Source organism: Qipengyuania sp. YIM B01966 (genome assembly GCF_016461955.1).
Classification (GTDB): domain Bacteria; phylum Pseudomonadota; class Alphaproteobacteria; order Sphingomonadales; family Sphingomonadaceae; genus QFOP01.
This window is the reverse complement of sequence record NZ_JADMNM010000003.1, coordinates 166,115-223,785: the sequence shown is the minus strand read 5'-3', so window position 1 is coordinate 223,785 and position 57,671 is coordinate 166,115. Positions and strand designations below refer to the sequence as shown.

Annotated in this window: 51 protein-coding genes and 1 tRNA gene (2 of these 52 running past the window's edge); 37 read left to right on the top strand and 15 right to left on the bottom strand. The window is 66.0% G+C overall.

All coding sequences use genetic code 11. The features are described from left to right. Positions 1 to 882 carry the 3' portion of a carboxynorspermidine decarboxylase gene (locus ILT46_RS06025; protein ID WP_199503732.1) on the top strand. It extends 291 nt beyond the left edge of the window, so only the last 882 of its 1,173 coding nucleotides appear in the window; its start codon lies off the left edge, out of view; its stop codon occupies positions 880 to 882. Between the two features lie 162 nt (positions 883 to 1,044). Beyond that, the gene (locus ILT46_RS06020; protein ID WP_199503731.1) at positions 1,045 to 2,253 is read left to right on the top strand and encodes a type III PLP-dependent enzyme; all 1,209 of its coding nucleotides are present in this window, start codon (positions 1,045 to 1,047) and stop codon (positions 2,251 to 2,253) included. A gap of 29 nt (positions 2,254 to 2,282) precedes the next feature. Here the strand turns inward: ILT46_RS06020 and ILT46_RS06015 are convergent, their stop codons facing one another. The 3 genes from ILT46_RS06015 to murI form a co-directional block, all read right to left on the bottom strand. After that, positions 2,283 to 4,496, bottom strand: coding sequence for a putative bifunctional diguanylate cyclase/phosphodiesterase (locus ILT46_RS06015; protein ID WP_199503730.1), 2,214 nt, complete (start codon positions 4,494 to 4,496; stop codon positions 2,283 to 2,285). A 91-nt stretch (positions 4,497 to 4,587) separates the two neighbouring features. Next, entirely contained in the window at positions 4,588 to 5,808 is a 1,221-nt protein-coding gene (gene hemA / locus ILT46_RS06010; protein WP_199503729.1) for a 5-aminolevulinate synthase, read from the bottom strand. Positions 5,809 to 5,905: 97 nt separating this feature from the next. After that, positions 5,906 to 6,700: a glutamate racemase gene (murI, locus tag ILT46_RS06005; protein WP_199503728.1), complete on the bottom strand. Its 795-nt coding sequence runs from the start codon at positions 6,698 to 6,700 to the stop codon at positions 5,906 to 5,908. Between the two features lie 99 nt (positions 6,701 to 6,799). On the opposite strand from murI, the gene plsY reads away from it, so the two are divergent. From plsY to topA, 3 genes are all read left to right on the top strand, one after another. Beyond that, positions 6,800 to 7,438, top strand: a complete 639-nt coding sequence (gene plsY / locus ILT46_RS06000; protein WP_370592354.1) for a glycerol-3-phosphate 1-O-acyltransferase PlsY — start codon at positions 6,800 to 6,802, stop codon at positions 7,436 to 7,438. Next, positions 7,435 to 8,544: a DNA-processing protein DprA gene (gene dprA, locus ILT46_RS05995; protein ID WP_199503727.1), complete on the top strand. Its 1,110-nt coding sequence runs from the start codon at positions 7,435 to 7,437 to the stop codon at positions 8,542 to 8,544. Before plsY ends, dprA begins: the two co-directional genes overlap by 4 nt. A 66-nt stretch (positions 8,545 to 8,610) precedes the next feature. After that, the gene (gene topA, locus ILT46_RS05990; protein WP_199503726.1) at positions 8,611 to 11,187 is read left to right on the top strand and encodes a type I DNA topoisomerase; all 2,577 of its coding nucleotides are present in this window, start codon (positions 8,611 to 8,613) and stop codon (positions 11,185 to 11,187) included. Between the two features lie 108 nt (positions 11,188 to 11,295). Here topA and era read toward each other — a convergent pair whose 3' ends face one another. Genes era through lepB form a run of 3 tightly spaced genes read right to left on the bottom strand, consistent with a single transcriptional unit; the run spans position 11,296 to position 13,735 of the window. Beyond that, positions 11,296 to 12,204 carry a GTPase Era gene (gene era, locus ILT46_RS05985; protein WP_199503764.1) on the bottom strand — a complete coding sequence of 303 codons (909 nt, stop codon included), beginning with the start codon at positions 12,202 to 12,204 and terminating at the stop codon, positions 11,296 to 11,298. A 5-nt stretch (positions 12,205 to 12,209) separates the two neighbouring features. Further along, the gene (gene rnc, locus ILT46_RS05980) at positions 12,210 to 12,836 is read right to left on the bottom strand and encodes a ribonuclease III (protein ID WP_233397056.1); all 627 of its coding nucleotides are present in this window, start codon (positions 12,834 to 12,836) and stop codon (positions 12,210 to 12,212) included. A gap of 44 nt (positions 12,837 to 12,880) precedes the next feature. Continuing rightward, entirely contained in the window at positions 12,881 to 13,735 is an 855-nt protein-coding gene (gene lepB, locus ILT46_RS05975; RefSeq protein ID WP_199503724.1) for a signal peptidase I, read from the bottom strand. Between the two features lie 47 nt (positions 13,736 to 13,782). Here lepB and pgi point away from each other — a divergent pair, with 47 nt between their 5' ends. The 12 genes from pgi to ILT46_RS05915 all read left to right on the top strand — a co-directional run bounded on the left by pgi (position 13,783) and on the right by ILT46_RS05915 (position 27,815). Continuing rightward, positions 13,783 to 15,297, top strand: a complete 1,515-nt coding sequence (gene pgi, locus ILT46_RS05970) for a glucose-6-phosphate isomerase (protein ID WP_199503723.1) — start codon at positions 13,783 to 13,785, stop codon at positions 15,295 to 15,297. A gap of 106 nt (positions 15,298 to 15,403) precedes the next feature. After that, on the top strand, positions 15,404 to 16,246 hold the full coding sequence (locus tag ILT46_RS05965; protein WP_199503722.1) for a hypothetical protein: 843 nt from the start codon (positions 15,404 to 15,406) through the stop codon (positions 16,244 to 16,246). Between the two features lie 136 nt (positions 16,247 to 16,382). Continuing rightward, the gene (gene gorA, locus ILT46_RS05960) at positions 16,383 to 17,741 is read left to right on the top strand and encodes a glutathione-disulfide reductase (protein ID WP_370592353.1); all 1,359 of its coding nucleotides are present in this window, start codon (positions 16,383 to 16,385) and stop codon (positions 17,739 to 17,741) included. 57 nt (positions 17,742 to 17,798) lie between these two features. Beyond that, a complete protein-coding gene (locus tag ILT46_RS05955) occupies positions 17,799 to 19,325 on the top strand; it encodes an acyl-CoA carboxylase subunit beta (protein WP_199503721.1) in 1,527 nt (508 codons plus the stop codon). 8 nt (positions 19,326 to 19,333) lie between these two features. Continuing rightward, positions 19,334 to 19,591 carry a hypothetical protein gene (locus ILT46_RS05950; protein WP_199503720.1) on the top strand — a complete coding sequence of 86 codons (258 nt, stop codon included), beginning with the start codon at positions 19,334 to 19,336 and terminating at the stop codon, positions 19,589 to 19,591. Then, a complete protein-coding gene (mce, locus tag ILT46_RS05945) occupies positions 19,588 to 20,037 on the top strand; it encodes a methylmalonyl-CoA epimerase (RefSeq protein WP_199503719.1) in 450 nt (149 codons plus the stop codon). The genes ILT46_RS05950 and mce overlap by 4 nt, the downstream gene beginning before the upstream one ends. Positions 20,038 to 20,253: 216 nt before the next feature. Continuing rightward, positions 20,254 to 21,036 carry an enoyl-CoA hydratase-related protein gene (locus ILT46_RS05940; protein ID WP_199503718.1) on the top strand — a complete coding sequence of 261 codons (783 nt, stop codon included), beginning with the start codon at positions 20,254 to 20,256 and terminating at the stop codon, positions 21,034 to 21,036. Positions 21,037 to 21,073: 37 nt separating this feature from the next. Further along, complete coding sequence (gene scpA / locus ILT46_RS05935) at positions 21,074 to 23,302, top strand: methylmalonyl-CoA mutase (protein ID WP_199503717.1); 2,229 nt, start codon at positions 21,074 to 21,076, stop codon at positions 23,300 to 23,302. 2 nt (positions 23,303 to 23,304) lie between these two features. Further along, positions 23,305 to 24,111 carry a heme-dependent oxidative N-demethylase family protein gene (locus ILT46_RS05930; RefSeq protein ID WP_199503716.1) on the top strand — a complete coding sequence of 269 codons (807 nt, stop codon included), beginning with the start codon at positions 23,305 to 23,307 and terminating at the stop codon, positions 24,109 to 24,111. Next, complete coding sequence (gene bioB, locus ILT46_RS05925) at positions 24,108 to 25,118, top strand: biotin synthase BioB (protein ID WP_199503715.1); 1,011 nt, start codon at positions 24,108 to 24,110, stop codon at positions 25,116 to 25,118. Before ILT46_RS05930 ends, bioB begins: the two co-directional genes overlap by 4 nt. A gap of 235 nt (positions 25,119 to 25,353) precedes the next feature. Continuing rightward, the gene (locus tag ILT46_RS05920; protein ID WP_199503714.1) at positions 25,354 to 27,378 is read left to right on the top strand and encodes an acetyl-CoA carboxylase biotin carboxylase subunit; all 2,025 of its coding nucleotides are present in this window, start codon (positions 25,354 to 25,356) and stop codon (positions 27,376 to 27,378) included. Beyond that, on the top strand, positions 27,375 to 27,815 hold the full coding sequence (locus ILT46_RS05915; protein WP_199503713.1) for a DUF488 domain-containing protein: 441 nt from the start codon (positions 27,375 to 27,377) through the stop codon (positions 27,813 to 27,815). Before ILT46_RS05920 ends, ILT46_RS05915 begins: the two co-directional genes overlap by 4 nt. Here ILT46_RS05915 and ILT46_RS05910 read toward each other — a convergent pair. Genes ILT46_RS05910 through ILT46_RS05900 form a run of 3 tightly spaced genes read right to left on the bottom strand, consistent with a single transcriptional unit; the run spans position 27,812 to position 30,245 of the window. Then, positions 27,812 to 28,582 carry a cyclase family protein gene (locus ILT46_RS05910; protein WP_199503712.1) on the bottom strand — a complete coding sequence of 257 codons (771 nt, stop codon included), beginning with the start codon at positions 28,580 to 28,582 and terminating at the stop codon, positions 27,812 to 27,814. The two genes, ILT46_RS05915 and ILT46_RS05910, sit on opposite strands and share 4 nt — an antisense overlap. Further along, positions 28,579 to 29,685 (bottom strand): 3-dehydroquinate synthase, encoded by a 1,107-nt coding sequence (gene aroB, locus ILT46_RS05905; protein WP_199503711.1) that lies wholly within the window; start codon positions 29,683 to 29,685, stop codon positions 28,579 to 28,581. Before aroB ends, ILT46_RS05910 begins: the two co-directional genes overlap by 4 nt. Next, positions 29,676 to 30,245 (bottom strand): shikimate kinase, encoded by a 570-nt coding sequence (locus ILT46_RS05900; RefSeq protein ID WP_199503710.1) that lies wholly within the window; start codon positions 30,243 to 30,245, stop codon positions 29,676 to 29,678. The genes aroB and ILT46_RS05900 overlap by 10 nt, the downstream gene beginning before the upstream one ends. 75 nt (positions 30,246 to 30,320) lie before the next feature. Between ILT46_RS05900 and ILT46_RS12280 the strand changes: the two genes are divergently transcribed. The 5 genes from ILT46_RS12280 to ILT46_RS05880 all read left to right on the top strand — a co-directional run bounded on the left by ILT46_RS12280 (position 30,321) and on the right by ILT46_RS05880 (position 35,804). Then, positions 30,321 to 30,455: a hypothetical protein gene (locus ILT46_RS12280; protein ID WP_255528357.1), complete on the top strand. Its 135-nt coding sequence runs from the start codon at positions 30,321 to 30,323 to the stop codon at positions 30,453 to 30,455. Beyond that, a complete protein-coding gene (locus tag ILT46_RS05895) occupies positions 30,452 to 32,338 on the top strand; it encodes a hypothetical protein (protein WP_199503709.1) in 1,887 nt (628 codons plus the stop codon). The genes ILT46_RS12280 and ILT46_RS05895 overlap by 4 nt, the downstream gene beginning before the upstream one ends. Continuing rightward, entirely contained in the window at positions 32,338 to 33,243 is a 906-nt protein-coding gene (locus ILT46_RS05890) for a tyrosine recombinase (RefSeq protein WP_199503708.1), read from the top strand. The genes ILT46_RS05895 and ILT46_RS05890 overlap by 1 nt, the downstream gene beginning before the upstream one ends. A 10-nt stretch (positions 33,244 to 33,253) precedes the next feature. Continuing rightward, a complete protein-coding gene (locus tag ILT46_RS05885; protein WP_199503707.1) occupies positions 33,254 to 34,204 on the top strand; it encodes an acetyl-CoA carboxylase carboxyltransferase subunit alpha in 951 nt (316 codons plus the stop codon). A gap of 115 nt (positions 34,205 to 34,319) precedes the next feature. Then, on the top strand, positions 34,320 to 35,804 hold the full coding sequence (locus ILT46_RS05880; RefSeq protein ID WP_199503706.1) for a M48 family metalloprotease: 1,485 nt from the start codon (positions 34,320 to 34,322) through the stop codon (positions 35,802 to 35,804). Between the two features lie 70 nt (positions 35,805 to 35,874). On the opposite strand, the gene ILT46_RS05875 is transcribed toward ILT46_RS05880, so the two are convergent. Continuing rightward, positions 35,875 to 36,069 (bottom strand): Flp family type IVb pilin, encoded by a 195-nt coding sequence (locus ILT46_RS05875; RefSeq protein ID WP_199503705.1) that lies wholly within the window; start codon positions 36,067 to 36,069, stop codon positions 35,875 to 35,877. Positions 36,070 to 36,168: 99 nt separating this feature from the next. Further along, complete coding sequence (locus ILT46_RS05870; protein ID WP_199503704.1) at positions 36,169 to 36,366, bottom strand: Flp family type IVb pilin; 198 nt, start codon at positions 36,364 to 36,366, stop codon at positions 36,169 to 36,171. 80 nt (positions 36,367 to 36,446) lie between these two features. Here ILT46_RS05870 and ILT46_RS05865 point away from each other — a divergent pair, with 80 nt between their 5' ends. Both ILT46_RS05865 and ILT46_RS05860 read left to right on the top strand, forming a co-directional pair. Continuing rightward, positions 36,447 to 36,875 (top strand): NUDIX domain-containing protein, encoded by a 429-nt coding sequence (locus tag ILT46_RS05865; protein ID WP_199503703.1) that lies wholly within the window; start codon positions 36,447 to 36,449, stop codon positions 36,873 to 36,875. A gap of 46 nt (positions 36,876 to 36,921) precedes the next feature. Beyond that, positions 36,922 to 36,998, top strand: a tRNA-Arg gene (locus ILT46_RS05860). Between the two features lie 35 nt (positions 36,999 to 37,033). Here ILT46_RS05860 and ILT46_RS05855 read toward each other — a convergent pair. After that, positions 37,034 to 37,429, bottom strand: coding sequence for a metallopeptidase family protein (locus ILT46_RS05855; protein ID WP_370592352.1), 396 nt, complete (start codon positions 37,427 to 37,429; stop codon positions 37,034 to 37,036). Positions 37,430 to 37,537: 108 nt separating this feature from the next. On the opposite strand from ILT46_RS05855, the gene ILT46_RS05850 reads away from it, so the two are divergent. Together ILT46_RS05850 and folE are read left to right on the top strand one after the other, a co-directional pair. Next, positions 37,538 to 39,115 carry a phospholipase D-like domain-containing protein gene (locus ILT46_RS05850; RefSeq protein WP_199503702.1) on the top strand — a complete coding sequence of 526 codons (1,578 nt, stop codon included), beginning with the start codon at positions 37,538 to 37,540 and terminating at the stop codon, positions 39,113 to 39,115. Beyond that, positions 39,112 to 39,732, top strand: coding sequence for a GTP cyclohydrolase I FolE (folE, locus tag ILT46_RS05845; RefSeq protein WP_199503701.1), 621 nt, complete (start codon positions 39,112 to 39,114; stop codon positions 39,730 to 39,732). Before ILT46_RS05850 ends, folE begins: the two co-directional genes overlap by 4 nt. A gap of 38 nt (positions 39,733 to 39,770) precedes the next feature. On the opposite strand, the gene ILT46_RS05840 is transcribed toward folE, so the two are convergent. Further along, a complete protein-coding gene (locus ILT46_RS05840) occupies positions 39,771 to 40,250 on the bottom strand; it encodes a peroxiredoxin (protein WP_199503700.1) in 480 nt (159 codons plus the stop codon). A gap of 156 nt (positions 40,251 to 40,406) precedes the next feature. Between ILT46_RS05840 and ahcY the strand changes: the two genes are divergently transcribed. The 8 genes from ahcY to trxA all read left to right on the top strand — a co-directional run bounded on the left by ahcY (position 40,407) and on the right by trxA (position 53,233). Then, positions 40,407 to 41,816 carry an adenosylhomocysteinase gene (gene ahcY / locus ILT46_RS05835; protein WP_199503699.1) on the top strand — a complete coding sequence of 470 codons (1,410 nt, stop codon included), beginning with the start codon at positions 40,407 to 40,409 and terminating at the stop codon, positions 41,814 to 41,816. A gap of 111 nt (positions 41,817 to 41,927) precedes the next feature. Next, complete coding sequence (locus tag ILT46_RS05830) at positions 41,928 to 44,276, top strand: sensor histidine kinase (RefSeq protein ID WP_199503698.1); 2,349 nt, start codon at positions 41,928 to 41,930, stop codon at positions 44,274 to 44,276. Beyond that, positions 44,273 to 44,719, top strand: coding sequence for a tRNA (adenosine(37)-N6)-threonylcarbamoyltransferase complex ATPase subunit type 1 TsaE (gene tsaE, locus ILT46_RS05825; protein ID WP_199503697.1), 447 nt, complete (start codon positions 44,273 to 44,275; stop codon positions 44,717 to 44,719). Before ILT46_RS05830 ends, tsaE begins: the two co-directional genes overlap by 4 nt. Beyond that, positions 44,716 to 45,702, top strand: a complete 987-nt coding sequence (locus ILT46_RS05820) for an aminoglycoside phosphotransferase family protein (protein WP_199503696.1) — start codon at positions 44,716 to 44,718, stop codon at positions 45,700 to 45,702. The genes tsaE and ILT46_RS05820 overlap by 4 nt, the downstream gene beginning before the upstream one ends. Beyond that, the gene (locus ILT46_RS05815; protein ID WP_370592351.1) at positions 45,699 to 46,418 is read left to right on the top strand and encodes a nucleotidyltransferase family protein; all 720 of its coding nucleotides are present in this window, start codon (positions 45,699 to 45,701) and stop codon (positions 46,416 to 46,418) included. Before ILT46_RS05820 ends, ILT46_RS05815 begins: the two co-directional genes overlap by 4 nt. Beyond that, the gene (addB, locus tag ILT46_RS05810) at positions 46,411 to 49,386 is read left to right on the top strand and encodes a double-strand break repair protein AddB (protein WP_199503695.1); all 2,976 of its coding nucleotides are present in this window, start codon (positions 46,411 to 46,413) and stop codon (positions 49,384 to 49,386) included. Before ILT46_RS05815 ends, addB begins: the two co-directional genes overlap by 8 nt. Then, a complete protein-coding gene (gene addA, locus ILT46_RS05805; RefSeq protein WP_199503694.1) occupies positions 49,383 to 52,862 on the top strand; it encodes a double-strand break repair helicase AddA in 3,480 nt (1,159 codons plus the stop codon). Before addB ends, addA begins: the two co-directional genes overlap by 4 nt. A 50-nt stretch (positions 52,863 to 52,912) precedes the next feature. After that, entirely contained in the window at positions 52,913 to 53,233 is a 321-nt protein-coding gene (gene trxA / locus ILT46_RS05800) for a thioredoxin (protein WP_199503693.1), read from the top strand. Here trxA and ILT46_RS05795 read toward each other — a convergent pair. Further along, positions 53,230 to 54,030: an inositol monophosphatase family protein gene (locus tag ILT46_RS05795; protein WP_199503692.1), complete on the bottom strand. Its 801-nt coding sequence runs from the start codon at positions 54,028 to 54,030 to the stop codon at positions 53,230 to 53,232. The genes trxA and ILT46_RS05795 overlap by 4 nt on opposite strands. Next, a complete protein-coding gene (argJ, locus tag ILT46_RS05790) occupies positions 54,027 to 55,253 on the bottom strand; it encodes a bifunctional glutamate N-acetyltransferase/amino-acid acetyltransferase ArgJ (protein WP_199503691.1) in 1,227 nt (408 codons plus the stop codon). The genes ILT46_RS05795 and argJ overlap by 4 nt, the downstream gene beginning before the upstream one ends. Before the next feature lie 110 nt (positions 55,254 to 55,363). Here argJ and ILT46_RS12380 point away from each other — a divergent pair, with 110 nt between their 5' ends. The 3 genes from ILT46_RS12380 to secA all read left to right on the top strand — a co-directional run. Continuing rightward, the gene (locus ILT46_RS12380; RefSeq protein WP_370592350.1) at positions 55,364 to 55,816 is read left to right on the top strand and encodes an energy transducer TonB; all 453 of its coding nucleotides are present in this window, start codon (positions 55,364 to 55,366) and stop codon (positions 55,814 to 55,816) included. Between the two features lie 66 nt (positions 55,817 to 55,882). Further along, complete coding sequence (locus ILT46_RS05780; protein ID WP_199503689.1) at positions 55,883 to 56,155, top strand: hypothetical protein; 273 nt, start codon at positions 55,883 to 55,885, stop codon at positions 56,153 to 56,155. A gap of 102 nt (positions 56,156 to 56,257) precedes the next feature. After that, on the top strand, positions 56,258 to 57,671 hold the 5' portion of the coding sequence (secA, locus tag ILT46_RS05775) for a preprotein translocase subunit SecA (RefSeq protein ID WP_199503688.1). It continues 1,340 nt past the right edge of the window; only the first 1,414 of its 2,754 coding nucleotides appear in the window; it begins with the start codon at positions 56,258 to 56,260; the stop codon falls past the right edge of the window.

Sequence of the window (57,671 nt, the reverse complement as noted above, 5' to 3'; positions counted from 1 at the left end):
TACAAGCCGGACGAACTGGCCGAGGTCTGCCGCCTGTCGGACCACGTGATCTTTAATTCGCCCGGCCAGCTCGAACGTTATCAACCGATCCTCGATGCCGCCCGCGCGGCGGGGCAGACTTTTGACGTTGGGCTCCGGGTCAATCCGCTGTGTCCCTGCGGCGAGGTGCCGCGTTATGACCCGTCGAGCCCGGGCAGCCGCCTTGGCTTCCCGATCGACCAGCTCACCCCTGAGATCATGGCGCAGGTCAACGGCATCCACTTCCACAATCTGTGTGAACAGGATTTCGAGCCGCTGCGCCGCACGTGGGACACGGTGTTCGACGTGATCGAGCCGTATTTCGACGGTCTGACCTGGATCAACATGGGCGGTGGCCACCATATCACCCGCGCCGATTACCAGCGCGAGGAGCTGATCGAATTCCTCCGCGACGCAAAGGAGGATACCGGCGCCGAGATCTACCTCGAGCCGGGCGAAGCCGTGGCGCTCGATGCTGGCATCCTGGTCGGGACCATCCTCGATTCGCACTGGAACGGGCTGCCGGTGGCGATCACCGATATTTCCGCCACCTGCCATATGCCCGACGTGATCGAGGCACCCTATCGCCCTGCCATGCTGGGCGAGGTGGAAGAGGGGGAGGCAATCCGTCTGGGCGGGCCATCCTGCCTCGCCGGCGATGTCCTTGGCGATTACCGCCTGCCGGTGCCGGCCGAGCCGGGCGAGCGGTTCGCGTTCCTCGACCAGGCACATTATTCGATGGTCAAGACCAACACTTTCAACGGTGTGCCGCTGCCGTCTATCTGGCTGTGGGACAGCGATACTGACCAGCTCGAGCAGGTCCGCGCGTTCGGCTATGAGGATTTCCGTGGCCGGCTAAGCTGACCGGCACCCTGCAGAAAGTGGCAAACGCCCGTCCGCTTTTCACTTGCGATTCATCTGACCCGCCCTATATCCGCCCTCCGCAGCCAAGCTCCCCTGCAAAGGGGGGGACTTCCCAAACCGCAAGGCTGCTTTGTCTGACGAACCGTTTGGGGGTCCCTTGAGTTGCACATCTATCCTGACGCACGGTCTGTAGTTCGCGCCCTCGCGCCTGACGAACCCGTATTGCTCAATCGCCCGCACGCCGCCGCGCGCGCCGCCCGCTTCTTTGTCGAGAAGTTTCCGGGCAAGTCGCTCTATGCGGTGAAGGCCAACCCGTCGCCCGACCTGCTGCGCGTGCTCTGGGATGCCGGGATCACCCATTACGACGTCGCGTCCATCACTGAAGTGCGGATGGCGCGTGCGACGCTGTCTGAGGCGGTGCTGTGCTTCATGCACCCTGTTAAGACATCGGCGGCGATCCGCGAAGCCTATCACCAGCACGGCGTGCGCACCTTCAGCCTCGATACCGAGGAAGAGCTGATCAAGATCGTCGATGCCTGCCGCGCCTTGGACGGCACCCCTGCGGCCGACCTCAAGCTGCTGGTTCGACTGCGCGTGTCGAGTGAATATTCGGAACTGTCGCTGGCGTCGAAGTTCGGGGCCGATCTCGTCGATGCGCCCGCTCTGCTTCAGGAAACCCGCCAGCATTGCGACTGGCTGGGCGTCTGCTTCCATGTCGGCAGCCAGGCGATGACGCCGTTCGCCTATGTCCAGGCGCTCGAGCGCGTGCGCGCGGCGATCGTCGAAGCCTCGGTGCTGGTCGATATCATCGATGTCGGCGGCGGGTTCCCCAGCGTCTATCCGGGGATGGAGCCGCCGCCGCTGGAAGATTATTTCGCGGTCATCTTCCGCGCCAGCGAATCGCTGCCGATTTCCTATTCGAGCGAGCTGTGGTGCGAACCGGGCCGGGCGCTCAGCGCGGAATATTCCTCGCTGATCGTCAAGGTCGAGAAGCGCCGGGGCGACGAGTTGTACATCAATGACGGGGCCTATGGCGCGCTCTACGATGCCGCCCACGTCGAGTGGCGGTTCCCGGTGCGCGCGCTGGAGGACGATCTGATCGAGGGCGAGCAGGACTTCGCGTTCTATGGCCCGACCTGCGACGATGCCGATTACATGAAGGGCCCGTTCGCCCTGCCGGCGGACATTCAGGCGGGCGACTATATCGAGATCGGGATGCTCGGCGCCTATGGCGCGGCGATGAAGACCACCTTCAACGGGTTTGGCGCGGCCGAGCAGATCGTGGTCGAGGACGAGCCGATGGCCAGCCTGTATCGCGGCGACCGGGCCGATCCCCGCGGCGTCGCCGATAACGTCGTCAGTCTGCGCTGAACCCCCGTTGGGCGGGCTGGCCGTCTGTGTCAGTCCGCCTGCGCACTGCCGGCTTGCGCGCTTGCACCCACCGCAACTTCCATGAATCGCGGTTTCGATTCGTTGCGCTTGCCTTCGGTCGGGCCGGCGGTGCCGGGACGCGCGGGGAGGCCGGCGGCAGCGATCGTATAGGGCGACACGCGGTGGCGGGTGCACAGCCCGCCCGCTCCGTCATTGACCAGCGAGCTTTCGAACTCGACCCCGAAGGCTGCGCCATTGACGCGCTTCACGGTACAGACGATCAACTGCCCTTCGCCCAGATCAAGCACCAGCGGTGTGCCCGGTTCGAGTCCCACGATCCCCTCGACCCCCGCGCCGATCCGCGAAATGTCGCGCATCACTGCGTTGTAATAGTAATCCTCGTGAATCACGCCGATGCGGCGGAAGACCGAGCGGCGGTCTGGTCGATAGGTTTCCGGGCCATCGGGCTTGATAAGGAATTTGCCCGAGGCGATCCGCGCATTGACTTCCGCTTCGGGCAGGGGACGCGAATAGATGAAGCCCTGGATCAGTTTGGCCCCGCGTTCGCAGACCACTTCGAGCTGGTCGAATGCCTCGACCCCCTCGACCGTCGTTTCCATGTTGAGCGCGTTCGACAGGCCGATGATCGCGGCGATGATCTTGGCGCTGTTGCGATCGGACTGGGTACACGAATCGACGAAGCTCTTGTCGACCTTGATCTTGTCGAAGGGCGCGGCGCGCAGATAGCTGAGCGAGGAGAATCCCGTCCCGAAATCGTCTAGCGCCAGCCGCACGCCGAGGCCCTTGAGCGCGGCGAACGTGCGCTCAGCGGCCTCGCTGTCTCCCATGAAGACGCTCTCGACGAGTTCGAGTTCGAGCCGCTCCGGCGGCAGGCCGCTATGTGCCAGCGCATTGGCGACCACTGTAACGAAGCCCGGATTGGCGAACTGGACAGGCGACACATTGACCGCGACACGCACGCTTCTGGGCCAGGCCAGCGCTGCACCGCAGGCCCGGCGCAGCGCCCATTCGCCGAGCAGATTGATAAGGTCGCTCTCTTCCGCCACCGGAATAAATACGCCTGGGCTGACAAAGCCGCGCTCGGGATGCTCCCAGCGCATCAGCGCTTCGAGGCAGACCACGCGGCTGGTATCGACACAGACGACCGGTTGGTAATGCAGGTCAAGCGTGTCGTCCTGCAGCGCATCGCGCAGGTCATCGAGTAGTTCCTGGCGTTCTTCCTCCTCGTTCTTGAGGTCGGCAGAGTAGAAGCGGAACTGGCCACGACCGCCGTGCTTGGCGGCATAGAGGGCAAGGTCCGCGCTGCGCACCAGATCTTCCCGCTCCGCCCCATCGAACGGCGCCACCGCGATCCCGACCGAGGTGCCGATCACCGCGCGCTTATCCTCGATCGGGAACGGTTGTGACAGCAGGTTGATGATCTTTTCGGCCAGCTCCCCCAGCGTGCCGCGGTCATCCTCGTCGGGCACGACGATCTGGAATTCGTCGCCGCCCAGCCGGCCCACCGTGCCGCGCTCGCCGACCACGGCCAGCAGACGATCCGCCACTTGTTGCAGCAGATTGTCGCCCGCCTGGTGGCCCAGCGTGTCGTTGACATGCTTGAACTTGTCGAGATCGAGCATCAGCAGCGCGCATGAGCGGCCGGCGCTGCGATAGGCCGCCAATGTGCGGTCGAGCAACCGGTCGAGATTGTGGCGATTGGCGAGGCCGGTCAGCGAATCGAAATCCGCCATCCGCGAATCCGCGATCTGCCGTTCGTAATCGACCGTGATGTCGGACGCATTGCCGCGGAAACCCTGGAATTCGCCCGCCTCGTCAAATTGCGGCAGCCCATTAATGCTCCACCATGTCTGGCACGACGCGTTGGCCGGCACGCCGTGGGCGAAGCGCACGGTCTGGTCGTGGATGCGGGTGCGCCCCTTGAGCTGGAAGCTGAGCGAGCGCGACGTATAATCGGCGTTTTCATCCACCTGGAACAGGCGATCGAACGGTTGATCGACCAGATCAGCGATATCTTTCCCGAGCGCGGCGAGGGCGCGGTCGGACAGATAGATCAGCTTGCCGGCAGCATCTGTCGCCCACAACCAGGCGATGCCGGCACGTTCCGCTTCGTCCAGGATGCGCAGGCGGTCGGCTACCCTTTCAATCCCTGAGGCTGGCTCAGCGGTTCGCGGCGCGGCAGCGGCACGTCCGGCAAACCTGTTGAGGAACCCTGAAGCCATCGAAACGCACGCTTTCCCAACCCTCAGCGACCGGGAAAAAGCGCTAAACCGTGATGGTTAATAAGCCGATAAAATGACGGCCTCTGCCCGGTCAGGCGGCGCGGCGCAGTTCGAGGTCCAGCCGCTGCCAGATTTCGACCAGCGCGGTGGTTACTTCGGCCATCATCGCGTCGGTATGCGCGGGGCCGGGCGTGAACCGCAGCCGTTCGGTCCCACGCGGCACGGTGGGGAAATTGATCGGCTGCACATAGATGCCGTATTCCGCCAGCAGAATGTCGCTGATCCGCTTGGCGCGCACCGGGTCGCCGACCATCAGCGGCACGATATGCGTGGCGGTGTCCATCACCGGCAGCCCGGCATTGCGGAAATGCTGCTTGAGCGCGGCGGCGGTGGCCTGCTGGGCGTCACGCTCCTCGCTCGACTCTTTGAGATGGCGCACGGCCGCGAGCACGCCGGCGACCAGCACCGGGCTGAGCGAGGTGGTGAAAATGAACCCCGGCGCATAGGAGCGGATGACGTCGATCACCCGTTTGTCAGCGGCGATGTAGCCGCCCATTACGCCAAACGCCTTGCCCAGCGTCCCTTCGATGATGTCGATCCGGTGGGCGGCCTCGTCGCGTTCCGAAATGCCGCCGCCATGCGCGCCGTACATGCCAACCGCATGGACCTCGTCGATATAGGTCAGCGCGTTGTATTTGTCGGCAAGATCACAGATCGCGTGGATCGGGGCAACGTCGCCGTCCATCGAATAGACGCTTTCGAACGCGATCAGCTTGGGCGTTTCGGGCGCTTCTGCGGCCAGCAATTCTTCCAGATGCGCGACATCGTTGTGGCGGAACACGCGCTTCTCGCAGCCCGAATTGCGGATGCCGGCAATCATGCTGGCGTGGTTCAATTCGTCGGAAAAGATCACACAGCCAGGCAGCACGCGGGCGAGGGTGGAGAGCGTGGCGTCGTTGGAGACATAGCCGCTGGTGAACAGCAGCGCACCTTCCTTGCCGTGCAGGCTGGCGAGTTCGTTCTCAAGCTCGACATGGAGATGGGTGTTGCCGCCGATATTGCGCGTGCCGCCACTGCCCGCACCGACATCGTGCAGCGCAGCTTCCATCGCGGCGATGACATTGGGGTGCTGGCCCATGGCAAGATAGTCGTTCGAACACCACACGGTGATCGGCTTGGGCCCGTTATGCCCGTGGAAGCACCGCGCATTGGGATAGGCACCCTTGTTACGCATGATGTCGATGAACACGCGGTAGCGGCCTTCTTCGTGAAGCCGGTCGATCGCCTGGTCGAAGATCTGGTCGTAGTTCAAGGGCTGGCCCGTCCGCTGCGCCCTGTGGGCGTGTTTGCCCGCCGGATACGCCCCTCTGGCGGCTTTTGCCACCGCGATCTTTGCAAACGATTCGCAGCTAGAAGCGTTCGATTTGGGTGAGACCGTAGGCTGCGAGCATTTCGGCGCGCATCGGGTTCGCAGCGGGGTCGGCAGTGAACACTGCGCGGTCGGGCATGGTGCGGGCAAAAGTCTGGCCGTCGGTCAAATGGGCGATCCGGCGGGCGATGCCTTCCGCTCCGTCGACAAGCCGGACATCAGGCCCGAGCGCGCGCTGAAGTTCCTCGCTGAGCAAGGGGAAATGCGTGCAGGCCAGCACGACCGCGTCGATCTGCCCTCCTTGCGCCTGCACGCGGAGGCCGGCGACCGCCTCGTCGATCAGGGCCTGTTCGACCAACTCGTCGCGCAGCTTCGCTTCGGCAGCGGCGACCAAGCCGGGGGCGGGGTGGCGGATCAACCGCTTGCCGGCAGCAAATTCGGCCTCAAGCCGGTCGACATAGCCCTGGCGGATGGTGGCCGCCGTGCCGAGCAGGCCGATCACGCCGCTGCGGGTCAGCGCGGCCGCCGGTTTGATCGCCGGGACGGTGCCCACCACCGGCACCTCCAGGACCTCGCGGACTATGCCGAGCGCGATCGTGCTGGCGGTATTGCAGGCGATGCAGACAAGGCGCGGGTGCCAGCGTTCGGTCATCCGGCCGAGCAGGCCCGCCACCCGCGCGGCAATCTCCGCCTCGCTCTTGCTGCCATAGGGCAGGCCGGCGGTGTCGGCCGCATAGATTACCGGCGCTTCGGGCAGCACGCGTCGCAACGCGGCCAGCACCGTAAGGCCGCCGACACCGGAATCGAACAGCAGGATGGGGGCAGCCGGGTCCACGAAAAACGCTCCGTTGCGGATGCGGCGGTGCTTGTGCCGACCCGTGCTTGTCGGGTAGCGCCCTTGCGGCAAAGCGGCGCTGACGGCAAGCGCCCGCAAATGGGAGCGAGGTCGGACCCGATGGAATGGCTGCTGGCGTTTCTGCTTGGATACGGGCTGGGGTCGATCCCCTTCGGCCTCGTCCTGACGCGGCTGGCGGGGTTGGGCGATGTGCGCGCCATCGGCAGCGGCAATATCGGCGCGACCAATGTGCTGCGTACCGGGAATAAGGGGCTGGCCGCGGCCACGCTGCTGCTCGATGCGGGTAAGGGGTTTCTCGCCGTGTGGCTCGCCTGGCGGTTATGGGCGTCGGCCGAAGGGATGGTGGAATTCTGGTCCGATCCATGGCTGGTCGGGACGGCGGCGTTGGGCGCGATCATCGGCCATTGCTTCCCCGTCTGGCTGAGGTTCAAGGGCGGCAAGGGCGTAGCGACGCTTGCCGGCGTGTGCTTCGGCCTCGCCTGGCAGATCGGCGTGGTCTATGCACTCGCCTGGCTGGGGATGCTGGCGATCTGGCGCTATTCCTCCCTCGCCGGGATCACTGCCGCGATCGCCGCCCCGGTGGCCGCATGGCTGACGGGCTGGGGCGTATTCACCCCGTTCCTGGCCGCAGCGGCGGCCATCGTCGTGCTCCTCCACCGGGCCAATATTGCCCGGCTGCGGGCGGGGACGGAACCCAAGGTGGGCCGCAAGGGGTGACCCTGTCGCAAGGCGAGGCATTCGCCCGCATCCGCTTGCTGCGCTCGCCCAACATCGGGCCGGTTTCCTACGGCCAGTTGCTCGCCCGTTTCGGCACCGCGGCGGCGGCGGTCGAGGCGCTCCCGGACCTCGCTGCGCGGGGCAAGGCCCGTTACCGCGCTGCGCCTGCCGAAGTCATTGAGCGCGAGGTCGAGGCGGTGCGCCGCGCCGGCGCCCGCTATCTGTTCCACGATCAGCCCGCCTTCCCGCCCTTGCTGCGCGAGATCAGCGGTGCGCCTCCGATCGTCACCTGTCGGGGGCAGGGCGAACTGGCGCTAGCCCCCTGCGTCGCGATGGTCGGCGCGCGCAATGCCAGCGCGGCCGCAGTCAAGCTGGCGCGCGATTTCGCCGCCGCGCTGGCGGGGGAGGGGTTCGCGGTGGTTTCGGGGCTGGCGCGCGGGATCGACGGCGCGGCGCATGAGGGTGCGCTCAGCGCCTCTGGCGCGCGCACAATCGGTGTCATCGCCAGCGGGATCGACATCGCCTACCCGCCGCAGCACGCGACCTTGCAGGAACAGATCGCGGCCGAGGGGCTGCTGATCGCCGAACAGCCGCCCGGCACCGAACCGCGCGGCAGCCATTTCCCCAGCCGGAACCGGATCATCGCCGGGCTTGCCGCCGGCACGCTGGTGGTCGAGGCCGCGCCGCAATCGGGCAGCCTGATAACCGCGCGGCTCGCGGGCGAGGCCGGGCGCGAGGTGATGGCCATCCCCGGCAGCCCGCTCGACGCGCGCGCCAGCGGCTGCAACCAGCTGATCCGCGACGGCGCCGTGCTGGTGCAGACGCCAGATGACGTGATCGAGGTGCTGCGCGATTTTACCGGCCGCCCGCGGAGCGTGCTGCGCGATACTGCCCACGCATGGGAACCCTCGCGCGAAGAGTGGGCCGAAGCCGAGCCTGCGGTGCTGAGCGACCTCCTCAGCGCCGCCCCGGTCGCGGTGGACGAGCTGATCCGCCAGTCCGGGGAAAGCGCGGCTGCGGTGCAACTGGCGCTGCTCGAGCTGGAACTGGCCGGCAACCTGGTGCGCCATGTTGGGGGCAAGGTGAGCCTCAGCACGCAGGCTTGACGCCGCCCGCGAACCATCGCCACCCTCGCGCGTACGTATACGCGTAAGGCTTTGCTCGGACAGATCATGCAATTGGTTATCGTCGAATCGCCCGCCAAGGCGAAGACTATCGAGAAATATCTCGGCCCCGGCTTCAAGGTGCTGGCGTCCTACGGCCACATCCGCGACCTGCCGCCCAAGGACGGCAGCGTGCGACCCGAGGAAGACTTCGCGATGGATTGGGAGCTCTATCGCGACAAGCAGAGCCGGTTCAAGGAAATCGCCGATAGCGCCAAGGGCGCCGAACGCCTGATCCTCGCCACCGACCCCGACCGCGAGGGGGAGGCGATCTCGTGGCACGTGCGCGAGCTCCTGGCCAAGCGCAAGGCGCTGCCGGCCAAGGTTGACCGGGTGACCTTCAACGCCATCACCAAGCCGGCGGTTACCGCCGCGATGGCCGCCCCGCGCGAACTCGATCAGGACCTGATCGATGCCTATCTCGCCCGCCGCGCGCTCGATTATCTGTTCGGCTTCACGCTCAGCCCCGTGCTGTGGCGAAAGCTGCCCGGCGCCAAGAGCGCGGGGCGCGTGCAATCGGTGGCGCTGCGCCTGATCGTCGATCGCGAGCGCGAGATCGAGGCGTTCCGGGCGCAGGAATACTGGTCGGTGCTGGCGCGTATGGAGCATGACGGGACCGCATTTGATGCGCGGCTGGTCAAGCTCGACGGGGCCAAGATCGACCGGCTGACGCTGGGCGAAGAGAGCGCCGCGCTGGCGGCCAAGGCGATCGTGGAGCAGGCTCGCTTCACCGTGGAGGAGGTCGAGACCAAGCCGTTCAAGCGCAATCCGGCGCCGCCATTCACCACTTCCACCTTGCAGCAGGAGGCCGCGCGCAAGCTCGGCTACTCAGCCAGCCACACGATGCGGCTGGCGCAATCGCTGTATGAAGCGGGCGCGATCACCTATATGCGGACCGACGGGGTGCAAATGGACGAAAGCGCCATCTCCGCCTGCCGCAAGGCTGTGGCCGAGCGCTATTCGGGGCATTACCTGCCGGAAAAACCCCGCCATTACAGCACCAAGGCGAAGAATGCTCAGGAAGCGCACGAGGCGATCCGGCCGACCGACTTCACCCGCGAGCGCGCCGGTGCGGGCGATGAGGGCAAGCTCTATGAACTGATCTTCAAGCGCGCGATGGCGAGCCAGATGGCGGCCGCCAGCCTGGAACGGACCACCGTAACGCTGCGCGACCCGACCGGCCGGCACGAATTGCGCGCGACCGGGCAGGTGGTGAAGTTTCCCGGCTTCCTTGCGGTCTATCAGGAAGGGTTCGACGATAGTGACGAGGGCGAAGACAGCCTGCTGCCGCTGATGCGCAAAGGCGACAGCCCGGCCAAGCGCGAGGTCGTTGCCAGCCAGCACTTTACCCAGCCGCCGCCGCGCTTTTCCGAAGCGAGCCTGGTCAAGCGGCTGGAGGAACTCGGCATCGGCCGGCCCTCCACCTATGCCTCGACCATCCAGACGCTGCGCGACCGCGCCTATGTGCGGATGGAGAAGAACCGCTTCTTTGCCGAAGAGAGCGGGCGGCTGCTGACCGCGTTCCTCGAACGGTTCTTCGAACGCTATGTGGCGTTCGACTTCACCGCTGGGATGGAGGACGAACTCGACGAAGTCTCGGGCGGGCGCGAAGAATGGAAGACGCTGCTCGCCGCGTTCTGGCGCGATTTTAAGCCCAAGGCCGACGAGGTGATGGAGCGGCTGCCGTCGGAGGTGACCGAGGCGCTCGACCAATTCCTCGGCGATTATCTGTTCCCCGAGCGCGAAGACGGCGGCGACCCGCGCCAGTGCCCAAGCTGCGGCGATGGCCGACTGGCGTTGCGCGGCGGGAAATTCGGCGCATTTGTCGCCTGCTCGAACTATCCCGAATGCAAATATACCCGCCGGTTCGGGCAGGGCGGCGGGGCCAGCGGCGACGCGGCCGAAGATGCGGTGCTCGGCACAGACCCTGAAAGCGGATTGCCGGTAGAGCGCAAGACCGGGCGGTTCGGGCCTTACGTGCAACGGGGCGAGGGCAAGGACGCCAAGCGCGCGAGCATTCCCAAGGATCTCGACGATTTCGATTTAGACTGGGCGTTGAAGCTGCTGAGCCTGCCGCGCATTGTCGGCGCACACCCTGATACGGGTCTGGAAATCGAAGCAAATATCGGACGTTATGGGCCATACTTGCGGCACGACGGCAAATACGGCAAGCTGGCGAACACGCGCGAGGTGTTCGAGGTCGGCATGAACCGCGCGGTCGATCTGCTGGCGCAAGGCGCCAATCGCGGCGCGGGAGGTGCCCGGGCGAAGGCCGAGCCGATCAAGCAACTCGGCGCGCATCCCACCAGCGGCGGCGAGATGAAAGTGATGCCGGGACGCTACGGCCCCTACGTCACCGACGGCACCACCAACGCCACCATCCCGCGCGATATCAAGCCCGAGGATGTGACCGAGGCGCAGGCGATCGAATGGATCGACGCCCGCGCCGCCAAGGGCCCGGCGAAGAAAAAGACCACACGCAAGAAAGCCGCGCCGAAAAAGGCGCCGGCCAAGAAACCGGCGGCAAAAAAACCTGTGGCCAAAAAGGCGGCGGCGCGTAAAGCGGCGACAGAGCCGGCAAAATAATGTCATCCCAGCGCAAGCTGGGATCGCTCAGGGTCATAGATCGATAGCGACCCCAGCTTTCGCTGGGGTGACGACGTTGGGTGGTTCTTGCCGGGGTGGGCGGCGCGCTTACCGCACCCAGTCGAGGCCCATTTCCTCGAAGATTTCGCGGCTTTCAGCCCAGTTTTCCTCGACCTTGACGTGGAGGAACAGATGGACCTTCTGGCCAAGGATTTCGGCCAGTTCGGCGCGCGCGGCTTCGCCGATGGCCTTGATCCGGCTGCCGCCCTTACCCAGCACAATGGCGCGCTGCGTATCGCGGCCGACCACAATCTGTTGGTGGATTTCCACGCTGCCATCTGCACGCTGCACATATTTTTCCGGCCGCACCGCGCTGTCATAAGGCAGTTCTTCGTGGAGCTGCTTGTAAAGCTGCTCGCGGGTGATTTCGGTGGCCAGCAGCCGCTCGCTCGCATCGCTGACCTGATCTTCGGGATAGTGCCACGGACCTTCGGGCATCATCGCCGCCAGCGCCGCTTTCATGTCGGGCACCCCGTCGCCCGTCAGCGCCGAAATGAAATAGACCTCGGCAAAAGGCACCTTGGCAGTCAGTTCCTGCGCCAGCGCCAGCAGTGGCTCCTTCTTCGCGGCATCGACCTTGTTCAGCACCAGGATCTTGCGCTCGGGCCGGTGAGCGAGGCTGTCGAGCAGGGGTTCCAACTCGTGCCGGCGCTGTTTCACCGAATCGACCAGCAGCAGGATCGCATCGGCCGCCTCGGCGCCTTCCCACGCCGCACTGATCATCGCCCGGTCGAGCCGCCGCCGGGGCGCGAAAATGCCGGGCGTATCGACGAGGATCATCTGCGTCTGATCGAGCAGCGCGATGCCCAGCATCCGGGCGCGGGTCGTCTGCGCCTTGGCGCTGGTGATCGCCACCTTCTGGCCGACCAGCTGGTTGACCAAAGTCGATTTGCCGGCATTGGGCGCACCAAGCACCGCCACCACGCCGCAGCGGGTCGGGCCTGCCTGATCGGCCATCTGGTTCATCCGTATTGCTCCATGAATTTCTTCGCTGCGAGGCGTTCTGCCTCCTGCTTGCTGCCGGCAGTCGCCTCGACCGCGCCCACGCGGTGGACCGATACGCTGACCGTGAACTGCGCCGCGTGATCCGGGCCGCTGCGGTCGATCAACTCGTATTCCGGCGGTTTGCGTTGATTGCCGGCGGCCCATTCCTGAAGCGCGCTCTTGGGATGCTTGGCGCGCCCGGCATCGCCCGCGATTTCGGGCGCCCAGAGCTGCGCGATGATGGTGCGGACCGCATCGAAGCCATGCTCTTTGAACGCCGCACCCAGCAAAGCCTCTATGACGTCGCCGAGGATATTGTCGCTATCAGCCCCGCCATCGCCCAGCGCCTGCTTGCCAAGGCGAATATGCGGGCCAAGGCCGATCCGCCGCGCGACGCGGGCGCAGGTCTGCCGGCTGACCAGTGCATTGAGCCGCTGCGACAGATCGCCTTCGGCACTGCGGCTACCGGAAAACAGCCCGTCGGCAATGGCCAGGCCGAGCACGCGGTCGCCCAGAAATTCCAGCCGTTCGTAATTGGCGGGCGCATCGACAAGGCTGCCATGCGTCAGCGCCTCCAGCCACAGCGCGTCATTCCGGGGGGCCATGCCAAGCGCATCGAGAAAGCTGCGCGTGGCAGGCGGCAAAGCGCTCACAGATCCTTCCAGATGCGGTCCCAGCGGGCAGCGGTGAACCACGTCCACGGCAGCAGCCATTGCGCCGAGCCGTCGGTGGACCACAGCACGCGGCTGGCCCGGCCCACCAGCAGGTCCTGCGGCACCAGGCCAACGCCGGCCCCCGGTGCGGCGGGGAAGCGGCTGTCGAGCGAATTGTCGCGATTGTCCCCCATCACGAACACGCGGCCTTCGGGCACTATGATCGGAGCGAAATTGTCTGCCGGACCCTGTCCGAAATCGAAGATATCGTATCTGCGCCCGTCGAGATTGGTTTCACGCAGCTGCATATAACGGCACGCGGGATCGCCATCGGAATCCGTCACCGGGGTGCCGGCCGGATGGCAGATGGTGTTGTCCGACAGTTTGACCACCGCATCCGCCGCGCGCTCTTGGCGCAGCTTCTGCCCGTTCAGCACCACCTGGCCGCCGCGCACTTCGACCGTGTCGCCCGGCAGGCCGACCACCCGCTTGATATAATCGCTGCCGTCGACGGGGTGCTTGAAGATGACGATGTCGCCGCGCTCGGGTTGGCTGGCGAGAATGCGGCCCGGGATCAGCGGCAAGCTGAAGGGCAGCGAATGGCGGGTAAAGCCATACGGCCACTTCGCCGCGACCAGATAATCGCCGTTCATCAATTGCGGCAGCATCGATTCGCTGGGAATGGTGAAGGGCGAGAAGATGAAGCTGCGGAAGATCAGCACCGCCAGCGCGAGCTTCAGCACGAAGGCGCCGAAATTCTCGTCCTTGCTGCCCGTACCGCCAGCCGGCGCATCGGCACCGCCGTCCCCCGGATGCGGCGCGGCGCCGCTGTTCCTGCCCTTCCAAATCATGGCGGCGACCTCTAGTCGCCGTGAGCCAGCGAGGGAAAGGCTTTTCGATGAATGACGCGGCAAAGGACATTTGGGGCGAATTGGAGCGGCTGCCACGCCCGCCCTTGCGCGATCTGTTCGCCGCAGACCCGGCGCGAGTGGAACAGTTGGTGCAGCGGCTCGAATGGCCGGCCGATGGCGGTATGGCGGGGATGCTGTGCGACTGGTCGAAAACGCATCTCGACGACGCACATCTGGCCGCGTTCGAGCGATTGGCCCAAGCGATGGGCTTTGCCGAGCGGCGCCGCGCGCTGCTGGCGGGCGAGCGGGTCAATGCCAGCGAAGGGCGCGCGGCCGAACATCTCGCGCAGCGCGGCACCGGGCACGAGGCGTCGGTCGAAGAGGCCACGGCGCTGCATCAGCGGATGCGGCTGCTGGTCGAGGCAATCCATCAGGGCGCGCTGGGTGAGGTGCGCCACCTGATCCACATCGGCATTGGCGGCTCGGCATTGGGCCCGGCGCTGGCGATTGACGCGCTGGCGCGCGATCTGGCGCTGGTGAATGTCCATATCGTTTCGAATATTGACGGGCTCGCGCTCGAAGCGGCATTCGCGGCGTGCGATCCGGCGACCACGCTGATTGCCGTCGCCAGCAAGACCTTTACCACGATCGAGACGATGACCAACGCGGCCTCGGCGCTGCGCTGGCTGGGCGACAATGGCGTTGCCGACCCCTATGGCCGGGTGGTGGCGCTGACCGCCGCGCCGGATAAGGCGGTCGCGTGGGGCGTCGATGAAACGCGCGTGCTGCCATTTCCCGAGACGGTAGGCGGGCGCTATTCGCTGTGGTCGAGCATTGGCTTTCCCGTGGCCTTGGCGCTGGGCTGGGACGAATTTGCCGCCATGCTGGCCGGGGCGCGGGCGGTGGACGAGCATTTCGCCACCAGCGATGGCCGCGCCAATCTGCCGCTCAGAGCCGCTTTTGCCGACCAGCTCTATGCCCGGCTGCGCGGCTGCCAGACCCGCGCGGTGTTCGCCTATGACGAGCGGCTGCGGCTGTTTCCTGCCTATCTCCAGCAGTTGGAGATGGAATCCAACGGCAAGCCGCCCGTTGCCGGCGGCCCGACCGCGCCGATCACCTGGGGGGGAGTGGGCACAGACGCGCAGCACGCGGTGTTCCAACTGCTCCATCAGGGTACGCATCTCGTGCCGGTGGATTTCATCGCCAGCATCGCGCCGGGCGACGCGCTTGATCCAGCTCATCATCGCATTTTGCTTGCAAATTGTTTTGCGCAAGGCGCTGCGTTGATGGCTGGCGAAATATCGAGCGACCCTGTGCGTGCTTTCGTGGGCAATCGACCCAGCACGACGTTTCTGCTGGATGATCTTGATGCGGCTGCGTTAGGCGCGCTGACCGCCTTTCACGAGCATCGGACTTTCGCCAATGCCGTTCTTTCGGGCATCAACCCGTTTGATCAATTCGGGGTCGAATTGGGCAAAAGGTTGGCCGGACAAATCGGCGATGTCGGCAACACCTTTGATCCAGCGACGCTAGCTTTGATCAAGCATGCCGGTCTGGCGTGATAGATTGCCAATGTGAGAGTTTGGGCAACGAAAGATGTCACACGAATGAAGCACATCTGTGATGATAAAGGACAACAGTGTTCCGTGAATGATAGGGCCAGCTTTCATGACTGCATCTACGAAGCAAGCAATACCCTGCACTATAGCGGCGCTGTTGTTAAGCGTGCCGCCGTTCCTTGTGCCTGAAGCAGCTGCGCAAACCGGCGCGCGGGACACACCGCGCGCGCAAGTTCGGACAGCCAGCTATCCGCCGCTGCGGTTGATCGATGGCCCGAACAGGATGAAGATTCCCGCCGGTTGGCAGCCTGCTGGTTCTAACCAATGGGTGGCGGCGCCCGGCGACCCGGCTTCCCCCCGCATGGTTCGCATGGTTCATTCCCGCCCCGTCACATCACCTGCCGCTGCCTTTGCCGAGATAACGGCCCATGCCGGGATCGCGCCAGTGGATGTGCATTCCAGCGAAGTGACCGTTTGGAGCGTTGTGTCGGAAAATCAGGCAAGCCGCGCATGGGGAACCGCAGCAGGCAGCAATATGGGCGGTGTCGAACAGGCTTTGTTTGCATCGACCTTCCATAATTCCAGCACCAATCAGTGGATCACCGAACTGTACACGGCCCCTGTGCATACGTACCGGCAATGGGGCGGGGTGATGACTGTTCTCGATAATTTCGGGGTTAGCGAGCATGTCGAGGGCCTGCCACGTGGGTTCCATGCAGCAGCTGCACGGGCCACCCATGCCGAACAGGCCCAAATTTTTTCCACGTTGATTGATGTTACCGTCACCCGCGTTTTGATGGGCTCGATGCAGGCGGCGCAAGGGGCTTTGGAAACGCTCCAAGGTATCGGCCGGGACATCGACTTGCGCACGTCGTGCCAGATGGCGGCAAATTGCACCTACACCCCGGGGGGGATGCCGGGCAGCGCAACAGCAAGCTACGGTCCAGGCTAAGGCCGTTTGCACAAGCGGCATCCGGCGGGCCATTGCCAGCCGTCTTGCCCGCCGGTTGCTTTACCGGTGATCTTGCAGTTGCTGCTGGCCCTCCATCTGGTCATAAGCCTCCCGCATCGTGCAGGATACTAGCAGCGTGGCCATAACACCATCATATGATTTCGACCTCTTTACCATTGGGGCAGGTTCCGGCGGTGTACGTGCCAGTCGGGTGGCGGCGGCGCATGGCGCGCGGGTTGCCGTGGCCGAAGAATATCGCGTCGGCGGCACCTGCGTCATTCGCGGCTGCGTTCCCAAGAAGATGCTCGTCTATGGCGCGCATTTTGCCGAGGATCTTGAAGATGCCGCCGCCTTTGGCTGGACCATCGACCAGCCACGCTTCGACTGGACGGTGCTGCGCGACAATGTGCTGAACGATGTCACCCGGCTCGAGGGGCTGTACACGCAGACGCTCGACAACAATGGCGTGACGATCTTCGCCGAACGCGCCGTGCTGACGGCGCCGCACGAGATCACCCTCGCCAGTGGGCAGACGGTGACCGCGCGGCATATCCTGATTGCCACCGGCGCGCGGCCGCGCATTCCCGATTGCCCGGGCGCCGAACATGGCATCACCAGCAACGAGGCGTTCCATCTGGATGCCATCCCGCGCCGCGTGCTGATCGCCGGCGGCGGTTACATCGCCAACGAGTTCGCCGGCATCTTCCACCAGTTCGGCAGCAAGGTGACGATCGTCAATCGCAGCGACGTGATCCTGCGCGGCTATGACGAAAGCGTGCGTGACCGGCTGTTGCAGATCAGCATGACCAAGGGGATCGACTTCCGCTTCCACGCCGAATTTCGCGGGATGGAGAAGCAGGCCGATGGCAGCTTGCGCGTGGCGATGACGGGGCATGACGAAATCGAGGTCGATTGCGTGCTGTTCGCCGCCGGGCGGGTGCCCAATGTGGAAGGGCTGGGGCTGGACACAGCGGGCGTCGAAATGACCGCGCACGGCGCGATCAAGGTCGACCGCTTCAGCAAGACCAGCGCCGAACATATCTATGCCGTCGGCGATGTGACCGACCGGGTGCAACTGACCCCGGTGGCGATCCGCGAAGGGCAGGCCTTTGCCGATACCGTGTTCGGCAGCGGCGATCCGGTGGCGGTCGATCACCAGAACGTGCCGAGCGCGGTTTTCAGCCATCCGCCGATCGCCGCTGTCGGCCTGACCGAGGGCGAAGCGCGCAACCAGTTCGGCGCGGTGAAGGTATATCTTTCGGACTTTCGCCCGATGAAGAATGTGCTCACCGGGCGCAGCGAACGCTCGCTTTACAAGATGATCTGCGACGAGGCTTCGGGCCGCATCCTCGGCATTCACATGATCGGCCCCGAAGCCCCCGAGATCATGCAGGCCGCCGCCGTGGCGGTGAAAGCGGGCCTCACCAAGGCCGAGTTCGACGCCACCGTCGCCATTCACCCGACGATGGCCGAAGAACTGGTCCTGCTGCGCTGACTTGCCCAGCGCCTGCCGGCGCGTTACGCAACCGACCTTCCCCCATCAGGAGTGCCCATGTCCGCCAATATCGCCGAGCTGGAGCGTCGCCGCGAAGCTGCCCGGATGGGCGGGGGGGAAAAGCGCATCGCCGCTCAGCACGCCAAGGGCAAGCTGACCGCGCGCGAGAGGCTCGACGTGCTGCTCGATGAAGGCAGCTTCGAAGAACTCGACACCTATGTCGAACATGATTGCACCGATTTCGGGATGGAAAGCCAGCGGATCCCCGGTGATGGCGTGGTCACCGGGAGCGGCACGATCAACGGGCGGCTGGTGTTCGTGTTCAGCCAGGACTTCACCGTCTTCGGCGGCAGCCTGTCGAAGCGCCACGCGGAGAAAATCTGCAAGATGATGGACAGCGCTATGAAAGTCGGCGCCCCCGTCATCGGCCTCAACGACAGCGGCGGCGCGCGCATCCAGGAAGGCGTCGCAAGCCTCGGCGGCTATGCCGAGGTGTTCCAGCGCAATGTCCTGGCATCGGGCGTGGTGCCGCAGATCAGCCTGATCATGGGCCCGTGCGCGGGCGGTGCGGTCTATTCCCCGGCGATGACCGACTTCATCTTCATGGTGAAGGATTCGAGCTATATGTTCGTCACCGGACCCGACGTGGTGAAGACCGTCACCAACGAGGTCGTCACGCAGGAGGAGCTGGGCGGCGCGATCACCCATACGACCAAGACCAGCGTGGCCGATGTGGCGTTCGAAAACGATATCGAGACGCTGCTGGCGACGCGCGATTTCTTCGACTTTCTGCCTCTGTCCAACCGCGAGGAGGTGCCCGAACGGCCGACGGCCGACCCGTTCGACCGGGTGGAAGACAGCCTCGACACGCTGATCCCCGCCAATGCCAACCAGCCCTATGATATGCACGAAGTCATCCGCAAGGTGGTGGACGAGGGCGATTTCTTCGAAATCCAGCCGGCCCATGCGGGCAACATCATCTGCGGCTTCGGCCGGATCGAAGGGCGCACGGTGGGCGTGGTGGCGAACCAGCCGATGGTGCTGGCGGGCGTGCTCGACATCAATTCCTCGAAGAAGGCCGCGCGGTTCGTGCGGTTCTGCGACGCGTTCGAAATCCCGATCGTGACCTTTGTCGATGTGCCCGGCTTCCTCCCCGGCACGGCGCAGGAACATAACGGCATCATCAAACACGGCGCCAAGCTGCTGTTCGCCTATGCCGAGGCGACCGTGCCCAAGATCACCGTGATCACCCGCAAGGCCTACGGCGGCGCTTACGACGTGATGGCCTCTAAGCACCTGCGCGGCGATCTCAACTACGCCTGGCCCACCGCCGAGATCGCCGTGATGGGCGCCAAGGGCGCGGTCGAGATCATCTTCCGCGGCATGAGCGCCGAGGAGCAGGCGGAAAAGACCCGCGAATACGAGGAGCGCTTCGCCAACCCCTTCGTCGCGGCGCAGCGCGGCTACATCGACGAGGTGATCTACCCGCACTCGACCCGGCGGCGGATAGCGCTGGGGTTGCGGAAGCTACGCGGGAAGGTGCTTGAGAACCCGTGGAAGAAGCATGACAATATTCCGCTGTGAGATCATAAGTGTCTTTTTTCGGTATTCCAATCAATCTCAGCGAAGCTTGGCTTGTGATTGTTTTCGCGGGGGGTGGGGCGCTCTGGTCCGCTCACGAACTGCGAAAGGCCGTTCTTCACAAGCGAATTGGTTTCAAGGGGCGGGAATACCATCAGGTCGACCACCGCATTGAGTTCAATTTGTATCGCGGGCTCTGGGTCGTCATCCTGTTTTGCTCAGTAGCCGCTTTGATGGGTTGGTATTTCGAACTGGAAATGAAACCATGAAACTCGGCCGTCTCAATCATATCGGCGTCGCGACGCCTTCGATCGCGGAGAGCGTGGCCTATTACCGCGAGGTGATGGGAGCGACCTCGATCACCGAGCCGTTCGACCTGCCCGACCAGGGGGTGAAAGTCTGCTTCGTAGACACGCCGGGGCACGGCGGCACTGACGGCACCCAGATCGAGCTGATCGAGCCGCTGGGGCCGGACAGCACGCTCGCCGGCTTTCTCGCCAAGAACCCGGCGGGCGGGCAGCACCACCTGTGCTACGAGGTCGCCGACATCGCGGAGGCGCGCGCGTGGTTCGAGGGGCTGGGTAAGCGCATCCTCGGCCCCACGCGCATCGGTGCGCACGGGACGCCGATTTTCTTTCTCCACCCCAAGGATATGATGGGGCAGCTCACCGAGATCATGGAGACGCCCAAGGCCGACGCGCACTGGTCGAATTGAAGCCATGCGGGGCCGGGTGACACTGGTGTCGCCTTTGTCACCCTGTGCGGCGACAAAGCCGGACCCCGGATCAGGTACGGGGTGACGACCCTCAGCTTTGTCGTCCCGGGCTTGACCCGGAACCCCGCTGTACCTTGTTGGGGCCAGCCAGCCCGCAATTGAGGGTTGCAATCTGCAACCCCGCGGGCTCTGTGGCGGGCAAAAGGGGAGAGCGCCTTGGCCTATGAGACCATCCTCGTCGAAAGCGACGGGCCCGTCACCACCATCACTCTGAACCGCCCGGAACGGCTCAACGCCTGCCCGCCGCAGATGGCGGACGAAATCCGCGATGCGCTGGTCGATACAAGCGATACGCGCTGCTTCCTGATCACCGGCGCCGGGCGCGCCTTCTGCTCGGGTGCCGATCTCGCGGCGCGCGGCGAGCGCTCGGTCACGGGCGGGCGCGCGGCGTATGATTCCCTGTCGCGCAGTTACAATCCGATGATGGTGCACATGGCGCAAAGCGCGGTGCCAATTGTCGCGGCGGTCAACGGCCCGGCGGCCGGGATCGGCTGCTCGATCGCGCTGGCGGCCGATTTCGTGCTCGCCGGACGCAGCGCCTATTTCCTCCAGGCGTTCGTCAATATCGGACTGGTTCCCGATGGCGGGGCCAGCTGGATGCTGCCGCGCCTCGTCGGCAAGGCGCGGGCGACCGAAATGATGATGCTGGGCGAAAAGATCGGCGCCGAAAAGGCCGAACAATGGGGCCTGATCCACAAGGCGGTGGCCGACGAGGCGCTGCTTGAGGAGGCGCGCGCGTTGGCGCTGCGGCTCGCCACCGGGCCGACGCTGGCACTGGCGCGGATGCGCGAGAATATCCACCGCGCGCTCGAAACAGGCTATGCCGCCGCGCTGCATCAGGAGGCGGTCGGCCAGCGCTGCGCGGGCGATAGCGCCGATGCGCTGGAAGGCGGAATGGCCTTCCTCCAGAAGCGCAAACCTGAATTCAAAGGAGCGTAACCAAGCCCCATTCGCCGAAGCGGGTAATGGAACCGGAATGACTGACACAGTGAACAAGGCCGACTGGCAGGCAGCCGCCTACAAGGAAGTGAAGGGCCGCGACCTCACCTGGCACACGCCGGAGGGCATCGCGATCCAGCCGCTTTATACCGCGGACGATGCGCCGGCCGAGGGGCCGGGCCTGCCGGGTTTCGCCCCGTTCACGCGCGGGCCCTATGCCTCGATGTACACCGGCCGGCCGTGGACCATCCGCCAATATGCCGGTTTTTCGACCGCCGAGGAATCGAACGCCTTTTACCGCCGCAATCTCGCCGCCGGGCAGAAGGGGCTGTCGGTCGCATTCGATCTTGCCACCCATCGCGGCTATGACAGCGACCATCCGCGCGTGGTCGGCGATGTCGGCAAGGCGGGCGTTGCGATCGACACCGTGGCCGATATGGAAGTGCTGTTCGATCAGATCCCGCTCGATGAAATGAGCGTCAGCATGACCATGAACGGCGCGGTCATCCCGGTGATGGCGTTCTACATCGTCGCGGCGGAACGGCAGGGGGTGGCGCAAGACAAGCTCAGCGGAACCATTCAGAACGACATTCTGAAGGAGTTCATGGTCCGCAACACCTATATTTACCCGCCCGAACCTTCGATGCGGATCGTCAGCGACATCATCGCCTACACCTCGGCGCATATGCCGAAGTTCAACAGCATTTCGATCTCCGGCTATCACATGCACGAAGCCGGCGCGACGGCGGTGCAGGAACTGGCCTTCACCATCGCCGACGGCAAGGAATATGCCCGCCGCGCGATGGCCGCCGGGCTCGATATCGACGCCTTTGCCCCGCGCCTCAGCTTCTTCTGGGGCATCGGCATGAATTTCTTCATGGAGATCGCCAAGATGCGCGCCGCCCGCGCGCTTTGGCACGAGGTGATGGAAGGGCTGGGCGCTCAAAACGAAAAGTCCAAGATGCTGCGCACCCATTGCCAGACCTCCGGTGTGAGCTTGCAGGAGCAGGACCCGTATAACAACGTCATCCGCACCACGATCGAGGCGCTGGCCGCGGTGCTCGGTGGCACCCAGTCGCTTCACACCAACGCGCTCGATGAAGCGATCGCGCTGCCGACCGATTTTTCCGCGCGGATTGCCCGCAACACGCAGCTGGTGATTCAGGAGGAAACCGGCATCACCCGCGTGGCCGATCCGCTGGGCGGGTCGTATTATGTCGAGGCGCTGACTGCCGCGCTGGTGGACGAGGCGCGCGAACTGATCGCCGAGGTCGATGCGGCGGGCGGGATGACCGCCTATGTCGCCACCGGCAAGCCCAAGGCGTTGATCGAACAGGCTGCTGCGGCAAAGCAAGCGAGCGTCGATCAGGGCCAGACGGTGATCGTCGGGGTCAACAAGTACCGGCTGGCCGAAGAGGCCGCGCTCGACACGCTCGACATCGACAACCACGCCGTGCGGCAGAGCCAGATCACGCGGTTACAACAGGTTCGCTCGGGCCGGGATGAGGGGGCGTGCCAGGCGGCGCTGCGGGCGCTGGAGGATGGGGCGCGGGCGGGTGCTTCGACAAGCTCAGCACGAGCGGACGGTGGGACTGATCCGGGTTTCGCTCAGCCTAATCCTGTCGAAGGCCGCAGCAACCTCCTCGCCCTCGCGGTCGAAGCCGCCCGGCACGATGCCACGCTGGGCGAGATTTCCGCCGCGATGGAGGCGGTGTTCGGCCGCTACGACACCACGCCCACGCCGGTGCGCGGGGTCTATAGCGAGGCCTATGCCGGCGATGCGCGCTATGCCCAGGTCGTCAGCGGGGTCGAGGCGGTCGCGCGCCGGCTCGGGCGAACGCCCCGCATCATGGTCGCCAAGATGGGTCAGGACGGCCACGATCGCGGGGCGAATGTCATTGCCTCGGCCTTTGCCGATATGGGGTTCGAGGTTATCTCAGGCCCGTTGTTCCAAACCCCTTCCGAAACCCGCGACATGGCGCTGGCGCACGATGTCGACGCCATCGGCGCGTCGAGCCTTGCCGCCGGCCACAAGACGCTGATCCCCGAACTGATCGCCCTGCTCCGCGAGGCGGGCCGGGCGGACATCAAGGTGGTTGCCGGCGGGGTGATCCCGCCGCAGGATTACGACTTCCTCCGCGAAGCCGGGGTGCAGGGCATTTATGGCCCTGGCAGCAATGTGGTCGAATGCGCTGCCGACCTGCTGCGCCTGCTGGGACACAATATGCCGCCTGCCGGCGAGGGGCTGGACGAGGTGGCGGCCTAGGCTTGTCGCTCGGCTTTTCCGTCGCGGAACTGCTGCCCAGGGCGCGCGGCGGCGGCGTGCTCAAGATGGGCCTGTGCGCGCTGGAGGAAGGCGCCTGGCTCGACCCCGCACCCGATCGCGCCGCCCGCCGCTCGGGGTTCACCGCCTTCCCCGAAGGCGTGCAGGTGCTGCCTGAAGGCGTGGCGGCGGCGGGCGAACTGGCCAAAGTGCTAGGCGTGGAGGGCGATCTGCGCGGCTGCGCAGAGCATCATTGGGAGGATTTTTGCCTCCTCACCCGCCGCGATGGCGAGGAGGTCTATCGCCTCGTCGCCGCTGCCGTCATTTTCCCCAGCGACTGGCGTCCCGCTGACAAACTCGGCCTGCCGCTCACCGCCATCCATGCGCCGATCCACGGCTATGCCGAGCAGCTTGCCAGCGGGGTCGATAATTTCATGGCGCAGTTGACGCCGGGCCGCATCTTCGGGCGCTGCAACTGGTTCATCACCCCGACCGATGCCTGGCGCTGGGTTGCCGGGCGGCCCAAACAGGCCTTTGCCCATGTAACCCCCACCAACGCCGGCGAGACGCTGTTCGTCCGCTGCGAGCGCCAGACGCTGCGCCGCTTGCCGATGACGGGGGCGATCGTGTTCACCATCGGCGTTTATCTGTCACCGCTTGGCCGCCTTCCGGCACCGCAGATAGCGATGCTGGCCAATGGGGTGACGCGCCTGCTGTCGGGTGAGGGCGGACGGCGCGGCGCGCCCGCCTATGCCGCCGCGCTGGAAGGGTTTGCGCGCACGCGCGGGATCGCTATCGGTCAGCCGCAATGACCGAGATCCGCACCGACTGGACCCGCGCCGAAATCGCCGCGCTGTTCGATTTGCCGTTCACCGAATTGCTGTTCCGCGCCGCCAGCGTCCACCGTGAGAACCATCCGCCGGACGAGGTGCAGCTGTGCACACTGCTCAGCATCAAGACCGGGGGTTGCCCGGAGGATTGCGGATACTGTTCGCAGTCAGTGAAGGCCGACAGCGGCGTGCCGGCGAGCAAGCTGATGGAGGTGCAGTCGATCCTCCAGAAAGCCGCGCAGGCGAAGGACAATGGCAGCCAGCGGTTCTGCATGGGCGCCGCCTGGCGCAACCCGAAGGACCGCGATATGCCGGCGATCGTCGAGATCGTGAAGGGCGTGCGCGCGATGGGCCTCGAAACCTGCATGACGCTGGGGATGCTGACGCCCAGCCAAGCCGAGATGCTGGCCGAGGCGGGGCTTGATTACTACAACCATAATATCGACAGCAGCCCCGAATATTACGACCGGGTGATCACCACGCGCACCATGGCCGACCGGCTTGACACGCTCGCCCACGTGCGCGCGGCCGGGATCAATGTGTGCAGCGGCGGGATCGTCGGCATGGGCGAGACGCGCGAGGATCGGGTGGGCTTCATCCACACGCTCGCCACCCTGCCGCAGCATCCCGAATCTGTGCCGGTCAACGCGCTGGTGCCGGTCAAGGGGACGGTGCTGGGCGACATGCTGGCGGACACCCCGCTCGCCAAGATCGACGACATCGAGTTCGTCCGCACGGTGGCGGTCGCGCGGATCACCATGCCGATGAGCATGGTCCGCCTCTCCGCCGGGCGAGAGAGCATGAGCGAGGCGACCCAGGCGCTGTGCTTCCTCGCCGGCGCGAACTCGATCTTCACCGGCGACAAGCTGCTGACCGCGCCGAACGCCGGCGACGACAGCGACGCCGCGCTGTTCGCCAAGCTGGGTTTGACGGCGCTCAAGGGCGAGGAGCCGATGCGGGCGTGCAACGTGGTGGAGGCGGCGGAATGAATGGTGTCAGGCGGCCCGCGCTATTCTTCGCTGTTTGCTCGGCACTCTACTGGTCAGGCATCGCTGGTTTTCTCGCCATCGTGTACCCCTTGGCCGGGAAAAATGTCGCGCCTTTCTGGATGGTGTCCCTGATCAATTTCGTTCCTGCTGCGATCTACGGAGTAGCAGCACTGTTCTTCTGCCATTGGCTTGCGAGGCGAGTAGCACGGCAGGTTCAATCTAAGGCGTCCGACTAATGTTCTCCAAAATCCTCATCGCCAACCGGGGCGAGATTGCTTGCCGGGTCATCAAGACCGCGCGGCGCATGGGTATCGCGACGGTCGCGGTCTATTCCGATGCCGACGCCCGCGCGCCGTTCGTGCGGATGGCGGACGAGGCGGTGCATATCGGGCCGTCGCCCGCCGCCGAAAGCTACCTGGTTGCGGACAAGATCATCGCCGCCTGCAAGCAGACCGGCGCCGAGGCGGTGCATCCGGGCTACGGTTTCCTGTCGGAGCGCACCAGCTTTGCCGAGGCGCTGGCGGCCGAGGGTATCGCCTTCATCGGTCCGCCGGTGAACGCGATCGCGGCGATGGGCGACAAGATCGAGTCCAAGAAGCTGGCGAAGGAAGCGGGGGTCAACGTCGTCCCCGGCTTCGTCGGCGAGATCGAGGATACCGAGCACGCGGTGCGTATTTCGTCGGAAATCGGCTATCCGGTGATGATGAAGGCATCGGCCGGCGGCGGGGGCAAGGGGATGCGGCTCGCCTACACCGAACAGGACGTGCGGGAGGGGTTTGAGGCGGTCAAGCGCGAGGGGCTGAACAGCTTCGGCGACGACCGCGTGTTCATCGAGAAGTTCATCCTCAATCCGCGCCATATCGAAATCCAGATCCTGGGCGATCAGCACGGCAACATCCTCTACCTCAACGAGCGCGAGTGCAGCATCCAGCGCCGCCACCAGAAGGTGGTCGAAGAAGCGCCGTCGCCCTTCGTCACCCCCGCGATGAGGAAAGCGATGGGCGAGCAGTGCGTCGCGCTCGCCCGCGCGGTCGGGTATTACAGCGCGGGCACGGTCGAACTGATCGTCAGCGGCGCCGACCCGACGGGGGAAAGCTTCTACTTCCTCGAAATGAACACCCGGCTGCAGGTCGAACACCCGGTGACCGAGGCGATCACGGGCATCGATCTGGTCGAACAGATGATCCGGGTCGCGGCCGGTGAAAAGCTTGCCCTGACGCAGGGCGATATCGGTATTGACGGCTGGGCGATCGAAAACCGCGTCTATGCCGAAGACCCCTATCGCGGGTTCCTCCCCAGCACCGGGCGGCTGGTCCGCTATGACCCGCCGGTCGAGGGCTGGACCGACGATGGCACCGCCAACGGCCGCCGCGGGGTGGACGGCGTGCGCGTTGATGACGGTGTGTTTGAGGGCGGTGAGGTGTCGATGTTCTACGACCCGATGATCGCCAAGCTGATCACCTGGGGCGAAACCCGCGACGAGGCGGCGGACCTCCAGATCGCCGCGCTGGATGCGTTCGAGATCGAGGGGCTAGGGCACAATATCGATTTCCTGTCCGCCATCATGCAGCATCCGCGCTTCCGTTCGGGCGAACTGACCACCGGCTTCATCGCCGAGGAATATCCCGACGGCTTCGAAGGTGCCCCGCTGACCGAAGATCTGCGCGGCAAACTCGCCGCGCTGGCCGGCTGGCTGGCGATCGTCCGTGCCGACCGAGCGCTGCAGGTCAGCGGTGGGATCGACGAGCACCGCGAGCCCGATTACGACTGGATCGTGCGCCTCGCCGGCGAGGATCACGCTGTCTCGATGGACGAGGAAGGGGAGATCACGGTCGATGGCGCGGTGGTGCCGATGGAGGCCGAATATACCCCCGGCGACCGGCTGATCGAGGCCGAGATGGAGGACGAGATGCTCGCCGTACAGGTGGTGCCGACCCGCAGCGGCTTCCGCCTTACCGCGCGTGGCGGCCAGCACGCTGCCAGCGTCCTGCCAGCGCGGCTGGCGCATCTGCGTCAACACATGATCGAAAAGGTTCCGCCCGACCTCAGCAAGTTCCTGATCTGCCCGATGCCAGGCCTGCTGGTCCGGCTCGACGTTCAGGAAGGCGACGAAGTTCAGCCCGGCCAGCCGCTCGCCGTGGTCGAGGCGATGAAGATGGAAAACATCCTCCGCGCCGAAAAGGCCGCCAAGGTGAAAAAGGTCAACGCGCAGGCAGGCGACAGCCTGGCGGTCGATGCGGTGATCCTGGAGCTGGAGTGAGCAGGCGAGAAATCTGGACCATCGGGTACGAACAGACGATTCCGGCCGATTTCACTGCGGCGCTGACGACGGCAGGCGTGGAGGTGCTGGCCGATGTTCGCGCCCTCCCGCTGTCACGCCGGCCTGGCTTCTCCAAGACCCCGCTGTCGGGCGCGATGGCCGAGGCGGGGATCGCCTATCGCCACTTCAAGCCGCTCGGCACGCCAGCCGATGGCCGTGCCGCGGCGCGCAAGGGCAACGATGCCGAACTGGCGCGGATCTATGCCGGCCAGCTGGAACTGCCCGAAGCCATGGCAGCGATGGCCGAATTGCGCGCGTTGGCCGAGGAACGGCGCGTGGCGCTGCTGTGTTACGAACGCTCGCCCGACCACTGCCACCGGCAATTGCTGGTGCGCGAGCTGTTCGGCGATTTTACCGTGACTGACCTGTTTCCCTAATCCTCGATCAGCGCCACTGCCCTGATCCACCCCGCGCTGGCGCGGTCGATTTTCACCGGAAAGCAGCTCAGCGTGAAGCCGAAGGGCGGCAGCGCTGCGAGATTGGTCAGCTTTTCGATCTGCCAATAGGGGCGGATGCGGCCAGCCTTGTGCCCTTCCCAGATGATCGACGGATCGCGGTTTTCGGCCCAGCGGCGCGCGGTGTGGCTGAACGGCGCATCCCAACTCCAGGCATCGGTGCCGACCACCTCGATGCCGCGCTCGGTCAGCCACAAGGTCGCCTCGGCGCCCAGGCCGACGCCCTGATCGGTGAAGTTGTCGGTGCCATAGACCGCGCCCGACTGGACCAGCACGATGTCGAGCGGCTGGAGGGCATATCCGATCCGCGCCAGTTCCGCCTCGACCTCTGCCGCGCTGACCACATGACCGTGCGGCAGGTGGCTGAAATCGAGCTTCACGCCGGGGCGGAAGAACCGGTCTAGCGGGGCCTCGTCAATGCTCGGCGCAGGCCTCGCGCCGCTGTCGGTGGTCGAATGGTAATGCCACGGGGCGTCCATGTGGGTGCCGTTATGCGTCGCCAGTGTCACCGTTTCGACCGCCCAGCCTTCTCCGTCGGGCAGATCGTCGCGGGTGAGGCCGGGGAAGAACAACGCAATCTGCTCCCAGCTGGTTTCGTGCGTGACGTATTCGATCCGCGGTCGCATCACCGGCGGGTCCGAGATCACATCGTTGCTGATCGGGATCGACAGGTCGATGAAACGGGTCATCGGACGAGCTCCTCGTCCAAGAACGCGGCCACATCGCCCAGCGCCACGTCGCGCGCGAGAAACGCCGCGCCAATCCCGCGCAGCAGCACAAAGGGGAGGGTGCCGGCATCCATCTTCTTGTCGTGCCGCATATGTTGGGCGAGCCGCGCACCATCGCAGGCGAGGCCCAGCGCGGGCAGAGTGGCGGGCAATCCTGCAGCCTCGATGCTACGGCCGATCCGCGCGGCATCCGCGCCGGCGAGCAGGCCCAGACGGGCGGAATAGCGCGCCGAGAGCACCATCCCCAGTGCCACCGCCTCGCCATGCAGCAGGCGATCGGAAAAGCCGGTTTCCGCTTCCAGCGCATGGCCGAACGTATGGCCGAGATTGAGCAGCGCGCGGGTGCCGGTGGTCTCGCGCTCGTCCTCGGCAACGATGCGCGCCTTGGCGGCGACGCTGGTGGCGATGGCCTGTTCCAGCGCTGCACCCTCGCGTGCCAGCACAGCCGCGCCGTGCGCTTCCAGCCAGTCGAAGAACGCCGCATCGCCCAGCACGCCGTATTTCAACACTTCGGCATAGCCGGCGCGCATTTCGCGCTGGGGCAGGGTGGCGAGGGTGGTGGTATCGGCCAGCACCAGCGATGGCTGGTGAAACGCGCCGACGAGATTCTTCCCCGCCACCGTGTTGATCGCGGTCTTCCCGCCAACGCTCGAATCGACCTGCGCCAGCAAAGTCGTGGGGAGCTGTATGAAGCCGCAGCCGCGCTTGAGGATCGCGCAGGCAAAGCCTGTAAGGTCACCCACCACCCCGCCGCCGAAGGCCAGCACATGATCGCCACGTTCGACGCCCTGGGCGAGCAGCCAGTCGGTCAACCGGGCGAGCCCTTCCCAGCTTTTCGACGCCTCGCCCGCCGGAACCTCGAAGATTGCGGGCGCAAACCCCGCTGCTTCCAGCGCCCCGATCAGTCGCGGGCCTTGCGCGGCAAGTGCGCCGGCATCGGCCACCACCGGCACGGCCTGTTTGCGGAGGAAGCGGCGCAGGCTCTCGCCGCACCTCTCGTAAAGGGCGGGGCCGATCAGCACCTGATAGCTGCGCCCGGCCAGCGCCACGTCGATCACAGCCATTGGTCGATCCCCCGCAAGATGGCGTGGGCGGTTGCCTGATACGATCCAGCGCTGCTGTCCACCCGCACCGGCGCCTCGGCGTAGAAGGGGCGGCGCGCCTGGTCGAGATCGCGCAGAATCGCCGCCGGATCGCCCGCAGCGAGCAATGGCCGCGTGTTGCGCCGGCCGGTTCGTTCGATCAGCACGCTGAGCGGACAGTCGAGCCACACGGCGATCGCTTCGTCGATCACCAGCGCCCTGGTCGCCGGATCGACAAAGGCGCCGCCCCCCGTGGCGATCACCCCGTGGCCTTCGGCAATCAGCCGGGCGATCACCCGGCGTTCGCCATCGCGAAAAGCCGCCTCGCCGAAGTCGGCAAAGATCTCGCTGACCGAGCGGCCGGCGGATTGTTCGATCGCATGATCCGCATCGACGAAATCGCGGTCCAGCAGCGCCGCCAGCCGCCGGCCCACCGTGGTTTTGCCCACCCCCATCAGCCCGACCAGCACGATCGGCCGGTCGATCCGCCGCGCGATGGCGGCGATGCCAGTTGCATCGAAGGGTGGCCTGCTGCCGCGCATTGATGCGGGGCCTATAGAAGGGTAGAGGCAGGCGCAATCGAGCACAGCTTGGACAGGATAAGCACAAACTTGGCGATGGCGCGCAAACGTATCTGGCTTGTCGCAGCGGTCGCCTTCGCGGCCGTGCTCGTCTGGGCGTATATCGATGGCGGCGAAGAGCCGCTGCGCCCGGTGGCCTATGATGTTGCCGTGCCGGGGCAGCCGCGATGAGCGCGCGGCCGGTCCGCATTGCGTGCGTTGCGCTGGCGCTGGCGCTGGCCGGCGGATGGGCGGCGGCGCTGGCCGCACCGCAATCGATCCTTCCGCCGGGGTTCGAAAATCCTGCACCGACACCCACGCCCCCATCGCGGCTATCGCCCGGCGCCAGCCCGACCGGGCAGCCGGCGCCGATCCCGGGCGCGACCAGTTCGCCCGTGGTACAGGATTTGCCATCAGCAGGTGGCACAGGCCGCAGCGGCGGCGCGCCTGCGCCCGTAATCGCCGGCCCCTTGCCGAGCCTGCCGGCCAACCTGCCCAGCCTCGCCGAACTCGAATCGATGTCCACGGACGAGCTGGACCAGCTGTTCGGCCTGCGCCCCAAGGTCGATATGCCTGCCGCCGCGCGACGCTCGATGGATGCGGTGGGTATTCTGGCGGAAGAGGAAGGCGGCCTGCCCGCAGCATCGCTCGCCGGGCAACCGGGCGCGCTGGTCCGCGCGGCGCTCGCGGGGACGGATGAGCCGCTGGTGTCGCGCTGGGGGCATATCCTGCTGCGCCGCGCGCTCAGCAGCCGGCTCGCCGCGCCGGAAGGGATCGAGCCGGCCGAGTTCGCCGCGCTGCGAACGCGCGTCCTCAACACCCTGGGCGAACACCCCGCCGCGCGCGCGCTGGCGCAGGATGTCGACACCGCCAATTACAGCCCGGCGCTGACCAATGCGGCGATCGATGCCTATGTCGGTTCGGCCGATATTGTCGGTGCCTGCCCGGCCGTCCGCTTACAGACGCTCGACAACCGAAGCGAACCCCGTGTCCGCCTGTTGCAGGGCATCTGCAACGCCTTCGCGGGCGAGGGGACACGCGCCCAGCGCGATCTACGGCAGGCATTCTCGCGCCGCGTTGCGCCGCCGATCGATGTGCTGCTGGCGCAGCGCTACGCAGGTGCCGCCGCCAAGAGCCGCCGGGCGGTCAATATCGAGTGGGACACCGTAACCGAACTCAATCCGTGGCGCTTTGCCTTGGCAACCGCGTTGGGCGAGGAAATCCCGGAAAAGCTGCGGGCCGACGCCGGGCCCTATTACCAGCGCGCCTGGGCGCTGTCGCCGGCCGTGCCGCTGGCATTGCGCGCGACTGGGGCGCAGCGCGCGGCGCGTGAAGGGCTGCTGTCATCGGCGGCGATGGTCGATCTCTATTCGCAGATCTACACGCTCGATAATCCCGAAACGCCGGAGGGCGCCGTAGCAGTCCTGCTGCGCCGTGCCTACCGTGCGGCCGATCCAGCCGTGCGGGTGCAGGCAATGCGCGACATCTGGGGCGGCGAAGGCGTCCCGGCTTATGAGCGGCAGGTGCTGACCGCCTACGCCGCGGCGCAACTGGTGCCGTCAGACGCGCTCGAAGAGCACGCAGCGCCGCTGATCGCGTCGATGCTCACCGCCGGGCTGGATCGCGATGCGCTGGCCTGGGCACCGATTGTCAGTACTGGAAGCGAGGGCTGGGCGCTGCTCGCATTGGCGCAGCCGGGCGGTAAGATTTCGGTCCCGACCGGCGCGATCAGCGATTTCATTGGTGACGATCCCAGCGAAGCGAAGCGCAAATCGCAGTTCCTCGTCGCCGCGCTGGCCGGGTTGGGCCGGATAGACGAAGGCGCGCGCGACGATCTGGCGGACGATCTGGGCATAAGTTTCGGTGGCAGGACCCGCTGGACCCGCGCCATCGAGGCCGCCGGAGCCACGCGCAATCCCGCGCTGGCGGCGTTTCTGGCCGGGCTCGGAATGCAGGGCGATAGCTGGGCGCGAATGACCCCGCGCCATCTGTACCACATCGTCCGCGCGCTCAACCAAGCGGGCCTGTCTGCCGAAGCGCGGATGATCGCGGCGGAGGCGGTTGCGCGCGGCTGATGTCGGCCGATAGCGACGCGTTTCTGGCCATGCTGGCCGCCGAACGCGGTGCGGCGGCCAATACCATCGCCGCCTATCGCCGCGATCTGGCCGGCGCCGCCGAGTTTGTCGGCGATCTGGCGAGCGCGGGCCGCGACGAGCTTGCCGCGCTCGCTGGGCATTGGTCGGAACTGGCACCCGCCACCGTGGCGCGCAAGGTGTCGGCACTGCGGCAGTTTTACGGCTTTCTGATCGATGAAGGGCGCATTGCCGACGATCCGTCCGATGCGCTGCCGCGCCCGGCAACGCGTCGGCCGTTGCCCAAACTGCTGTCGCACGAGGACATCGCCCGCCTGTTCGACCGCGCAGCGCTGGAGGCTGAAGGGGGCGAGATTCGCGCCGTACGCCAGTTGGCGCTGCTCGAAATGCTCTACGGATCAGGCCTCAGGGCGACCGAACTGGTCGCGCTCCCGCTGGCGGCTTTGCCACGCGATGCACCCTTCGTGACGATAAGGGGGAAGGGCGGACAGGAACGCGTGGTGCCGATCTCCACACGCGCCAAAGCCGCGTTGAACCGCTGGGCCGAGCTGCGCCCTTCGGGTTCGCGTTACGTGTTCCCGGCCAGCGGGCGGTCGAGCGCGGGGCACTTGTCGCGCGTGCGCTTGTATCAATTGCTCAAGGGGCTGGCAGGCCGGGCAGGGATCGATCCGGCCAGAATTAGCCCCCATGTGCTGCGCCACGCCTTTGCCACCCACCTGCTCGAAGGGGGCGCGGATTTGCGCATATTGCAGGCGCTGCTCGGCCATGCCGATATCGCGACCACGCAGATTTATACCCATGTCGATGCGGCGCGGCTGGTGGAACTGGTGAATAGCCGGCATCCGCTCGCCGCGCGCGGCCTTGCCCGGGGGGGCACATCGGTTTAGCGCACCGGCCATGCTGTCCTATCTCGAATTCGAGAAGCCTGTCGGCGAACTCGACGCCCGCATCGCCGAACTGCGCGCCGCTGCCGAAGGCGATGCCGAGGTCGATATCACGCAGGAGCTGGAGCGGCTCGAGAAACGCAGCCGCGACCTGCTCGCCAGCACCTATGCCGCGCTGACCCCATGGCAGAAGACGCAGGTTGCCCGCCATCCCTCGCGCCCGCATTTCCGCGATTACGTGGCGCTCGCCTTCGACGAATTCATGCCGCTGGGCGGGGATCGATTTTACGGCGAGGATGAGGCGATAATGGGCGGGTTGGCCCGGCTGGGCGGGCGGCGCGTGGTACTGATCGGCCACGAGAAGGGTAACGATACCGCCAGCCGGCTGCGGCACAATTTCGGCATGGGCAAGCCCGAAGGCTATCGCAAGGCGATCCGCCTGATGGAACTGGCCGGGCGGTTCGGTCTGCCGGTCGTCACGCTGGTCGATACGTCGGGCGCGTTTCCCGGCGTCGAGGCGGAAGAGCGCGGGCAGGCCGAAGCGATCGCCCGCTCGACCGAAGCGTGCCTCGGCCTACCGGTGCCGATGGTGGCGACGATCGTCGGTGAAGGCGGGTCGGGAGGCGCGGTCGCGCTGGCCAGCGCCGAGCGGGTGCTGATGCTGGAGCACGCGGTCTATTCGGTTATTTCGCCCGAAGGCTGTGCCTCGATCCTGTGGCGCACCGCCGACAAGGCGCCCGATGCAGCGCAGGCGATGCGGATCACCGCGCAGGATCTCGAGCAGCTTGGCGTGATCGACCGCATCGTGCCCGAACCGGTCGGCGGGGCCCACCGCGATCCGGCAACGATGGCTGCTTCGCTCGCGGCGGCGATTGGCCAGGAGCTTGATGCGCTGGCCGATTTGCCGGTCGATCAGCTCCGCCGCCAGCGCGAGGATCGCTTTTTGCGGATCGGCGCTATCTGACTCGCGGCTGACAGGCCGGTTCAGGCGCAAGCGGGAACGATTGCGCTAGATTTATTGTTACGCAGGAAACCGCCCTTGGTGGGGTGCGGCGAAGCTGAACAATAAAGGAAGATCCATGCGCTCCATCCCCAAGCTCGCTTTGGCCACCTCGGTCGCTGCCCTCGCATTGGCCGGATGCGCCACGGCAAATGCCCAGACCCGCAGCCGGACTCCGGCGGCCAATGCCCCCATCAGCGCGGCAGAAGCGCAGCAGGGTGCCGAAGCGCACCCCCAGATACTCTCCGAGTTCGGGGGTACCTATACCGGTCCGCAGGCGCGTTATATCGAAACAGTCGGCAAGAACATCGCCGTCCAGTCTGGCCTGGCCGGCGCGCGCGATGCGTTCACCGTTTCGACTATCGACAGTTCTGTGAACAACGCCTTCGCGATCCCCGGCGGTTATATCTACACCACCCGCCAACTGGTGGCGCTGATGAACAACGAGGCGGAATTGGCGGCCGTGCTCGGTCACGAGGTCGCCCACGTCGCAGCCCGTCATGCGCAGCGGCGCCAGCAGAACGCTACGCGCAACACGTTGCTGGGCGGTCTTGGAGCAATTCTCTCAGGCGTGCTGCTCGGAAATTCGCAAATCGGTCAGACATTGTCGCGCGGTCTGCTGCAAGGCTCGCAGATGCTGACACTGTCGTTCTCGCGCAATCAGGAACTCGAGGCTGACCGCTTGGGCATCGGCTATCTCCAGCGCGCCGGTTACGATCCGCGGGCGATGTCGACGGTGCTGACAAGCCTTGCGCGCCAAAACGCGCTCGACGCGCAATTGCAAAATCGCAATGCCAGCATTCCCGAATGGGCCTCGACTCACCCCGACCCAGCCAGCCGTGTACAAACGGCGGCGCGGCTTGCCCAGGGCATGGCGGGCCTGACCAACCGCGATACGTTCCTGCAAAACATCAGCGGCATCGTTTATGGGGACGATCCGAAGCAGGGCGTCATCGAAGGGCGCACATTCATTCACCCCGAACTGCGCTTTGCCTTCACCGCGCCGAACGGGTTCTACATGGTCAACAGCCCGCGCGCAGTGTCGATTAATGGCCAGTCGGGCCGCGCGCAGCTGTCGATGGCGCAATATAACGGCAATCTGGAAAGCTATGTGACGCAGGTGTTCGCCGCACTTGGCGGCAACCAGCAACGCCTCTCCCCGCAGCAGATGCAGCGCACGAGCGTCAATGGCCTGCCCGCCGCTTACGGCATTGCCCGGGTCAATCAGGGCAACAGCCAGGTGGATGTCGTGGTGTTTGCCTATGACATGGGTAACGGGCAGGCGTATCATTTTACCGCCATCACGCCGGCGGGGCGCTCAGGCGTGTTCAACCCGATGTTCCAGTCCATGCGGCGGATCAACCAGGCCGAGGCGGGCAGCGTGGTGCCGCGCCGGGTCGAAGTGGTGCAGGTACGTAGCGGCGACACGGTGCGTTCGCTGGCGAGCCGGATGGCCTATACCGACGCGCAGGAGGCGCGATTCCGCGTGCTGAACGGTTTGGGCAACGCCGAAGAGGTGCAGCCGGGTCAGCGCGTCAAGGTGGTGGTCCGCGCGGCACGCTGATAGCGGCGCGGGCAAAACAAAAGGGCGGCGGGTCTCCCCGCCGCCCTTTGTTTTGGACCTAAGCCGTGGCTTAGTCGGCGCCAACGCCCGGGTTGTCCTGCGCATCCTGAAGGGTGGTGTCGACGGTGGTGAAGGTGTCGCCCACTTCGTCGCCCACTGCGCTCATGGCGGTGATGGCGGCGACGGCGATCAGAGCGGCGATCAGGCCGTATTCGATGGCGGTCGCGCCGGCTTCGTCACGGATCAGCTTGTTGAGGAACTTCATTGTTGGTCTCCCTGTTCGGTCTTCAAACCCGGCCCGCCCCGTTTCGTAACTTTCCGGATCGAGCGATTGGATGGATAGAACCAAAGGTGTTAAAAAATCCTAATCAGCGCCGACCAAAGGATCGGGGTCGGAAATGCTGCTATCGAGATCCAGCCACATACCGCGCGTGCCCGCCCCGGTGCTGGCCATGATTCCGATCACGGAAATTCCAATCAAAGTGACCAGCAAGCCATACTCAATCGCGGTGGCACCACGCTGATCCCGCCAAATCCGGCCGATAATATCTGGGCGCCGCATAAATTTCCCCCGCACAAGGTGTTGGACGCGCGGAGCCTGCTCGTTCAGTCGTTAAAGTTCGGTTTCATGGAGGCTCAGAGGTGGAAGATATCCCGACATGGGTTCCCGTCGTTGCGCTAGCCCTCAGCGATGGCGCAGGGCGATGGCTGATGCACCGACGGCCCGCGCACAAGCAACATGGCGGCCTGTGGGAGTTCCCGGGCGGCAAAGTGGAGCTGGGCGAAATACCCCGTGACGCGCTGGTGCGTGAGATACAGGAAGAACTCGGATTGACCATCGCTTCGGACGACCTCGAACCCGCCGCATTCGCCGATGCTGGTATCGTTGGTGCACCTGTCATCCTGCTTTACAGGTGCGCCCGATCGAGCGGACCCGAGCCGAGGGCGCTTGAGGGTGGTGCAGTAGGCTGGTTCACCCACGCCGATATCAGCCAGCTCGACACCCCGCCGCTTGATCGCGAGCTTGCGCGGGCGCTATCCGGCACGGGACATCGCGGCGGACCGTCTTAGGGACTTGCCAAGCCCTGCCACCCTCCGTATGTGCGCCGCTCCAAGCGCGCCCGTAGCTCAGCTGGATAGAGCACCAGACTACGAATCTGGGGGTCAGAGGTTCGAATCCTTTCGGGCGCGCCAATTCTTCCAAATCGCGAAACCGCGGGCGGCGTCAATCAGTCGTCCCGTTCGAGCGCAGCCATATCGTCATCGCTGAAGCCGAAATGATGGCCCGCCTCGTGCACGACAACATGGCGGATCAGCGCACCCAGCTCGACGCCCGTCGCCTTCCATTCGGCAAGCAATGGCTGGCGGAACAGCGAAATGCGCGGCGGCAGATCGCCCGACGACCAGACCGATTGTTCGGGCAGCGGGCGCCCCTCATAAGGCCCGGTAAGCTCCCACCGGTCGTCGAGACCAACTTCGGCAAGCTGCTCGGCAGTGGCAAACTCGTGGACTTTCACGATGACGTCGGAGAGCTGTTCGCGGAAGCGAGATGGCAAGCTGCCGAATGCCTGCTGCGCCAGTCGCTCGAAATCGGCTGTGGTGGGATCGCCACTATGTGTCATCATCCCGATGTAAGCTGACCGCCCGCCGCTGCAAGCCGCCACGACCGATCAGCGATTGACCGGAATAGCTGGTGCGCACATGACATCGGCGAACCGTTGGCAAGAAGCGGGATGGCAGTGGGGGACATCACCAATAACAAGGACGAACCGGTGGCGGACGATGCCACCGAACTTGACCAGCTTGTCGCCGGGTCTGCAGAACCCGGCGTTTGGCGGTTCGCCCGCGCCACACGCGCCTCGGTCATCATCGATGCGGCGGACTATTTTGCGCTGATGCACGAGGCCATGCTGCGCACACAGCAGCGTTTCCTGTTGGTCGGGTGGGATTTCGACACACGGATCAAGCTCATCCAGGGTCGGCGCTGGTGGCACCGCGCCAGCCGCGAACAGCGGCGCGAGCGGCTGGGCAAGTTCATCCTGTGGCTCGCGCGCCGGAACCCCGGGATTGATATCCGCATCCTCAAATGGAGTTACGGCGCGATCCATTTCCTGACCCGCGGCATCATGGCCTGGGACATGATTCGCTGGGCGCGCGAAAAGAACATCACCTTCAATTTCGACACCATCCACCCGGTCGGGGCGACCCATCATCAGAAGATCGTCATCCTCGACGATCGTTTTGCCGTCTGCGGCGGAATCGACATGACTGTGCGCCGCTGGGACACGCGCGAGCATCTCGAACATGACCGGCGGCGGCGGGATACCCGGGGCAAGCCGTATCAGCCGTGGCACGATGCGACGATGATGGTCGAAGGCGACGTCGCGGCGGCGCTCGGCGTTCTCGGACGCTGGCGGTGGGAGCATTCGAGCGGCGAAACGCTCGCTCCGGTAAGCGACGATACCTGCGAAAGCCCGTGGCCTACGGCGCTGAAGGCGCAATTCGAGGATGTCGAGATCGGCATTGCTCGCACTCGCGGCGGGCTGGAGGATGCGTGCCAGATCGACGAGATCGCAAATCTGTTCGAAATCCAGATCGCATCGGCCAAGAAGTTCATTTACGCCGAGAGCCAGTATTTCGCCTCGCACCGGATCGCCAATGCGATTGCCAAGCGGTTGACCCAGCCCGATCCGCCGGAAATCTTTATCGTCCATCCCGCCAATGCCGATGGCTGGCTGGAACAGCAGGCGATGGATCATGCCCGCGCCGAACTGGTCCGCGTGCTGGGCGAGGCCGATCCCGAAGGGCGGTTCAACCTCTACATTCCCTATACCGGCGAGACGCCGGTCTACGTCCACGCCAAGATGATGATCGTCGACGACCGGATTTTCCGCATCGGTTCGGCCAATATGAACAACCGTTCGCTCGGCCTCGACAGCGAATGCGACCTGTTCATCGATGCGAGTCGGCCCGGCAATGAACACTGTGCCGAACAGATCCGCCAAATCCGCCATGGCCTGCTGGCAGAGCATTGCGGGATCGCTCCTGAAGAGGTCGGGCCGCTCCTCGAACAGCATGGCTCGATGCGGGCGATGGTCGATGCCCTCGGCCGGTCGCGCAAGCGCACCTTGCGCCGGTACGAATTGCCCGTGCTTAACGCTGTCCAGGAGGCGATCGCGCAATCGGGTATTCTCGATCCCGAAAGGCCCGAGGAGCTGTTCGAAACCTACCCAGAAGGCGGCCTTTTTCGTGAAGGGTCGCGACTTGAACGACTGCGTAAGCGGTTCGCCCGCAAGAAGGAAACGGCATGAGCCTGAATGACGACACGCCCGACAATGGCGACCTCGTATCACCGCCTGCCAAGCTGCCGGTGCCCGACGAGGTGCAGGCGGCCATCCGCACGCTGATCCGCTGGGCCGGCGACGATCCCGAACGCGAGGGGCTGATCGACACACCGGCGCGCGTCGGCCGGGCGTGGCGCGAATATTGCTCGGGCTACCGGGAAGACCCGGCGCAGCACCTTGCGCGCGTGTTCGAGGAGGTCGGCGGATATAACGAGATCGTGCTGCTGAAGGACATCCCGTTCCAGTCGCATTGCGAACATCACATGGCGCCGATTACCGGCAAGGCGGCGATCGCCTATTTGCCCAGGGACCGGGTGGTCGGCATCTCGAAACTGGCGCGGGTGCTGCACGGGTTTGCGCGCCGGTTGCAGGTGCAGGAGCGGCTGACCGCCGAAGTGGCCGATTGCATCTGGGACCACCTCCAGCCGCAAGGCGTGGCGGTGGTGATCGAGGCGGTGCATGGCTGCATGACCGCGCGAGGGGTGCGCACGCCCGGTGTCGGCATGATCACCAGCCGGATGATGGGCACGTTCCTCGAAGATCACCGCAGCCGCGAGGAAGTGCTGCGGCTGATGGGGTACTGACCGGCCGGAGCCCATTGCCCCGGCCGGCCATCACGCGCTCAAAGCTGGCCGAGCATATGTTCGGCACTCGACACCTTGAAGTCGCCCGGTGCCTCGACGTTCAGCTCAGTGACCTTGCCGTCGTCGACGATCATCGAGAACCGCTGGCCGCGCTTGCCGAGGCCGAAGCCCGAACCGTCCATCGTCAGCCCCAGCGCTTCGGCGAATTCGCCATTGCCGTCGGCCAGCATGGTGACATCGTCCGAACCCGACGCCTTGCCCCAGGCGCCCATCACGAACGGATCGTTGACCGCGGTGCAGACGATTTCATCGACGCCCTTGGCCTTGAAATCATCGGCCTTCTCGACAAAGCCCGGCAGGTGCTTGGCCGAGCAGGTCGGGGTGAACGCGCCCGGCACCGAGAACAGCGCGACCTTCTTGCCCTTGAAATAATCGCCGCTCTGGACCTGTTCGGGCCCTTCGGCGGTTGCCTTGACCAGCTTCACATCGGGGAGGGTGTCGCCAACCTTGATCGTCATCGTCCGTGTTCCTTCCATGCTGTCCGCCCGAATGCGGATATAAGGATCGCTTTATATTTGCGTCACCAGCGCCCCTTGGCTAGGGGCGCGGCAGCCAATTTTCCAATCCATTGCCCGGCGCGACGGTTCCCCGTGCGCGCGACACAGGAGTGCCTCGTGGCCGAATTCACCGATTACGTCATCAAGGATCTCAGCCTCGCCGAATTCGGCCGCGACGAGATCGCCATTGCCGAAACCGAAATGCCCGGCCTGATGGCGCTGCGCGACGAGTTCGGCGCGGCCAAGCCCCTGCGCGGTGCGCGCATCACCGGCTCGCTGCACATGACCATCCAGACCGCGGTGCTGATCGAGACTCTGGTCGATCTGGGCGCCGATGTCCGCTGGGCGACCTGCAACATCTTTTCCACGCAGGATCACGCCGCCGCCGCCATCGCCGCCAGCAAGATCCCGGTTTTCGCGGTCAAGGGCGAGACGCTGGCCGAATATTGGGACTATGTCGGCCGTATCTTCGACTGGGCGACCGAGAGCGATCCGGACCAGACCGCCAACATGATCCTCGACGATGGCGGCGATGCGACGATGTTTGCGCTGTGGGGCGCACGGATTGAAGCGGGCGAGACGATGCCCGAACCCGCCAATGCCGAGGAAATCGAGATGCAGCGCGCGCTCAAGGCGTTTGTCGCCGCGCGGCCCGGCTATCTGACCCGCACCGTGCAGAACATTCGCGGCGTATCGGAAGAAACCACCACCGGCGTCCACCGGCTGTATCAGATCGCCAAGAACGGCAAGCTCCCGTTCCCGGCCATCAACGTCAATGACAGCGTGACCAAGTCGAAATTCGACAACCTCTATGGCTGCAAGGAATCGCTGGTCGATGCGATCCGCCGCGCGACCGACGTGATGCTGGCCGGCAAGGTCGCCTGCGTTGCCGGGTTCGGCGATGTCGGCAAGGGCAGCGCCGCATCGCTGCGCGCCGGCGGGGCGCGGGTGATGGTCACCGAAATCGACCCGATCTGTGCATTGCAGGCGGCGATGGAAGGCTACGAAGTCGTCACCATGGAAGAGGCCGTGAAGCGCTGCGACATCTTCGTGACTGCCACAGGCAATGAAGACGTCATCACCGCCGGCCACATGGAAGCGATGAAGCCGATGGCGATCGTGTGCAATATCGGCCATTTCGACAGCGAGATACAGATCGGCGCGCTCGACAATTACGAATGGAAAGAGGTCAAGCCGGGCACCGATCTCGTCACCTTCCCCGATGGCAAGCAGATCATCGTGCTGGCCAAGGGCCGGCTGGTGAACCTCGGCTGCGCGACCGGCCACCCCAGCTTCGTGATGAGCTGTTCGTTCACCAATCAGGTGCTCGCGCAGATCGAATTGTGGCAGCGCGGGCATGATTATTCGAAGGAGGTCCACATCCTCCCCAAGCATCTCGACGAGAAGGTCGCCGCGCTGCACCTGCCCAAGCTGGGGGTGAAGCTGACCGAGCTGTCGAAGAAGCAGGCCGATTATATCGGCGTGCCGCAGCACGGGCCGTTCAAGCCCGAACATTACCGCTACTGACCGCGAACCAGGCGGCCGGGCGCGCCCCGGCCGCCGCACCGCAAGTGCGCGGTGCCCCGAATTGCCGCAACCGGCATTGCATCGCCGGACGCGCGCTTATAGCTGCTGGCGATGGACTTTTCCCCTCTTGGCTGGGTGCTGATCGCGCTGCTGCTGGCGGCGTGGACCGCCGCCGCCGGCTTGGCGCTGCTGACCTCTGCCCGGCGAACGCGGCAGGCGGCAAGCGCCCGCACAGCGGTTCGCAAGATGGCGCGCCTGATCGACGAGGCGCCGGCGATCCCGCTGCTGGTGCGCGCCGATGGCCGGCTTGAAGCGCCCGAGCGGCTGGCCCGCTGGCTCGGGCTCGAGCGGGTGCCGCAATTCCTCGCCGATCTCGCGCCGGGCGAGGGGCAGGGGCTGGCGGCCGAGCAACTGGCCGAACTGGAAGGCAAGGTCCGCGCGGCGCAGAAAACCGGCGCCTCGTTCCGCATGGCGCTGACCCCGCCGGGATCGCGCCGCAGCCTCGCGCTGCGGGGTTCGCTGGCCGATCCGCAGATTTCCCCCGGCGGCGCGGCGCTGGTCTGGGTGTTCGATTTCTCCGAAAGCGAAAGCGAGTTGGCGCAGTTGCGCGGCTCGGAAGCGCGCGCGCGGACCGATTATGCGGCACTGGTCGGCCTGATCGAAGCGGCACCGATCCCGATGTGGGTGCGCGGCGCGGACCACCGCCTGCTGCTGGTCAACCAAGCCTATGCCAGTGCCGTCGACGCGCCGGGCACCGCCGAGGTCATCGCCCGCCAGATCGAGCTGATCGAGCGGACCGATGGCCTCACCGCGGCGCAGATTGCCGAACAGGCGGCGGCGCAGCAGATGGCGGTCGAGCGGATTGTCGGCGCTACCATCGGCGGCGAGCGGCGGACCTTGCGGGTCAGCGATGTGCCGATCCCCGGCGTCGGCGTTGCCGGCTATGCGATCGACATTGCCGAGCTGGAAGAAGAACGCCGCGCCGCGCGCGCCTTCCGCGAAGCGCAGCGCCAGTTGCTCGACCAGATTTCGCCCGGCGTGGCGCAGTTCGATGCCGGGCAACGCCTGGTCCATGCCAACCAGCCGTTCCGCCGCATTTTCGGCCTCGGGCCCGAAGTCGCGCTGCATGATACGGGCTTCGGCCGCCTGCTCGGTGCGGCGCGCGATGCGGGCAAGACGCCCGAGGTGCGCGATTTTCCCGCCTGGCGGGCCGAGCGCGAAGGATGGTTCTCGGCCGGCGAACCGCAGGAGGAAATCTGGACGCTGGCGGGCGGCATCCATGTGCGGCTGGTCGCCCAGCCGATGCCCGATGGCGGGCTGGTGCTGATCGCGGAAGACCGTACCGAACAGCTCGCCCTGTCGGCCATGCGCGACACGCTGCTGCGCACCCGCACGGCGACCTTCGACAGCCTGTTCGAGGCGCTCGCGGTGTTTGCGCCCGACGGCCATTTGCAACAGTGGAACCGCTCTTTCGCGCCGGCCTGGGGGCTCGATCCCGCGCTGCTCGACGCGCATCCGGGGGCCGATGCGCTGACCGCGGCGCTGGCGCCATTGCTGGCTGACGAAGCGCAGGCGCCGGCGATTGGCGAGGTGGTCCGTGCGGCCACGCTCGACCGCAAGGAAACCGCCGGGCGGGTGCGGCTGGCCGATGGCCGCACGCTCGAATATGCCGGGGTGCCGCTGCCCGATGGCAATGGCCTGCTGACGGTGCTGGATGTCACCGCCAACGAACGGGCCGAAAGCGCGCTACGCGAACGGGCCGCCGCGCTCGAAGCGGCCGACGAGGTCAAGACCCGCTTCCTCGCCAATATGAGCTACGAATTGCGCACCCCGCTGACCACCATTGGCGGCTTTGCCGAGATGCTGCAGGCGGGGATTGCCGGCGAATTGAGCGCGCAGGGGCAGGATTACGTGGCGGCGATTATCGCGGCGGTCGCGCGGCTGACCGATCAGGTCGAAAACGTGCTCGACGTCTCGCAGGGCGAAGCGGGGTTGCTGCCCGTCTCGCGCCAGCGGATCGAACTGCTTCCCTTTGTCACCGACATCGTCCGCAGCCGGGAACAGGCGATTGTCGACGGCGGGCTGGCGCTCGATCTGCGCGGCGGGGCCGGGGCCAGGCTCGACGCCGATCCGCGCCAGCTGGGCCGCGCGCTGGGCCACCTGCTCGACAATGCAATTGCCGCCACCGCGCCGGGTGGGAAGATCCTCGTCGACCTCGCCAAGCCAAAGGGGGTGGTGCGGATCGTCGTCTCGGACAATGGCGCGGGGATGACGCGCGAGGAACTGTCGCGCGCCAATGACGGGCTGCGCCGCGCGCCCGACGGGTCGCTCGAACGGCGGCACGGGCTGGGCATTCCGCTCGCCCGCCAACTGGTCGAGGCGCATGGCGGCACGCTGGAGATCGTCTCCGAAAAGGGCGCCGGCACCTTTGCCACGATCCTGCTGCCGCCGGTGTCATGAGCGCACCGATCGCCTTGCCCGACCATGCCGCGACCGAGGCGCTCGGCCGGCGCATCGCGGCGATGCTGCGCGCGGGCGATGTGGTCGCGCTGTCGGGCGGGCTGGGGGCGGGCAAGACCACGCTGGCCCGCGCGATCCTCGCCGCGCTCGGCCATGCGGGCGAGGTGCCGTCGCCTACTTTCACCATCATCGAGACCTACGACACGCTTGAGCCGCCGGTGGTCCATGCCGATTTCTACCGGCTGGAGCGGCCCGAAGACGCCGCCGAACTGGGCCTCGACGATTATCGCGACGGCGCGGCGCTGATCGCCGAATGGCCCGAAATGGCCGGCGGCTTCGCGCACGATCCGGCCTGCCTTGCGGTGCGGCTCGAAATTGTCGGGGAGGGGCAGCGGATTGCGATTGCCGAGCCGGGGGCGCATTGGCAAACGCGCTGGCCATGAACGCACTTCCTGACGGGCTGGACGATTTCCTCACGCAGTCGGGCTGGGGCGGCGCGCTGGTCACGCCGCTGCCCGGCGATGCGTCGTTCCGCCGCTATTTCCGCATCCGTGACGAAGGCCGAGGGGCGATGCTGATGCACGCACCGCCGCCGCATGAAGACCCGCGCCCGTTCATCGCGGTGGGCGAATGGCTGGCCGGCCACGGCCACCGCGCCCCGGCGATCCTGGCGCAGGATGCGGCCGCCGGCTGGGTGCTGCTGGAAGATTTCGGGGATGACCGGATGCGCGACTGGCTCGACCTCCATCCCTCGGCCGAGCATGGCGCCTATCGCGCGGCGATCGATGCGCTGGCCGCGCTGCACCGCTCGCCGCCGGGGCCGTTCCGCCCCTATTCCCTGGCCGAATTTCTGCGCGAGGCGCGGCTGTTCACCGAATGGTTCTGCCCGGCGCAGGGGCTGACGGTGGACCAAGCGGGGTGGGATGCCGCGTGGACCGAAGTGTTGACCCCGCTGCTCAGCCGGCAAGATCCCGGCGTTACGGTGCTGCGCGATTATCATGCGGAAAATATCATGCTGCTCGGCCCGGCGGCCGATGGCGGCGGCGAACAGGGGCTGATCGATTTTCAGGACGCGCTGGTCGGGCACCCGGCCTATGATCTCGTATCGCTGCTGCAGGATGCGCGGCGGGACGTGTCCGTCGGTCTTGAGCACGCGATGATCACGCATTACCGCTCTTTGATCAACGTCGATGCTCAATTCGACGCTGACTATGCACGGCTCGGCGGGCAGCGGAATGCCAAGATCGTCGGCATTTTCACCCGCCTTTCGCGCCGCGATGGCAAGGATCGCTATCTGTCGATGATCCCGCGCGTCTGGCAGGCGCTCGAACGCGATCTGGCGCATGGTGAACTTGCGGCTGTAAGCGCATGGTTTGACGCGAATATTCCTGCTGAAATCCGCGCCCGGCACGGCGCTTTTTCGTGACCGCGAAACTGGCCTCCGACACCGCCATGGTGATGGCGGCGGGCCTCGGCAAGCGGATGCGCCCGCTAACCGCGACCCAGCCCAAACCGCTCGTCCGTGTCGCGGGAAAAGCACTGCTGGATCATGCACTTGACCACATCGTCGCCGCCGGCGTGACCCGCGCGGTGGTCAATGTGCACTACCTCGCCGAACAGGTCGAAGCCCATTGCGCCGCCCGCCGCGATCTGGCGATCACGATCTCCGACGAACGGCAGCAACTGCTTGAAACCGGCGGGGGAATGCTCAAGGCGCTGCCGCATCTGCCCGATCCGTTCTTCTGCGTGAACAGCGACAATGTGTGGATCGACGGCCCGCAAAACGCGCTCCATGAACTCTCCGCACAGTGGAACCCCGCGACGATGGACGCGCTCCTCCTCGTGGTGCCGCACCCGCGCGCCTTCCACCACGAGGGGCTTGGCGACTTCCATCTCGACGCCGCCGGCCGGTTGAGCCGCGCCAGGCCGGGACGGGTCGCGCCCTATATCTATATCGGCCTGCAACTGGTCGCGCACCGGCTGCTGCGCGAGGCGCCGGAGGGGCCGTTTTCGACCAATATCCTGTGGCAAAGGGCGATCGAAGAGGGGCGGCTCTACGGCGCGGTCTATTCGGGCCTGTGGTACGAGGTCGGCACGCCGGGCGCGATCCGGCCGACCGAGGCGGCGCTGGCCGGTGGCTGAGCCGACGCGGCCCACGGTCTATTCGATTGCCGCCCATCGCGGCTTTGCCGATGCGCTGGTGGCGGGCATTGTGCCCCGCTATTTCGAGTACGGCCTCGGCTTGGCGCGGCTGACGATGCTGCTGCCCTCCACCCGCGCGGTACGGACGATCACCGAGGCGTTCATCCGCAATGCGGGGGAAACCGGCCGCGATGGTCTGCTGCTACCGCGGATGGTGGTGGCCGGCGCGCTTGACCTGGACGAGGCGCTGGGGGCGCTGCTCGATCCGCTGGGCGCTGCCGACATCCCGCCTGCGGCCGATCCCACCCGGCGGTTGTTGCGCCTCGCTGAATTGCTTCGCGTCGAGCTGGGCGCGGATGCCCCGCCAGCGCCTGCGCTGCTGCGCCTGGCGCGCGACATCGCTGCAGTCATGGACCGGCTGCTGGTCGAGGATATCGCGCCCGAGGCACTGCTGTCCGACACCGTGCTCGACCGGCTGGAAAACCTCGCCGATCACTGGCGCGGCAATATCCGGCTGTTCGCCGCCATCCAGGCGCGCTGGCTGGCCGAACTCGATGCGCGCGGCGAGGTCGATGCCGCCACCCGCCGCAACCGCCTGTTCGACCATGCTGCGCGCCGCTGGCGGGCCGGGCCGCCCGCCTATCCGATCATTGCCGCCGGTGTCACCAGCGCCGCGCCCGCGCTCGCCCGGATGCTGCGGGTGGTCAGCGAATTGCCGGCGGGCGCGGTGATCCTGCCCGATCTCGACCTCTCGCTCAGCGCCGAGGTATGGGATGAACTGGGCAGCGCCGGGGCGGCGGCCGAGGGCGAGGCGCCCTTCGCAACCGGCGATGCGGTCACGCACCCGCAATACCATCTGAAGCTGTTGCTAAACCGAATGGGCATCGCCCGCGAGGAGGTGCAGCCATGGCATCGGCGCGGGATCGCCGCCGCCGCGCCCGAACGCAGCCATGCGATTTCCTCGCTGTTCCTGCCTCCGCAAGCCAGCAAGGCGTGGGTCGATCTGCCCGCAGACAAGCGCCGCCTCGCCGGGGTGCGGGTGATGGAAAGCGCCGGGCCGGAGGAAGAGGCGCAGGCCGCCGCGCTGCTGGCGCGTGAGGCGCTGGAGGTGCCCGAGCGCCGCGTCGCGATTGTCACCCCCGATCGCGGGCTGGCCGCGCGGATCGTCCAGCATCTTGCCCGCTGGAACATCGCGGCGGACGATTCGGCAGGCATCGCCTTGTCGCAAAGCGCCGCGGGCCGGTTGTTCCTGCTGCTGGCCGATGTCGCGGCGCAGCAGGCGGCGCCGGTGCCGCTGATGGCGCTGCTCGAACACCCGCTGGTGCGGCGGGGGGAGGAGCGCGCGCGCTGGCTGCAACAGGCGCGCCGGCTCGACCTCGTGCTGCGCGGCCCGCGCCCCTCGCCCGGCCTCGGCCCGCTGGGCGAGCTGGCCGAGAAGCACAAGCTCACCAACTGGTGGGACGAGGTCGCCTCCATCCTCGCGCCGCTGCTCGAAGGGGACGCGCTGCCGCTCGGCGCTTGGATCGAGCGGCTGACCCAAGCGGGCGAGGCGCTGGCCGGCGCGGAGCTGTGGAGCCGCGAGGATGGCCGCGCGCTCGCCATGCTGCTGGACGATCTGAGGCTCAACGCCGAGGAGGGCAGCCTCGCCATCGAGCCGCGCGATCTGGCGCCGATCCTGCGCGATTTCTGCGACGCGGTGCAGGTTCGCCCACCCTATGGCGGCCATCCACGGCTGGCGATCTATGGCCTGCTCGAGAGCCGTATGACGCGCGCCGATCTGGTCATCTGCGCCGGGCTGACCGAAGGCAGCTGGCCTGCCCGGCCGGCGACCGATCCGCTGCTTGCGCCGGCCATCCTGCGCGCGCTGGGTGTGCCGGGCGCCGATTTCCGTATCGGCCTCGCCGCGCACGATCTGGCGGGCCTGCTCGGCGCGCCTGACGTTGTGCTGAGCTATGCCCGGCGCGACGCTGCGGGCCCGGCCATCCCCTCGCGCTTCGTGCTGCGGGTGCGCGCCTTGCTGGGCGAGGATTTGCTGGACAAGCACATCGAACACGGGGCGGTAACGCTCGCCCGCGCGCTCGATCATGCGGAGGCGGCGCAGCCCTATCAGCGGCCCGAACCATGCCCGTCGGTCGAACAGCGCAAGGTTCCGGTCAGCGTCACCGCGCTCGACCGGCTACGGTCCGACCCGTACCAGTTCTATGCCAGCGCGATCCTGCGCCTCAACCCGCTCGATGCGCTCGATGCCGAGCCGACCCCCGCCTGGCGCGGCATCGCGGCGCACGCGATCCTCGAACGCTGGCACAAGCAAGGCGGTTCGATCGAGGCGATTGCCGACGCCGTGCTGGCCGAAGCGAGCCCGCATCCACTGATGCTGGCCCTGTGGCGGCCGCGTTTGATGAAGGCGCTCGAATGGGCCACCGCCGAGGTGGCGGCACAGCAAGGTCGCACGCCGGAGGTGTTCGAGGAACGCGGCGAGATGATGGTGCGCGGCGTTCGTATCCACGGCAAGGTGGACCGCATCGACCGGCTGGATGACGGGACGCTGGCCATCGTCGATTACAAGACCGGCAGCCCGCCTTCAGGCGCGCAGGTCGAGAAGGGCTATGCGCTGCAACTGGGCACGCTGGGCCTGATGGCGGAGGCCGGCGCATGGCCCAAGGCAACCGGCACGCCGTCGAAATTCGAATATTGGTCGCTCGCTCGTAATGCCAAAAGTCCGACTGGGTTCGGCTATATTGCGACGCCAGTCCTCGACGGCAACAAACGCAGCGGCATCCCGCCCGACAATTTCCTCCCCCAGGCGCGCTTCTTTCTCGATGACGCGCTCGACCGTTGGATCCTCGGGGAGGAGCCGTTCACCGCCCGGCTGAACCCCGATGCGCCCGGTTATGACACCTATGATCAGCTGATGCGGCTCGATGAGTGGGTGTTCCGCGATACCGGGGCCAAAGGGGGCGGCGCATGAGCGGCGGGGGCGGGCAGGTCTATCCGCTGAAGGACGAGCAGGCCAAGGCGGTCGATCCGGCGGATAGTGTCTGGCTGTCAGCCTCGGCCGGGACGGGCAAGACGCAGGTGCTCTCGGCGCGGGTGCTGCGGCTGCTGCTGCAACCGGGCGTCGCGCCGGGGCAAATCCTCTGTCTTACCTTCACCAAGGCGGGCGCGGCGGAGATGGCCACGCGGGTCAATGCGGTGCTCGCGCGGTGGGTCCGCCTGCCTGAAACGCGGCTCGCCAAAGACCTGATGGCGATTGGCGCGCCACACGATCAGGCAACCATTGCGCGGGCCCGTACACTGTTTGCCAGCGTGCTCGACTGCCCCGGTGGCGGGCTCCGGATCGATACCATCCACGCCTTCGCGCAATGGCTGCTCGCGGCGTTCCCCGAAGAGGCCGGGCTGATGGCCGGCACCCGGCCGATGGAGGACCGTGACCGCGATCTGCTGGCCCATCAGGTGCTGGCCGATCTGCTGGTGGCAGCGGAAGAGAGCGGCGACGGTGCACTGATGGACAGCCTCGCCGCGCTGTCGCTGCGGCTCGGGCCGGACGGCGTTCGCGCCTGGCTGATGCGCTGCGCCAATATGCGCGAGGCGTGGTTCGGCGCTGGCGCATGGCAGCCGCCGATGGCGGGGCGGGTGCGGAGCCTCCTCGGGCTGGACGGTGCTGAGGAGGACGAGGAAGCGGCGCTGGCCGCTTTGTGCGCGGATGACCGCTTCGATTGCGCGGCGCTGCGCCGCTGCGTGGCCGCCGCGCGCGGATGGGGCGCGGCGACCGGACAGGACATGGCGGATGCGGTGGAAGACTGGCTGGCGGGCGATCCGCCGGCCCGTAATGCGGGCTGCAGTGCGCTCTACGATGCACTGTTCACGCAGGCCGGCGCGCCGCGCTCGCTCAAGAGCCTCGCCAAAATCGACCCCGACTATGCTGCCCACGCCGAAGCCGTCATCGCGGCATTGCTGGCGATAGAGGAACGGCGGGCGCTGGGCGAATTGGCGCAATTCCTGACGCCCGCGCTCGAACTCGGACGCCGGTTCGCGCTGGCCTGGGACGAAGCCAAGCGGCGCGAGGGGCTGATCGATTTCGACGATCTGATCCGCCGTGCGGCGGCGCTGCTGACCCGCTCCGACCTGTCGGCCTGGATTCGCTACAAGCTCGACCGCGAGTTCGACCATCTGCTGATCGACGAGGCGCAGGATACCAATGAGGCGCAGTGGCAGATCATCAATGCGCTGACCGAAGAGTTCTATGCCGGCGAAGGGCAGCGCGGCGACCGGCTGCGGACCGTGTTCGTAGTGGGTGACTACAAGCAGGCGATCTTCCGCTTTCAGGGCACCAGCCCGGAAAATTTCCGCCGCGCGGGCGATCAATATCGCGACCTGATGCGTGCTGCCCGGCAGGCGGCAGCAGAGGCACGGGCCAACACGCTGCCGCGAGAGCTGGTCGATCTGGGGCTGGGCCGTTCGTACCGGACCGCGCAGGTCGTGCTCGATTTCGTGGACGAGGCGCTCGGCGCCATCGGCCACGAGGCGATCGGGCTGGCAACCAAGCCTGATGCGCACAAGGGCGACGAGCGGCCGGGGCAGGTGGTGTTGTGGGAACCGGTTTCGGCCCACTCGGAAGAGCCAGAAGCGGCCGCTGCCGACGATGAAAACCAGAGCAACTGGCTCAGCGAGCCGGAGCGGCGGTTGGCCGACCGGATCGCCCGGCAGGTCCGCCAATGGCTCGATAACGGATTTCCCTTGGTCAAGGGACGCGAGCGGCTGGCGGGGCCGGGCGACATCATGGTGCTGGTGCGCAAGCGCAAGGAACTGGCCGGGCTGATTGTCGCCCGTCTGCACGCTGCCGGGGTGCCGGTGGCGGGGGTTGACCGGCTGCGGCTGGCAGCGCCGCTGGCAGTGCGCGATCTGATCGCCGCGCTGGGGTTCGCCGCGCAGCCATGGGACGATCTGACGCTCGCCAATCTGCTGGTCTCGCCCCTGATCGGCTGGACGCAGGACGATCTGCTCACCCATGGCTGGCGTGACCAGCCGCATCAGCGCCTGTGGGAGCATCTGCAGGGGAGCGATGCGCCGTTGGTGACGGAAACCGTCGCTCGGCTTGGCGAATTGCTCAGGCTGGCCGATTTCGAGCCGCCGCAGGCCCTGCTGCATTGGTTGCTGGTTGGGCCGTGGCAGGGCCGGCGCAAGCTGGTCGCGCGGCTGGGGCGTGAGGCCAATGATCCGATCGACGAGCTGCTCAATGCAGCGATGGCGTTCGCCGCGACCAATACGCCAAGCCTGCATGGCTTCCTGCGCTGGTTCGCCGGTGGCGATGGCGAGTTGAAGCGCGAGGCGGAAGGGGCGGGCGATCTGGTGCGGGTGATGACCGTCCATGGTGCCAAGGGGCTACAGGCGCCGATCGTGATTCTCGCCGATGCGACGGGCAATCCGGATTCGTCGCGCACGCGCGGCCTGACGTTGCCCGATCAGCCGCCGGGTGCAGAGGCAGCTAGGCGCATTCCGCTGCCGCCGCTGGCCAAGGAACATAAGGTCGGCCCGGTAGCCGCCTCGGAAGAAGCCGAGCGCAAGGCTGAGCGCGAGGAGCACTGGCGGCTGCTCTACGTCGCGATGACCCGCGCCGAAGAAGCGCTGTTCGTCGGCGGTGCGCTAGGCAAGCGCGAGCAGGTGCCGGCGGCCGACAGCTGGTATGCACGGCTGCGCCCGCTGATGGCTGGTGAAGGTGAGCCCGATTTTATCTGGGGTCGCACCTGGCGGCGCGGCGACGGCGCCCCGCTCACGGCCGAACTGAGCGCCAGTCGTGCGGCGGGCAAGCCGACTGAGGCGACGGCTCTACCTGGTTGGGCGACCCACCCGGTGGGTGCTGAACCACGCCCGCCGCGTCCGCTGGCGCCCTCTGCTGCCGGAGCGGATCAGGCCCCCGATCCGCCGCTCCCCGCCGATGCGTTGAAGAGCGCAGCGCGGCGCGGGGTGCTGATCCACGCCTTGCTCGAACGCCTACCGGCGCTTGATGCGGCGGAACGGCTATCACTCGCCGCGGCGTGGCTGGCGCGGCAGGCGGGTGAGCTCGACCCTGCCGAACGCAGCGAGGTGCTGGGCGCGGCGCTGGGCGTGTTGGCGCAACCCGCCTGGGCCGCGCTGTTCGGGCCGGACGCGCTGGCCGAGGTGCCGCTCGCCGCAACGGTCGAAGGGCAGGTCATCGCCGGAACCGCCGATCGCCTGCTGGTCGAGCCTGAGCGCGTCACCGTGGTGGATTTCAAGACCACCCGCCGCCCGCCGCGCACGCTGGCCGAGGTGCCCGCCGCGACCGTCCGGCAGATGGCGGCCTACGCCGCAGCGTTGCGAGCGATCTATCCCGGCCGCGCTGTCCGCGCCGCGCTTCTTTATACGCACACGCCGCTGCTGATCGAATTGCCGCCCGACGCGCTCCACTGGTCCGTCAGCCATTGAGCGGCGCGCGCAAACCCCTAGATATGGCCCAGATACAGGAGATATGCGAAATGCCGACCAAAGCCGTCACCGATGCCAGCTTTCAGAGCGATGTTCTTCAATCGGACACCCCCGTGCTGGTCGATTTCTGGGCCGAATGGTGCGGTCCGTGCAAGATGATCGGGCCGGCACTGGAGGAAATCGCCGACGAGATGGCCGGGCAGGTAACTATCGCCAAGATGGACATCATGGAAAACACTGATGTGCCCGGCAACATCGGGGTCCAATCGATTCCGCTGCTGGTGCTGTTCAAGAACGGCGAGCCGGTGGCGCACAAGCTGGGGGCTGCGCCCAAGGGTCAGCTCAAGAGCTGGCTTGAAAGCGTCCTCTAGATAACGTCCTGCAAGCGTTCGGCCAGAGCGTCCCACAGGGCCGGGCTGGCCGCACCAATGAGCCCCGGTTGGTCGTGCTCATCCACCCGGTATGGCCGACCATCGGGCCGCGCTGCGCGGCCACCGGCTTCATTGAGGAACAAGACGCCCGCGGCATGATCCCACGCCAGCGTGCGCTCGAAATAGGACACGTCGTTGGCGCCGAGCGCAAGGCGGGGATATTGCTCCGCCGCGCAGCGCGGAATGTCGACCACCCGATAATGGGGGGTGATCGCCTGCTTCATCCGGGCGCGCTTGGCGGGGTCGAGAAACAGCATAGAGAGCGCGGCGACCGGCGGGTGTTCGTCCGTGCTGTGTGCGGTGATCCTGGTGCCGTTAATGAACGCACCCGTGCCTTCGTGCGCTGAACAGAACCGGCCGCTGAGGCAGTCATAGATCCATCCAGAACGGCAGATGCCGCCATCGGATCGCGCGATCAGGATACCGAACGGCGGACGGCCAGCGGCGAAGTTGTGCGTGCCATCAAGCGGGTCGACGATCCAGCACGCCCCTGACAGCGCGGCCTGCCCGGCCGGATCGGCATGGACGGCTTCTTCGCCCACGATCGGCAGCGAGGGGTCGATCCGCGCCAGCCCCTCGGCGAGCGCCAGTTCCGACTCCCGGTCAGCTATCGTGACGAAATCGTCGGTCGCCTTTTCCTCGATCTGATCGGCTGACAGCCGCTGATAGCGCGGAAGGATGATCCGGTCGGAGACCGAACGGACCAGGGCCAGCACCTCTTTGTCGAGCGCCGTCACGAGCGATAATCAGCGTTGATCGCGATGTAGCCATGCGTGAGATCGCAGGTCCATACCGTGGCACGGCCGTTGCCAAGCCCGAGATCGACATCCACCCGGATTTCGCGCCCGGCCAGATGGCGCGCGACCGGCGCCTCGTCATAATCGGGCAGCGGGATGCCGTCGCGCGCCGCCCATACGCCGCCGAAACCGATCGACAGCCGGTCGCGGTCAGCCGGCTCACCCGCTTTCCCGACGGCCATCACCACGCGGCCCCAATTGGCATCCTCTCCGGCAATCGCGGTTTTGACCAAAGGCGAGTTGGCAATCGCCAGGCCGATCCGGCGGGCGCTGTCGTCGGACACCGCGCCCGACACAGCGATTTCAATCAATTTCTGCGCCCCTTCGCCATCGCGGACGACCAGCAGCGCGAGTTGATGGCAGACATCCGACAGCGCTGCGGCAAACGCCTCGGCGCCTGCATCCTCCATCGTGGTCAGCACCGGGTTTCGCGCTTGGCCAGTGGCAAATGCCAAAACCGTGTCGCTGGTCGAAGTATCGCTATCGACCGTGATGCACGAGAACGTCCGGAGGTTGGCCGCGCTCAGCATCTCTTGAAGCAGCGTCGGCGTAACCGCCGCATCGGTGAAGATATAGCCCAGCATCGTCGCCATATCGGGGGCGATCATCCCGCTGCCCTTGATGACCCCGGCGAGAGTGACGCGAGTCTCGCCGATCATCGCGTGCGCCACCGCGCCTTTGGGAAAGGTGTCCGTCGTGCCAATCGCGCGCGCGGCATCCTCCCAAGTGCAAGGCGCCGCCGCCAGCACCGCCGCGACCCCTGCGCGCGCCTTGTCGCGGGGCAGCGGCACTCCGATGACGCCGGTGGAGGAGACAAACACTTCGGCCGGCTCGCATTCGAGCGCAGCGGCCACTTGCCCCATGATCTGCTCGACCGCCTCGCGCCCGCGATAGCCGGTGAAGGCGTTGGAATTGCCCGCATTGACCACCAGCGCCCGCGCGGTACCGCCAACCGCGCTCTCGCGGCCGAGTTCCACCTCGCTGGAACAACAGACGTTGCGCGTGAACACCCCCGCGACCGCAGTGCCGGGTGCAAGTTCGACCAGCGTCAAATCGGCCCGGTCCCAATCCTTATATCCCGCCCGCGCCACACGCAGCGTGACCCCCTCGATCGCGGGCAGTTCGGGAAAGGGGAGAGCGAGGGGGGAGGCATTCAGGTCCATGGCGCGCGCTTATGGGATGCTGTTCATCTGGGCAACCTAAGCCCAAAACCTAGCTTATTGGCACCTCCCATAGCGCTGCTTTCAAACTCGTGACCGTGCACTAACAAGGCATGGAGCCTGAGCATAAATTGGCGCTGCTGATCGCTGTGCTGGTTATCGGCGCTTCGGTCACGGTCTACCACTCTGGCCCGCCGCCCCAAGTCGATATGTCTCCGTTGCACCACTCTCTTGCGTCGCCGCGGCCGAGTTCTGAACGTTTGGCTGAATTTCCACGCGCGCCGTTGCCAAAGGGATCGCCGGGTCGGTGGCTCATCTCCGACGACTACCCAAGAGGGGCAGAGACTGCTGGGCTAGAGGGCGTCCTTTCTTTTCGCCTGGATGTGGACCCGTTCGGGGAGGTAACCTCCTGCGAAATACTCAAGAGCAGTCTTGTTCGTTCACTTGATGCGCGCGCCTGCAACGCGTTGTCGACACGGGCTCGCTTTTACCCGGCACTCGATGAAAACCAACAACCGGTAGCTGGAAGCTACAACGGCACTGTGCGCTTTATCACTCCGCAGTAAGGTCGTCGCCTGCTCCACGGCGCCAGCAGTGGACTTTTAACCACGGAGCGCTTATCTGGCGCGCCGATGCTAAGCCGCCTTCTTGCCTGCCTTGCGCTGCTTACCGGGCTTGCCGCCTTTGGTGCGCCGGCGAACGCGGCGGTGGTCGAGATGGCTGTGGCGCAGGTCGAGGTCGCATTCAATACCGGCGACAGCCAGCGCGCGGAGCGGCGCCCGTGCCAGATTCGCCGTAGCGGGGCACCTGCTGCGCCCGCTGCCGGAAGCCCGTGCCAGGCACGCAAACCGGTGGTGATCTACGTTCCGGCGGTTCTGCTCGGTCCTGATCGCGCGCGCGAATAACGCCGCCTCCTTTACGACCTTTTTTGATCGCCCCGTGGCACGCCTTTGCGCGCCTGCGGGCCACATGATTATCCCATCCCCCGATTCCAAAGGTTTGCCGCCATGCTTCAGGCTCTCATGAAATCCGTGTTCGGTTCGTCGAACGAACGCTACGTGAAATCGCTCGGCAAGGTGATCGCCCAGATCAACGCGCTTGAACCGCAGATCGGCGGCTTGAGCGATGCCGAATTGCAGGCCCAGACGCAGAAGTTCCGCGACCAGCTCGCCGGCGGCAAGACCCTCGATGACATTCTTCCCGAAGCCTTTGCGACCGTGCGCGAAGCCTCGCGCCGCGTGCTCGGAATGCGGCATTTCGACGTGCAGATGATCGGCGGGATCGTGCTCCACCGCGGCGAAATCGCGGAAATGCGCACCGGCGAGGGCAAGACGCTGGTGGCAACGCTGGCCACCTATCTCAACGCAATCGAAGGCAAGGGCGTCCACGTCGTTACGGTCAACGATTACCTCGCCCGGCGCGATGCCGACTGGATGGGGCAGATCTATCGCTGGCTGGGCCTGACGGTTGGGGTGATCGTCCCCAATCTCGACGAATATCAGCGCCGCGAGGCCTACGGTGCCGACATCACTTACGGTACCAATAACGAATTCGGTTTCGACTATCTGCGCGACAATATGAAGCACGAGCGCAGCCAGATGGTCCAGCGCCCGTTCAATTACGCGATCGTCGACGAGGTCGACTCGATCCTGATCGACGAGGCGCGCACGCCGCTGATCATTTCCGGCCCGACCGAGGACAAGACCGACCTCTATATGTCGGTCGATGCGATCGTGAAGCAGATCGACCCGTCCTTCTACGAAGCCGACGAGAAAACCAAGAACATTACCTGGACCGAAGACGGCGCCGAACGGATTGAGCAGATTCTTGCCGATGCAGGCCTGCTTGCCACCGACAATCTCTACGATGTCGAAAACACGCAGGTGGTCCACCACCTCGATCAGGCGCTCAAGGCGAACATCATGTTCAAGCGCGATATCGATTACATCGTCAAGGACGACAAAATCGTCATCATCGACGAGTTCACCGGGCGCATGATGGATGGCCGGCGGTGGTCGAACGGCCTGCACCAGGCGGTCGAGGCGAAAGAGGGCGTCAAGATCGAGCCTGAAAACCAGACGATGGCGTCGATCACCTTCCAGAACTATTTCCGCATGTATCCCAAGCTCTCCGGGATGACCGGCACCGCCGCGACCGAAGCGGCCGAGTTCTGGGACATCTACAAGATGAACGTCGTCACCATCCCGACCAACGTGCCGGTCCAGCGGATCGACGAGGAGGACGAGTTCTACAAGAACACGCAGGACAAGTTCAAAGCCATTGCCAAGGCGATCCGCGAAAAGAACGAGATCGGCCAGCCGGTGCTGGTCGGCACGGTTTCGATCGAGAAATCGGAATTGCTCAGCCATTTCCTCGATCAGGAAGGGGTCAAGCACTCGGTGCTGAACGCCCGCTTCCATG

Coding starts and splice junctions, on each gene's coding strand:
- folE (WP_199503701.1), top strand. CDS start 39,112: ATGAGCCTGAATGACGACACGCCCGACAATGGCGACCTCGTATCACCG.
- topA (WP_199503726.1), top strand. CDS start 8,611: ATGCAATTGGTTATCGTCGAATCGCCCGCCAAGGCGAAGACTATCGAG.
- ILT46_RS05900 (WP_199503710.1), bottom strand. CDS start 30,245: ATGCGCGGCAGCAGGCCACCCTTCGATGCAACTGGCATCGCCGCCATC.
- era (WP_199503764.1), bottom strand. CDS start 12,204: ATGGCCGATCAGGCAGGCCCGACCCGCTGCGGCGTGGTGGCGGTGCTT.
- ILT46_RS05965 (WP_199503722.1), top strand. CDS start 15,404: ATGACTGCATCTACGAAGCAAGCAATACCCTGCACTATAGCGGCGCTG.
- ILT46_RS05840 (WP_199503700.1), bottom strand. CDS start 40,250: ATGACGATCAAGGTTGGCGACACCCTCCCCGATGTGAAGCTGGTCAAG.
- ILT46_RS05910 (WP_199503712.1), bottom strand. CDS start 28,582: ATGACCCGTTTCATCGACCTGTCGATCCCGATCAGCAACGATGTGATC.
- argJ (WP_199503691.1), bottom strand. CDS start 55,253: ATGGACCTGAATGCCTCCCCCCTCGCTCTCCCCTTTCCCGAACTGCCC.
- mce (WP_199503719.1), top strand. CDS start 19,588: ATGAAACTCGGCCGTCTCAATCATATCGGCGTCGCGACGCCTTCGATC.
- ILT46_RS12380 (WP_370592350.1), top strand. CDS start 55,364: ATGGAGCCTGAGCATAAATTGGCGCTGCTGATCGCTGTGCTGGTTATC.
- bioB (WP_199503715.1), top strand. CDS start 24,108: ATGACCGAGATCCGCACCGACTGGACCCGCGCCGAAATCGCCGCGCTG.
- tsaE (WP_199503697.1), top strand. CDS start 44,273: ATGAGCGCACCGATCGCCTTGCCCGACCATGCCGCGACCGAGGCGCTC.
- ILT46_RS05875 (WP_199503705.1), bottom strand. CDS start 36,069: ATGAAGTTCCTCAACAAGCTGATCCGTGACGAAGCCGGCGCGACCGCC.
- pgi (WP_199503723.1), top strand. CDS start 13,783: ATGAATGACGCGGCAAAGGACATTTGGGGCGAATTGGAGCGGCTGCCA.
- ILT46_RS05820 (WP_199503696.1), top strand. CDS start 44,716: ATGAACGCACTTCCTGACGGGCTGGACGATTTCCTCACGCAGTCGGGC.
- plsY (WP_370592354.1), top strand. CDS start 6,800: ATGGGAGCGAGGTCGGACCCGATGGAATGGCTGCTGGCGTTTCTGCTT.
- ILT46_RS05890 (WP_199503708.1), top strand. CDS start 32,338: ATGTCGGCCGATAGCGACGCGTTTCTGGCCATGCTGGCCGCCGAACGC.
- ILT46_RS05830 (WP_199503698.1), top strand. CDS start 41,928: ATGGACTTTTCCCCTCTTGGCTGGGTGCTGATCGCGCTGCTGCTGGCG.
- ILT46_RS05850 (WP_199503702.1), top strand. CDS start 37,538: ATGGCAGTGGGGGACATCACCAATAACAAGGACGAACCGGTGGCGGAC.
- scpA (WP_199503717.1), top strand. CDS start 21,074: ATGACTGACACAGTGAACAAGGCCGACTGGCAGGCAGCCGCCTACAAG.
- ILT46_RS06015 (WP_199503730.1), bottom strand. CDS start 4,496: ATGGCTTCAGGGTTCCTCAACAGGTTTGCCGGACGTGCCGCTGCCGCG.
- rnc (WP_233397056.1), bottom strand. CDS start 12,836: ATGGCCCCCCGGAATGACGCGCTGTGGCTGGAGGCGCTGACGCATGGC.
- ILT46_RS05780 (WP_199503689.1), top strand. CDS start 55,883: ATGCTAAGCCGCCTTCTTGCCTGCCTTGCGCTGCTTACCGGGCTTGCC.
- ILT46_RS05895 (WP_199503709.1), top strand. CDS start 30,452: ATGAGCGCGCGGCCGGTCCGCATTGCGTGCGTTGCGCTGGCGCTGGCG.
- aroB (WP_199503711.1), bottom strand. CDS start 29,685: ATGGCTGTGATCGACGTGGCGCTGGCCGGGCGCAGCTATCAGGTGCTG.
- addA (WP_199503694.1), top strand. CDS start 49,383: ATGAGCGGCGGGGGCGGGCAGGTCTATCCGCTGAAGGACGAGCAGGCC.
- ILT46_RS12280 (WP_255528357.1), top strand. CDS start 30,321: ATGGCGCGCAAACGTATCTGGCTTGTCGCAGCGGTCGCCTTCGCGGCC.
- ILT46_RS05955 (WP_199503721.1), top strand. CDS start 17,799: ATGTCCGCCAATATCGCCGAGCTGGAGCGTCGCCGCGAAGCTGCCCGG.
- ILT46_RS05885 (WP_199503707.1), top strand. CDS start 33,254: ATGCTGTCCTATCTCGAATTCGAGAAGCCTGTCGGCGAACTCGACGCC.
- lepB (WP_199503724.1), bottom strand. CDS start 13,735: ATGATTTGGAAGGGCAGGAACAGCGGCGCCGCGCCGCATCCGGGGGAC.
- ILT46_RS05870 (WP_199503704.1), bottom strand. CDS start 36,366: ATGCGGCGCCCAGATATTATCGGCCGGATTTGGCGGGATCAGCGTGGT.
- ILT46_RS05880 (WP_199503706.1), top strand. CDS start 34,320: ATGCGCTCCATCCCCAAGCTCGCTTTGGCCACCTCGGTCGCTGCCCTC.
- ILT46_RS05855 (WP_370592352.1), bottom strand. CDS start 37,429: ATGATGACACATAGTGGCGATCCCACCACAGCCGATTTCGAGCGACTG.
- trxA (WP_199503693.1), top strand. CDS start 52,913: ATGCCGACCAAAGCCGTCACCGATGCCAGCTTTCAGAGCGATGTTCTT.
- ILT46_RS05920 (WP_199503714.1), top strand. CDS start 25,354: ATGTTCTCCAAAATCCTCATCGCCAACCGGGGCGAGATTGCTTGCCGG.